Annotated in this window: 57 protein-coding genes and 3 pseudogenes (2 of these 60 cut by a window edge); 44 read left to right on the top strand and 16 right to left on the bottom strand. The window is 72.0% G+C overall.

Annotation, left to right across the window (positions count from 1 at the left end; all coding sequences use genetic code 11):
* A protein-coding gene (locus IE250_RS04305) for a helix-hairpin-helix domain-containing protein (RefSeq protein ID WP_189667985.1) crosses the window boundary here: on the bottom strand, positions 1-645 show its 5' end (the start). Its footprint begins 1,053 nt before the window's first position; 645 of the gene's 1,698 nt are visible here — the first part of the coding sequence; it begins with the start codon at positions 643-645; the stop codon falls past the left edge of the window.
* Between the two features lie 243 nt (positions 646-888).
* Between IE250_RS04305 and IE250_RS04300 the strand changes: the two genes are divergently transcribed.
* The 5 genes from IE250_RS04300 to era all read left to right on the top strand — a co-directional run bounded on the left by IE250_RS04300 (position 889) and on the right by era (position 5,245).
* Positions 889-1,239: an HIT domain-containing protein gene (locus IE250_RS04300; protein WP_189667984.1), complete on the top strand. Its 351-nt coding sequence runs from the start codon at positions 889-891 to the stop codon at positions 1,237-1,239.
* Between the two features lie 160 nt (positions 1,240-1,399).
* Positions 1,400-2,455, top strand: coding sequence for a PhoH family protein (locus IE250_RS04295; RefSeq protein WP_189667983.1), 1,056 nt, complete (start codon positions 1,400-1,402; stop codon positions 2,453-2,455).
* Positions 2,452-2,904, top strand: coding sequence for an rRNA maturation RNase YbeY (ybeY, locus tag IE250_RS04290; RefSeq protein ID WP_189667982.1), 453 nt, complete (start codon positions 2,452-2,454; stop codon positions 2,902-2,904). The genes IE250_RS04295 and ybeY overlap by 4 nt, the downstream gene beginning before the upstream one ends.
* Positions 2,901-4,295, top strand: coding sequence for a hemolysin family protein (locus IE250_RS04285; RefSeq protein ID WP_189667981.1), 1,395 nt, complete (start codon positions 2,901-2,903; stop codon positions 4,293-4,295). The genes ybeY and IE250_RS04285 overlap by 4 nt, the downstream gene beginning before the upstream one ends.
* On the top strand, positions 4,292-5,245 hold the full coding sequence (gene era, locus IE250_RS04280) for a GTPase Era (RefSeq protein ID WP_189667980.1): 954 nt from the start codon (positions 4,292-4,294) through the stop codon (positions 5,243-5,245). The genes IE250_RS04285 and era overlap by 4 nt, the downstream gene beginning before the upstream one ends.
* A 13-nt stretch (positions 5,246-5,258) precedes the next feature.
* Here the strand turns inward: era and IE250_RS04275 are convergent, their stop codons facing one another.
* Positions 5,259-6,455, bottom strand: a complete 1,197-nt coding sequence (locus IE250_RS04275; RefSeq protein WP_189667979.1) for an FAD-dependent oxidoreductase — start codon at positions 6,453-6,455, stop codon at positions 5,259-5,261.
* Positions 6,456-6,540: 85 nt separating this feature from the next.
* Between IE250_RS04275 and IE250_RS04270 the strand changes: the two genes are divergently transcribed.
* Both IE250_RS04270 and IE250_RS04265 read left to right on the top strand, forming a co-directional pair.
* Positions 6,541-7,146: a PadR family transcriptional regulator gene (locus IE250_RS04270; RefSeq protein WP_229872119.1), complete on the top strand. Its 606-nt coding sequence runs from the start codon at positions 6,541-6,543 to the stop codon at positions 7,144-7,146.
* 52 nt (positions 7,147-7,198) lie between these two features.
* Positions 7,199-8,815 (top strand): alpha/beta hydrolase family protein, encoded by a 1,617-nt coding sequence (locus IE250_RS04265; RefSeq protein ID WP_189667978.1) that lies wholly within the window; start codon positions 7,199-7,201, stop codon positions 8,813-8,815.
* A 197-nt stretch (positions 8,816-9,012) separates the two neighbouring features.
* On the opposite strand, the pseudogene IE250_RS24345 reads toward IE250_RS04265, so the two are convergent.
* Positions 9,013-9,618 (bottom strand): annotated as a pseudogene (locus tag IE250_RS24345) (4'-phosphopantetheinyl transferase family protein); the annotation flags it as partial.
* 158 nt (positions 9,619-9,776) lie between these two features.
* Here IE250_RS24345 and IE250_RS04260 point away from each other — a divergent pair.
* Positions 9,777-11,897 carry a DUF7937 domain-containing protein gene (locus IE250_RS04260; RefSeq protein ID WP_189668375.1) on the top strand — a complete coding sequence of 707 codons (2,121 nt, stop codon included), beginning with the start codon at positions 9,777-9,779 and terminating at the stop codon, positions 11,895-11,897.
* A gap of 219 nt (positions 11,898-12,116) precedes the next feature.
* The gene (leuA, locus tag IE250_RS04255) at positions 12,117-13,946 is read left to right on the top strand and encodes a 2-isopropylmalate synthase (RefSeq protein WP_373301580.1); all 1,830 of its coding nucleotides are present in this window, start codon (positions 12,117-12,119) and stop codon (positions 13,944-13,946) included.
* A 90-nt stretch (positions 13,947-14,036) separates the two neighbouring features.
* Here the strand turns inward: leuA and IE250_RS04250 are convergent, their stop codons facing one another.
* Complete coding sequence (locus IE250_RS04250; RefSeq protein WP_189667977.1) at positions 14,037-15,620, bottom strand: serine/threonine-protein kinase; 1,584 nt, start codon at positions 15,618-15,620, stop codon at positions 14,037-14,039.
* A gap of 110 nt (positions 15,621-15,730) precedes the next feature.
* Between IE250_RS04250 and IE250_RS04245 the strand changes: the two genes are divergently transcribed.
* From IE250_RS04245 to IE250_RS24340, 4 genes and pseudogenes are all read left to right on the top strand, one after another.
* Entirely contained in the window at positions 15,731-16,603 is an 873-nt protein-coding gene (locus IE250_RS04245; protein WP_189667976.1) for a hypothetical protein, read from the top strand.
* Positions 16,604-16,676: 73 nt separating this feature from the next.
* On the top strand, positions 16,677-17,465 hold the full coding sequence (locus IE250_RS04240; RefSeq protein WP_189667975.1) for a DUF3626 domain-containing protein: 789 nt from the start codon (positions 16,677-16,679) through the stop codon (positions 17,463-17,465).
* A gap of 193 nt (positions 17,466-17,658) precedes the next feature.
* Positions 17,659-17,847, top strand: coding sequence for a hypothetical protein (locus IE250_RS04235; RefSeq protein WP_189667974.1), 189 nt, complete (start codon positions 17,659-17,661; stop codon positions 17,845-17,847).
* Positions 17,816-17,938: pseudogene (locus IE250_RS24340) on the top strand (IS3 family transposase); the annotation flags it as partial. The gene IE250_RS04235 and the pseudogene IE250_RS24340, both read left to right, overlap by 32 nt.
* A gap of 39 nt (positions 17,939-17,977) precedes the next feature.
* Here the strand turns inward: IE250_RS24340 and IE250_RS04230 are convergent.
* Together IE250_RS04230 and IE250_RS04225 are read right to left on the bottom strand one after the other, a co-directional pair.
* Positions 17,978-18,634 carry a response regulator gene (locus IE250_RS04230; RefSeq protein ID WP_189667973.1) on the bottom strand — a complete coding sequence of 219 codons (657 nt, stop codon included), beginning with the start codon at positions 18,632-18,634 and terminating at the stop codon, positions 17,978-17,980.
* A complete protein-coding gene (locus tag IE250_RS04225) occupies positions 18,631-19,770 on the bottom strand; it encodes a sensor histidine kinase (RefSeq protein ID WP_189667972.1) in 1,140 nt (379 codons plus the stop codon). The genes IE250_RS04230 and IE250_RS04225 overlap by 4 nt, the downstream gene beginning before the upstream one ends.
* A gap of 162 nt (positions 19,771-19,932) precedes the next feature.
* Between IE250_RS04225 and IE250_RS04220 the strand changes: the two genes are divergently transcribed.
* Positions 19,933-20,421 carry a DUF6326 family protein gene (locus IE250_RS04220; RefSeq protein ID WP_189667971.1) on the top strand — a complete coding sequence of 163 codons (489 nt, stop codon included), beginning with the start codon at positions 19,933-19,935 and terminating at the stop codon, positions 20,419-20,421.
* A 27-nt stretch (positions 20,422-20,448) separates the two neighbouring features.
* Complete coding sequence (locus IE250_RS24795) at positions 20,449-20,772, top strand: DUF3626 domain-containing protein (protein ID WP_189668328.1); 324 nt, start codon at positions 20,449-20,451, stop codon at positions 20,770-20,772.
* Here IE250_RS24795 and IE250_RS04210 read toward each other — a convergent pair.
* Positions 20,760-21,395 (bottom strand): GNAT family N-acetyltransferase, encoded by a 636-nt coding sequence (locus tag IE250_RS04210; RefSeq protein ID WP_189667970.1) that lies wholly within the window; start codon positions 21,393-21,395, stop codon positions 20,760-20,762. The genes IE250_RS24795 and IE250_RS04210 overlap by 13 nt on opposite strands.
* A gap of 62 nt (positions 21,396-21,457) precedes the next feature.
* On the opposite strand from IE250_RS04210, the gene IE250_RS04205 reads away from it, so the two are divergent.
* Entirely contained in the window at positions 21,458-21,718 is a 261-nt protein-coding gene (locus IE250_RS04205) for a DUF4287 domain-containing protein (protein ID WP_444544348.1), read from the top strand.
* Here IE250_RS04205 and IE250_RS04200 read toward each other — a convergent pair.
* Positions 21,633-22,637: a DMT family transporter gene (locus IE250_RS04200; protein ID WP_189667968.1), complete on the bottom strand. Its 1,005-nt coding sequence runs from the start codon at positions 22,635-22,637 to the stop codon at positions 21,633-21,635. The two genes, IE250_RS04205 and IE250_RS04200, sit on opposite strands and share 86 nt — an antisense overlap.
* Before the next feature lie 71 nt (positions 22,638-22,708).
* Here IE250_RS04200 and IE250_RS04195 point away from each other — a divergent pair, with 71 nt between their 5' ends.
* From IE250_RS04195 to IE250_RS04180, 4 genes are read left to right on the top strand one after another with little or no spacing between them, the layout of a single operon-like run.
* Entirely contained in the window at positions 22,709-23,305 is a 597-nt protein-coding gene (locus IE250_RS04195) for a TetR/AcrR family transcriptional regulator (protein ID WP_189667967.1), read from the top strand.
* Positions 23,306-23,364: 59 nt separating this feature from the next.
* Positions 23,365-24,045, top strand: coding sequence for a thioesterase domain-containing protein (locus IE250_RS04190; protein ID WP_308434103.1), 681 nt, complete (start codon positions 23,365-23,367; stop codon positions 24,043-24,045).
* Positions 24,042-24,872 carry a helix-turn-helix transcriptional regulator gene (locus IE250_RS04185; RefSeq protein WP_189667965.1) on the top strand — a complete coding sequence of 277 codons (831 nt, stop codon included), beginning with the start codon at positions 24,042-24,044 and terminating at the stop codon, positions 24,870-24,872. Before IE250_RS04190 ends, IE250_RS04185 begins: the two co-directional genes overlap by 4 nt.
* Positions 24,869-25,675 carry an MBL fold metallo-hydrolase gene (locus IE250_RS04180; protein WP_189667964.1) on the top strand — a complete coding sequence of 269 codons (807 nt, stop codon included), beginning with the start codon at positions 24,869-24,871 and terminating at the stop codon, positions 25,673-25,675. The genes IE250_RS04185 and IE250_RS04180 overlap by 4 nt, the downstream gene beginning before the upstream one ends.
* A gap of 29 nt (positions 25,676-25,704) precedes the next feature.
* Here the strand turns inward: IE250_RS04180 and IE250_RS04175 are convergent, their stop codons facing one another.
* From IE250_RS04175 to IE250_RS04145, 7 genes are read right to left on the bottom strand one after another with little or no spacing between them, the layout of a single operon-like run.
* A complete protein-coding gene (locus IE250_RS04175) occupies positions 25,705-26,331 on the bottom strand; it encodes an HAD family hydrolase (protein WP_189667963.1) in 627 nt (208 codons plus the stop codon).
* Positions 26,331-26,939 (bottom strand): AAA family ATPase, encoded by a 609-nt coding sequence (locus IE250_RS04170; RefSeq protein WP_189667962.1) that lies wholly within the window; start codon positions 26,937-26,939, stop codon positions 26,331-26,333. Before IE250_RS04170 ends, IE250_RS04175 begins: the two co-directional genes overlap by 1 nt.
* 14 nt (positions 26,940-26,953) lie before the next feature.
* A complete protein-coding gene (locus IE250_RS04165; RefSeq protein WP_189667961.1) occupies positions 26,954-27,232 on the bottom strand; it encodes a hypothetical protein in 279 nt (92 codons plus the stop codon).
* Between the two features lie 6 nt (positions 27,233-27,238).
* Positions 27,239-28,282: a beta-ketoacyl-ACP synthase III gene (locus IE250_RS04160; RefSeq protein ID WP_189667960.1), complete on the bottom strand. Its 1,044-nt coding sequence runs from the start codon at positions 28,280-28,282 to the stop codon at positions 27,239-27,241.
* Positions 28,279-28,974 (bottom strand): AAA family ATPase, encoded by a 696-nt coding sequence (locus IE250_RS04155; RefSeq protein WP_189667959.1) that lies wholly within the window; start codon positions 28,972-28,974, stop codon positions 28,279-28,281. The genes IE250_RS04160 and IE250_RS04155 overlap by 4 nt, the downstream gene beginning before the upstream one ends.
* 45 nt (positions 28,975-29,019) lie before the next feature.
* Positions 29,020-29,997, bottom strand: a complete 978-nt coding sequence (locus tag IE250_RS04150) for an AvrD family protein (RefSeq protein WP_189667958.1) — start codon at positions 29,995-29,997, stop codon at positions 29,020-29,022.
* Positions 29,998-30,005: 8 nt separating this feature from the next.
* Entirely contained in the window at positions 30,006-31,484 is a 1,479-nt protein-coding gene (locus IE250_RS04145; protein ID WP_189667957.1) for an MFS transporter, read from the bottom strand.
* A 161-nt stretch (positions 31,485-31,645) separates the two neighbouring features.
* Between IE250_RS04145 and IE250_RS04140 the strand changes: the two genes are divergently transcribed.
* The 13 genes from IE250_RS04140 to IE250_RS04080 all read left to right on the top strand — a co-directional run bounded on the left by IE250_RS04140 (position 31,646) and on the right by IE250_RS04080 (position 46,504).
* Positions 31,646-32,785, top strand: coding sequence for an acetamidase/formamidase family protein (locus IE250_RS04140; RefSeq protein WP_189667956.1), 1,140 nt, complete (start codon positions 31,646-31,648; stop codon positions 32,783-32,785).
* Between the two features lie 35 nt (positions 32,786-32,820).
* A complete protein-coding gene (locus IE250_RS04135) occupies positions 32,821-33,969 on the top strand; it encodes an amidase family protein (protein WP_189667955.1) in 1,149 nt (382 codons plus the stop codon).
* A 67-nt stretch (positions 33,970-34,036) separates the two neighbouring features.
* Positions 34,037-34,501, top strand: coding sequence for a DUF4383 domain-containing protein (locus IE250_RS04130; RefSeq protein WP_189667954.1), 465 nt, complete (start codon positions 34,037-34,039; stop codon positions 34,499-34,501).
* A gap of 169 nt (positions 34,502-34,670) precedes the next feature.
* The gene (uraD, locus tag IE250_RS04125) at positions 34,671-35,186 is read left to right on the top strand and encodes a 2-oxo-4-hydroxy-4-carboxy-5-ureidoimidazoline decarboxylase (RefSeq protein WP_189667953.1); all 516 of its coding nucleotides are present in this window, start codon (positions 34,671-34,673) and stop codon (positions 35,184-35,186) included.
* Positions 35,183-35,476: a hydroxyisourate hydrolase gene (locus IE250_RS04120; protein ID WP_189667952.1), complete on the top strand. Its 294-nt coding sequence runs from the start codon at positions 35,183-35,185 to the stop codon at positions 35,474-35,476. Before uraD ends, IE250_RS04120 begins: the two co-directional genes overlap by 4 nt.
* Positions 35,477-36,385 carry a factor-independent urate hydroxylase gene (gene pucL, locus IE250_RS04115; protein ID WP_189667951.1) on the top strand — a complete coding sequence of 303 codons (909 nt, stop codon included), beginning with the start codon at positions 35,477-35,479 and terminating at the stop codon, positions 36,383-36,385.
* Entirely contained in the window at positions 36,382-37,806 is a 1,425-nt protein-coding gene (gene allB / locus IE250_RS04110; RefSeq protein WP_229872115.1) for an allantoinase AllB, read from the top strand. Before pucL ends, allB begins: the two co-directional genes overlap by 4 nt.
* Positions 37,803-39,080, top strand: coding sequence for a pyridoxal-phosphate-dependent aminotransferase family protein (locus IE250_RS04105; protein ID WP_189667950.1), 1,278 nt, complete (start codon positions 37,803-37,805; stop codon positions 39,078-39,080). The genes allB and IE250_RS04105 overlap by 4 nt, the downstream gene beginning before the upstream one ends.
* Positions 39,077-40,417 (top strand): allantoate amidohydrolase, encoded by a 1,341-nt coding sequence (locus tag IE250_RS04100; protein ID WP_189667949.1) that lies wholly within the window; start codon positions 39,077-39,079, stop codon positions 40,415-40,417. Before IE250_RS04105 ends, IE250_RS04100 begins: the two co-directional genes overlap by 4 nt.
* Positions 40,417-41,253, top strand: a complete 837-nt coding sequence (locus IE250_RS04095; RefSeq protein ID WP_189667948.1) for a MurR/RpiR family transcriptional regulator — start codon at positions 40,417-40,419, stop codon at positions 41,251-41,253. Before IE250_RS04100 ends, IE250_RS04095 begins: the two co-directional genes overlap by 1 nt.
* 7 nt (positions 41,254-41,260) lie before the next feature.
* Positions 41,261-42,103 (top strand): FAD binding domain-containing protein, encoded by an 843-nt coding sequence (locus IE250_RS04090; protein ID WP_189667947.1) that lies wholly within the window; start codon positions 41,261-41,263, stop codon positions 42,101-42,103.
* Positions 42,104-42,128: 25 nt separating this feature from the next.
* Positions 42,129-44,843: a molybdopterin-dependent oxidoreductase gene (locus IE250_RS04085; protein WP_189667946.1), complete on the top strand. Its 2,715-nt coding sequence runs from the start codon at positions 42,129-42,131 to the stop codon at positions 44,841-44,843.
* A gap of 260 nt (positions 44,844-45,103) precedes the next feature.
* A complete protein-coding gene (locus IE250_RS04080) occupies positions 45,104-46,504 on the top strand; it encodes a glycoside hydrolase family 43 protein (RefSeq protein ID WP_189667945.1) in 1,401 nt (466 codons plus the stop codon).
* A gap of 26 nt (positions 46,505-46,530) precedes the next feature.
* Here the strand turns inward: IE250_RS04080 and IE250_RS04075 are convergent, their stop codons facing one another.
* On the bottom strand, positions 46,531-47,502 hold the full coding sequence (locus tag IE250_RS04075) for a DUF2332 domain-containing protein (RefSeq protein WP_189667944.1): 972 nt from the start codon (positions 47,500-47,502) through the stop codon (positions 46,531-46,533).
* A 128-nt stretch (positions 47,503-47,630) separates the two neighbouring features.
* Between IE250_RS04075 and IE250_RS04070 the strand changes: the two genes are divergently transcribed.
* The 11 genes and pseudogenes from IE250_RS04070 to recO all read left to right on the top strand — a co-directional run.
* Positions 47,631-48,146, top strand: a complete 516-nt coding sequence (locus tag IE250_RS04070; RefSeq protein ID WP_189667943.1) for a nucleoside deaminase — start codon at positions 47,631-47,633, stop codon at positions 48,144-48,146.
* Positions 48,147-48,367: 221 nt separating this feature from the next.
* Positions 48,368-49,414, top strand: a complete 1,047-nt coding sequence (locus IE250_RS04065) for an ABC transporter substrate-binding protein (RefSeq protein WP_189667942.1) — start codon at positions 48,368-48,370, stop codon at positions 49,412-49,414.
* 2 nt (positions 49,415-49,416) lie between these two features.
* Positions 49,417-50,277: an ABC transporter ATP-binding protein gene (locus IE250_RS04060; protein ID WP_373301578.1), complete on the top strand. Its 861-nt coding sequence runs from the start codon at positions 49,417-49,419 to the stop codon at positions 50,275-50,277.
* Positions 50,270-51,052: an ABC transporter permease gene (locus IE250_RS04055; RefSeq protein ID WP_189667941.1), complete on the top strand. Its 783-nt coding sequence runs from the start codon at positions 50,270-50,272 to the stop codon at positions 51,050-51,052. Before IE250_RS04060 ends, IE250_RS04055 begins: the two co-directional genes overlap by 8 nt.
* Positions 51,049-51,906 (top strand): ABC transporter permease, encoded by an 858-nt coding sequence (locus IE250_RS04050; RefSeq protein WP_229872114.1) that lies wholly within the window; start codon positions 51,049-51,051, stop codon positions 51,904-51,906. The genes IE250_RS04055 and IE250_RS04050 overlap by 4 nt, the downstream gene beginning before the upstream one ends.
* 16 nt (positions 51,907-51,922) lie before the next feature.
* Entirely contained in the window at positions 51,923-52,501 is a 579-nt protein-coding gene (locus IE250_RS04045) for a nucleotidyltransferase family protein (RefSeq protein ID WP_189667940.1), read from the top strand.
* 124 nt (positions 52,502-52,625) lie between these two features.
* Positions 52,626-52,748: pseudogene (locus IE250_RS25025) on the top strand (cytochrome ubiquinol oxidase subunit I); the annotation flags it as partial.
* A gap of 19 nt (positions 52,749-52,767) precedes the next feature.
* Positions 52,768-53,958, top strand: a complete 1,191-nt coding sequence (locus IE250_RS04040) for a cytochrome ubiquinol oxidase subunit I (RefSeq protein WP_229872113.1) — start codon at positions 52,768-52,770, stop codon at positions 53,956-53,958.
* A complete protein-coding gene (locus IE250_RS04035; protein WP_189667939.1) occupies positions 53,955-54,710 on the top strand; it encodes a cytochrome d ubiquinol oxidase subunit II in 756 nt (251 codons plus the stop codon). Before IE250_RS04040 ends, IE250_RS04035 begins: the two co-directional genes overlap by 4 nt.
* Positions 54,711-54,771: 61 nt before the next feature.
* On the top strand, positions 54,772-55,401 hold the full coding sequence (locus IE250_RS04030) for a hypothetical protein (RefSeq protein WP_189667938.1): 630 nt from the start codon (positions 54,772-54,774) through the stop codon (positions 55,399-55,401).
* A gap of 53 nt (positions 55,402-55,454) precedes the next feature.
* On the top strand, positions 55,455-55,862 hold the 5' portion of the coding sequence (gene recO, locus IE250_RS04025; protein ID WP_189667937.1) for a DNA repair protein RecO. 339 nt of this gene lie beyond the right edge of the window; only the first 408 of its 747 coding nucleotides appear in the window; its start codon is at positions 55,455-55,457; its stop codon lies off the right edge, out of view.

Below are 55,862 nucleotides of genomic sequence, written 5' to 3'. Positions count from 1 at the left end.
GGCAGCGATCTTGGCGTACGTCGGGTAGCCGGCGGCCACCAGCGCGGCGGCGATCTTCGGGCCGATGCCCTCGATGCGCCGCAGGTCGTCAGGGGTCTCCACTACGGCGGCCTCGGGCGCCTCGGTCTTCGCCTCGGCTGCCTTCGCCGCGGCGTCCTCCTCGGCGGCCTTGCGCGCGACGGCCTCGGCCTCGGCGACGACGTCGGACTCGGCGGTCTCGACCTCCTGCTCGGCTCCACTCGTCTCGGCCTCGGCCTCGGGCTCTGCCACGGCCTCGGCCTCGGGCTCAGCGGGGACGGCGTCCTCAGCGGCACCGGCCTCAGCGACGGCGGTCTCGGCGTCCGACGCCTCGTCCGTGGCGGCGGCACCGGCAACCGCGAGCGCGGGAACGGGCTCGGCGTCGGCCGTCCCGGCCTCGGCCTCGGCAGTGTCGGCCTCGGCCGCGTTCTCAGCGCCGGCCTCCGAATCGGCGTCCGACGCCGTCGTCGCGGCCGCCGACCGGGCCGCAGCCTCGGCCTTTGCCGCGGTGTGCTTGCCCTTGGCGCGGCGGCCCCAGGTGAGCCAGCCGATCCAGATGCCGATCGCGAGGCCGATCAGGGCCGCGATGATGATGAATGCGAGCGATTGGGTGATGAACCAACCCACGCGAACCTCCAGGTGACTGCTGTGTGTGGTGTGAGGGCGACCGACGAGACCCGCGAGGTGGGCGACGACCAAATACGTCGCAGTACGCCAATCTCCATCGAACGCGGCAAACTCTCCCACATCCCTTTGAGCCAGGCATTCCAGACCATGTAACAGTACGGAAAAACATCGCGAAGTCCTGGTTGGTGCTGACGGGGCGCCCTGCGGAGTCGCTCGTGGGCGGGCGCCGGTAGCCTGCGAGACATGACGAGTACCGACAGTCCTGACTGCCTCTTCTGCAAGATCGTCGCGGGGGACGTTCCCGCGGACGTCGTGGCGTCGTCGGACACCGCGATCGCATTCCGGGACGTCGCCCCCAAGGCGTCCGTGCACGTGCTCGTGGTGCCCCGCGAGCACTATCCGGACGTGCCGGCGTTCGCGGCGTCGGACCCGGAGGGCCTGGCCGGCGTGATCGCGCTTGCCGACGGCGTGGCGAGCGACCTCGGGGACGGCCAGTACCGGTTGATCTTCAACACCGGGCCCAAGGCCGGCCAGAGCGTCTTCCACGTGCACGCGCACCTGCTCGCGGGCGGGGAGCTGCCCGGCTTCGCGTGACCTCACGTGCCGGATGCCGTGCCAGACGTTCAGAATTCACCCACGTCACCCGTCGTCCGGCCGCGGGAAAGACCGTGGCGGAGACCGGGCGGGTCGATAGGATGAGAACTGTCGTCATCCCTACCGCACGAAGGAGCGGATCGGCCCCCGGGGCCGGCTCATGACAACTACGCCCAGCACACAGTCCCAGACGCGGATCGAGCACAAGATCATCGTTCCGGCCCACATCCCGACGGTCGCGCTCCTCGGGAGCCGGGACTCGGTGCTGCGGGCCGTCGAAGAGGGCTTCCCCGGCGTCGACGTCCACGCCCGCGGAAACGAGATAGCAGTGACGGGACCGGCGGGCGACGTAGCCCTGGTCACTCAGCTGCTCGACGAGCTGATCGAGGTCGTCGCGGCGGGCACGCAGCTCACCCCCGAGGTCGTGAAGCGTTCGGTGGCGATGCTGAGCGACGCGTCGGCCTCACGCCCCGCCGAGGTCCTCACCTTCAACATCCTGTCCAGCCGGGGCCGCACCATCCGGCCCAAGACGGTCGGGCAGAAGGCCTACGTCGACGCGATCGACACGAACACCATCACGTTCGGCATCGGGCCGGCCGGTACCGGCAAGACCTACCTCGCCATGGCCAAGGCCGTGCAGGCGCTGCAGGCCAAGCAGATCAACCGGATCATCCTGACGCGCCCCGCCGTCGAGGCCGGGGAGCGCCTCGGGTTCCTGCCCGGCTCGCTGTCCGAGAAGATCGACCCCTACCTGCGCCCGCTGTACGACGCGCTGCACGACATGGTCGACCCCGAGCAGGTACCCAAGCTGATCGAGGCAGGCACCATCGAGGTGGCGCCCCTGGCGTACATGCGCGGCCGGTCGCTGAACGACTCCTTCATCGTCCTGGACGAGGCGCAGAACACCTCGACCGAGCAGATGAAGATGTTCCTGACCCGTCTCGGCTTCGGCTCCAAGATGGTCATCACGGGCGACGCCACGCAGATCGACCTGCCGGGCGGCACCACCTCCGGCCTGCGCGTGGTCGAGGACATCCTGCTGGGCGTGGACGACGTCGAGTTCTGCCGCCTGACGTCGGCCGACGTCGTGCGGCACAGGCTGGTGAGCGACATCATCGACGCGTACGCGCGGTGGGACGTGCTCACCGACGACCGCCGTCCGGGCCGCCAGCCGCAGGACCACCGCCCGGGGAGCAACAAGAGGCAGCGCCGGTGAGCATCGAGGTCAACAACGAGTCCGGGTTCGAGGTCGACGAGGCGGAGTTCGCCGCGCTCGGCCGGTTCGTGCTCGACGCCATGCGGGTGCACCCGCAGTCGGAGCTGTCGATCATCTTCGTCGACACCACCGTCATGACGGACCTGCACGTGCAGTGGATGGACGAGCCGGGACCCACCGACGTCCTGTCCTTCCCCATGGACGAGCTGCGCCCGGGGCGCGACGGCGACATCACCCCGGCCGGCACTCTCGGCGACATCGTGCTGTGCCCGGAGGTCGCGGTCACCCAGGCCAAGGCCGCCGGGCACTCCACGACGGAGGAGCTGCTGCTCCTGACCACGCACGGGATCCTGCACCTGCTCGGCTACGACCACGCGGAGCCGGAGGAGGAGACGGAGATGTTCACGCTCCAGCGCAAGCTCCTCCTGACCTTCCTCGCGACCCGGTGACCGGTGTGCTCGTACTGCTCCTGACCCTCATCATGCTGGTCGGCCTCTCACTGGCGGGCATGCTGTCGGCCGGCGAGGCGGCGCTCCTGCGCGTCACCCGCGCGTCCCTCACCGAGGCGCTCGCGGAGGCGGAGCTGGGGCAGTCGCCCGACCCGGAGCGCGCCGCGCGGATCCGGCGCGCCCAGGCGCTCGTCGTCGACCCGACGGCGATCGTCGCGTCCTTCGCGCTCGTGCGCGTCGTCTCCGAGGTGGTCGCCATCGCGGCCGGGACGCTGCTCGTGCAGCAGGCGATCCCGGGCGAGGGCGTCCCCAACGAGCTCCCGGTCATGGTCATCGCGCTCGTGGTGGGCGTCGTCGTCGGCGTCACCTTCGTGCGGGTCTCGCCGCGCGCGCTCGGCTTCCGCAGGCCGGTAGCGGTGCTGATCGCGCTGGTCGGGCCGCTGACCGGCGTCTCGCGCGCGGTCGCGTGGCTGACCCGGTTCTCGGTGCCGCGCTACGACCCGTCACCGCCCACCGAGGCCGAGCTGCGCGACATCGCGGACCGGGTGGGGGAGAGCAGCGCCTTCGAGGAGTCCGACCGGGAGCTCATCCGCTCGGTGATCGAGCTGGGCGGCACCATCACGCGCGAGGTCATGGTGCCCCGCACCGACATGGTGACGGTCACCGCCGACACCTCGCTCGACCGGGTGCTGCGGCTGCTCCTGCGCTCGGGCTTCTCGCGGGTCCCCGTGGTAGGCGAGTCGGTGGACGACGTCGTCGGCGTCGCCTACCTGAAGGACGTCGTGGCCGCGGTCCACTGGCCCGTGGGTGAAGGCGAGGGCGGCGTGCCGCAGCCGTCGCTGCGGCCCGCCTCGGACGTGGCACGGGACGCGGTCTTCGTGCCCGAGTCCAAGCCGATCGACGACCTGCTGCGCGAGATGCAGGCCTCGGCCAGCCACATCGCGCTCGTCGTCGACGAGTACGGTGGCGTCGCGGGGCTGGTGACCATCGAGGACCTCCTGGAGGAGGTGGTCGGTGAGCTCACCGACGAGCACGACACCGTGCTCGTGCAGGAGATCGAGGACCTCGGCGACGGGGTGTTCCGCGTGCCGGCCCGCCTGCCGGTGGACGAGCTCGGCGACCTGTTCGACCTGCGCCTGGACGACGACGACGTGGACACCGCCGGTGGCCTGCTCGCCAAGGTGCTGGGCAAGGTGCCGCTGGCCGGATCGTCCGTCGAGGTCGGCGGGGTCCACCTGGAGGCGGAGCGGGTCGAGGGCCGCCGCAAGCAGATCTCGACGATCCTCGTGCACCGCACGGAGCCGGTTGGCGAGCCGGATGACAGCAACGGTGGTCTCGACCAGCACGACCACCGTGATCAGAAGCGTGACCAGAAGGAAGTGACCTCGTGAGCGACGACACCACGGAACACCGGAGCGGGTTCGCCTGCCTGGTGGGCCGCCCCAACTCCGGCAAGTCCACCCTGACGAACGCGCTGGTGGGGCAGAAGGTCGCGATCATGTCGGCACGGCCGCAGACCACGCGGCACACCATCCGCGGCATCGTGCACCGGGAGGACGCCCAGCTCGTGCTCGTGGACACGCCCGGCCTGCACCGGCCGCGCACCCTGCTCGGGGAGCGGCTCAACGACCTGGTGCGGGACACGCTGTCCGAGGTGGACGTCATCGCGTTCTGCCTGCCCGCGGACCAGAAGGTGGGCCCGGGCGACCGCTACATCGCGGCGCAGCTCGCCGAGCTGATGACGGGACGCCGGGCGGTGCCCGTCGTCGCCGTCGTGACGAAGGCCGACCTCGTCACGCGCGCCGAGCTCATGGAGCACCTCGTCTCCGTCGATCGGCTGGCGAACGCCGTTGACCGCGAGTGGGCCGACATCGTGCCCGTGTCCGCGAAGGACGGCTACCAGGTGGAGGAGCTCGAGGCGGTCCTCATCTCCCACCTGCCCGCGGGACCCGACCTGTACCCGGACGGCGAGCTGACCGACGAGCCCGAGGCCGTCATGGTGGCCGAGCTGGTCCGCGAGGCCGCCCTGGAGGGTGTCCGCGACGAGCTGCCGCACTCCCTCGCGGTGGTCGTCGACGAGATAGTCGAGCGCGAGGGATCGGGCGACCCCGAGAAGGGCAAGCCCGCCCTCCTGGACGTGCGGGTCAACCTGTTCGTGGAGCGCGACTCCCAGAAGGCGATCATCATCGGGCGCGGCGGGTCCCGGCTGCGGACCGTCGGCACCGAGGCGCGGCGGGGCATCGAGAAGCTGCTGGGGCAGCGCGTCTACCTGGACCTCCACGTCAAGGTCGCCAAGGACTGGCAGCGCGACCCGAAGCAGCTGCGCAAGCTGGGCTTCTGACCCCGGGGCGAGGTCAAGCGGCTAAGCGGCCTGCCGGGGCGTCCCAGTCGATCCGGTAGTCGGTCACCCAGTCCCGCGTGGTCCGGGCGGCGGCCTTGCCCACGAGCGGCAGGATCACGCGGTCGCGGACGACCCTCGTGAGCGGGTTCGGGATCTTCTGGTTCGACGTGCGCTTCGCCTGGGCGATCAGCTTCTCCACCCGTTCGCGGCGCAACGCCTCGAAGGCCGCGAACGCGGCGGTGGGCTCGTCGTGGTCGCGCAGGAACCGCGCGAGCAGCACCCCGTCCTCGATCGCGAGCGACGCCCCTTGGCCGGAGGTCGGCGAGATGGCGTGCGCGGCGTCGCCGATCAGCCCGATCGGCCCGCGGTGCCACACGGGTACGGTCGGCAGGTCGAGGGTGTTCCACGGCGGCACGATCTCCGGCGTCGCCGCGATCAGGTCCAGCGCGGGACCGTCGTCGTCGGCGAAGAGGCGCTCCAGCTCGGCGCGCCAGCGGTCCGGGGTGCAGGCCGCGAGCTCGTCGCTCGTGGCCGCGCGGGCGCGCGGCACGTTCGCGAACCACCACACGTCCCCCGGCCCCCGGTTCGCGTAGGCGAAGAAGGCGCGCCGGCCGAAGACCATCGTGAACAGGCCTTCCGGCGTGTCCACCGACACTCCCGAGGCGTAGCCGCCGGTGTTCAGCAGGCCGGTGTAGCGCGGCGGCGGGCAGCCCGGGTCGAGGATCTCCCGCACGCGGGAGTGCAGGCCGTCGGCGCCGATGAGCAGGTCGCCCTCGGCCGTGGTGCCGTCCGCGAACGAGGCGACCACACCGCCACTCGTCCGGGTCGCGTCGACGAGGCGCTTGCCGTACTCGATCGGGATGCCGCGGCGCACGGCTTCGTCGCGGAGCCGGATGTAGAGGTCGGACCGCCGGACGGTCTGGCTGACCGTGCCGGCGGCGTCGTCCCGGCTCATCGCGAGGTGGGCCAGGAGCCGGCCCGACGACCCGCGCAGCTCCAGCGCGGGCGTGTCGAAGCCGCCTAGCTCGCGGTGGTCGATGCCCAGCACCCGGAGGGCGGCCAGGCCGTTCGCGGCGAGGTTGAGGTAGGCGCCGACGCCGTCCGCGGTGCGCTGGTACGCCTCGTGGACCGTCGCGTCGATGCCCGCCTTCTGCAGGGCCATGGCGGTCACGGGTCCGGTGATCCCCGCTCCGATGATGATCGCTCTCATAGAGACACCATAAGATGGGTAACCATAAGATGGCAAGGTGTTGGAGCGAGAACCTCAGGTCGAAGTCCCGCCTAGGCTGGGCGCCGTGACCCAGGACTCCCGGCCGCGTTCGCCGCTCGCGATGGTGCTGCTGGCGCTGCTCGCCGAGGAACCCATGCACGCCTACCGCATGCAGCGGCTGATCAAGACGCGGCGCAAGGACGACGTCGTCAACGTGGCGCGCAGCAACAGCGTCTACCAGACGATCGAGCGCCTGCTCCGCGACGGCCTCATCGAGGTCCACGAGAAGCTGGCGGCCGAGACCGGGCCGGCCCGGATCGTCTACGCCCTGACCGCCGACGGCAGCAACGCCCTCCGCCGCTGGATGGACGCCGCCCTCGCGACGCCGGCGCGCGAGTTCCCCGAGTTCCGGGCGGTCCTGGCGGTGCTGGCGATCACGGGACCGGACCTGGTCCGGGACCGGCTCGCAGAGCGCGTCACGGCCCTCGAAGCGGTCCTGGGCCAGGCCGAGCGCGACGCGACCACGGCGCAGGAATGGGGCCTGGCCAGGGTGCTCATGCTCGAGCACGAGCACCTCGTGGCCGTCACGCGCGCGGAGCTGGACTGGGTGCGCGGGGTCGTCGCGGACCTGGGCTCGGGGGCGCTGACCTGGGACACCGAGGAGATGCTGGCCTCCCGTCCGCCGGAGTGAATCGCCGCGCCGCCAGATCGAGGGTCGGGGCTGCCGGGCGTAGCATCCGAAGGTGCTCTTCAGGACGGTCGCCACATCCGCCGCGATCCTTGTCGCACTAGCTGTCACCGGCGCAGTCGCGGGCCCGGCCTGGGAGCCGGCGCCCGTGACGACGCACCTGCGCCCGGCCACCGGCTCGACAGCGATCGGGGGCGCCGCGCCCGACGTGGGCGCGCCCGGCGACTACGAGGTGCGCGAGTCCGCCGTGACGATCCCGCTCGCCGACGGGCTGGAGGTGGGCGGCCTGCTGCGCGAGCCGATCGATGCGCGCGGCGACGCGGCCGACGACCCCGCTGCGGACCCCGCCGAAGACCGCCCGGGGGTCGTGTTCGTGCACGGCGCGGGCACCGGTAAGGCCGCCGAAGCGTTCACGCTGGCCGCGACCGCGCTGGCGAGCGCGGGGATCGTCACGCTCGTGCCCGACAAGCGGCTGGACAACTACTCCGTCCGGCACCGCGACTACGAGGCAATGGCGCGCGACTACGCGTACTCGGTGAGCTTCCTGCGCGACGTCCCGGGCGTCGACCCGGACGACGTCGGGCTGTACGCGGAGTCCGAGGGCGCGTGGGTGTCGCCCGTGATGATGGTGAACGACCCGCGGCTCGAGTTCCAGATCCTGGTCTCGGCCCCGGTGGTGCCGCCCCGGCAGCAGGCCGCGTACGCCGTCGACAACTACCTGCGGAACACGGACGTGCCCGGCGGGGTGTTCCGCGCGATCCCGCGCGCGGTGGGGATGAAGGTGCCGGGCGGCGGGTTCGAGTACGCGGACTTCGACGTCCGCCCGTGGCTCAAGGAGCAGGACGACCCGATCCTCGCCGTCTACGGCACCAACGACGCCTCGATGCCGCTCGAACAGGGCACGCGGGAGCTCTTGGACGACGCCGACGACGTCACCGTGCGGTTCTACGACCGCGCGAACCACGGCATGAACGTGGAGACGCCCGAGGGCCTGCTGCTGCACCCGGACTTCGCGCGCGACGTCGCCGACTGGGTGCTCGGGCTGCCCGCCACGGCCTCCGCCCCGCCGCAGGTCGCGGGCGCCCAGCCCGAGCAGCTCTACCTCGCGGCCCCCGTGCCCCAGCCGCACTGGTACGGCGACGGCGACTGGCTGGTCGGGGTGGTGATCACCGCCTGCGGGCTGCTGGCCCTGGGACCGCTGCTCGTGGGCGGCGCGGTCCTGACGGGCCGCCTTGCCCGACGTCGTTCCGGTCGCCAGGGCGTCCACCTCGCCCCTGGGCTGCGCGCACCCCTGACCGGGCTCGCCGTCGGCGCGGTGGCGACGATGGTCGGGCTCGTGGCGTACGTCGCGGTCGTCGCGCGGCTCGCCCTCGACTACGAGAAGGACGCCCTCGTGGTGCAGGGCGGCTGGATCGCCGTGCGGCTCCTCGGCATCGTGGCCGTCGTCGCGGCGGCGCTGCTGCTGAACCGGGTCCGTGACCTGCGCGGCCGGGTAGCGCGGTCGGGGGTCGCCCTCCGACAGGGTCAGGAACCGCCGGTCGAGACCGCGCGTGCCCGGACCTCGCGCGCGGGCGTGCTCGTCGTCTCGGCGGGCTTCTGGGTGACCGCGCTCGGGGCGTCGGCGCTGCTGGTCACGCTGGCGTACTGGGGCGCGTACCAGCTCGGGATCTGACGGCGGCTCGCCGTCGACCCGGCATCGGGCAGCACGTCCGGGAGGCGCAGGTGACGCACCTGGTCCACGTGCGTGGTCGTCGCCAGCGCGGCGCTGTGCCCCGCGGGCGCGGGCACGTGCGTCAGATACGGGCGGGGGTGGGGGAGCCGGACCGACGGGTCGGCCGTGACGAGCGTCGGGCGTGGCCCGGTCACGTCGAGGTCGCGGAGCGGGATCGCCAGGCCGTGCCCGGTGAGCTTCGTCGTCGCCTCCTTCCGCGTCCAGGACGCGAGGAGCGCGTCGGCCCGGTCGCGCGCCGGGAGGCGGCGCCAGGCGTGGTGCTCGGCCCGCGTGAGCGCGGCGGCGGCGAGGTCGTCCAGGTCGCGGTCCGCCGGGCGGGCGTCGAGATTCGCGCCCACCCGGCCCTCGCCCACCACGGCGACCAGCACCCAGGCCCGGGTGTGCGAGACCGAGTAGTCGAGGGTGGTCCCCGGGACGTGCGGGCGCCCGTGCTGGGGGTCGCCGCAGCGGTCGCAGGACCGGTTCACCGTGATCTCCTCGGGCGCGACGCCGAGGTAGCGCGACAGGATGAGCCGCTGGGCGGCCCGCGACGTCAGGTGGACCTCGGTCGCGACCTCGTCGAGGCCTACGAGCTGCTCCTGATCCGGTACGGTCAGCAGGCGCGTCCAGGCTTCCCGGCGTCTGACCGGAACGAGCCAGACGTCGCAGGTGCGGGGTGCCGGTGTGGCAGCTGAGTCCACTGCGTCCTCCTGTGACCTCGACGTGCCGTCGGCTGCCGCCGACGTCGGTTGTTCCACGCACATCGGATGTGATGGTCGTGCGCAGAAATACAGCTGTGACCCGACTCGCCGTCGTTCGGCCTGACAGGGTCCGTTCCCAGCGGGTAGAAACGTGGTGAACCCTGCGCCGCCAGCCACACTTACCCCAGTCTCGACCAGCGGCGTTATCGAGGAGTGAACGGATGATGGACCAGCACGCCTCCGAGCGTGACGAGAGAACTTCGGCCGACGCCGCGCAGGACGTGAACGGCGCGCCGACCGAGAACCTCGGTCACGAGTACGTCACCACGATCTCGCCAGGGGTCGCGTCAGGCACCGCATCCGAGGACTCGGAGGCCGTCAGCCCCTTCGCGAACATCGCCGCGGCCGACTACGTCCGGGACGCCATCGCCGCGCTCGCCCTCCTCGTGTCGCTCGCGCTGCCGTGGAACCTCCTCGACCGCTCCGCCGACCGGGTCGAGGTGGTCCTGGCCGTCGCGCTTTCGCTCGCGTCGCTGTCCCTGCCCTACCTCGCGCGCTTCGCCGTGCTGCCCGTCACATGGACCGTGCACTCGACGCGGCGCGCGCGCCTGCTCGCCGGGCTCCCGCTGGCCGTGATCGGCCTGATCCACCTCGTGCTCGACCTGGGCGGCGGCACGGGTGTCGGCACCGGCCTAGGCCTCGCGCTCGCCGGCGCGGCGCTCGCCGCGACCCCGCGCGACAGCGAGCTGGGGCCCATCGAGCAGGACGGCGCCGTGGTGCGCAGGTGGCGGCTCGGCCTCGCCGGCGTCGGGATCCTGATCGCCGTGGGCGCCGTCGTCGCCACGCTGCTCGCCGAGCTCGCCGAGGACGCGACGCTGGGCGACCGGCTCCTGGCGCCCGTGTGGCTCGCGCTGGCGCTCGGCATGGCGTGGCTCCTGGTGGGCGGCACCGTGCGGCACGACCGCCCCTCCCGGCTCGTGCTCGTCGCCGTCGGCATCGTGCTCGCGCTGCTCTTCGTCTTCACCGCTGGCGGTGTGCTGACCGGCATGGAGTCCATGCGCCCGGGCGTGACGGACCCGAGCCGGTTCGGCCTCGTGCTGCTCCCGCTCGCCGCCGCTATCGCCGGTTCGCCCGCGGTGCGCCGGGACCCCGCGGCCGACGCCGAGGTCAGCACCGAGCGCGCCGCAGGCGTCTGGGTGCGCGTGGCGGTCCGGGCGTTCGACGTCATGGTGCTCCTCGCGGTGTGCAGCGCGCTCGCCGCGCTCGTGCAGCTCATCGATCCCGGCTTCGACGTGACGCTGATGGTGCGCCTCGTGCTCGGCGTCGTCGTCGCGGGCGTCGCGTGGTTCGCGCGCCGCTCCCTCCTGCGCGACCCCGGCACGGGGCACGTGCCCGCCGTGGGCGCCGCCTGTGTGGCAGGCGTCCTGGGCCTCGTGGTGGTCGTCGCGACGTCCGGGGCGGGCCTCGGCGTGGACCTCGGCGACCTGCTCATGGCCCTCGGCCTCCCATGCGTCGCGGCATGCGCGCTGATGGTGCCCAAGGCGGTGCGCGAGCACTTCCAGACGGCCGGCATCGGCGGCGAGGCCGACGTCGACCGGAGCCAGGCCTACGTGTGGGCACCGCCGCAGCCCAAGGGTGACAAGGCGCCGCCGGCCACGCTGCCGGAGCAGCCCGTGCGGAGCGCCCCTGAGCTACGCCGTCCGGCGGAGCCGCGCCGGGTCACCTCGACGGGCGCGGTGCGGACCGTCGCCGGTGCGACAGCCGCCCAGCGCTCGGCGGTGCGGGCCGCCGAACCGGCGTCGGGCGAGGTCTCGCTCGGCGCCATGCGCACGGTCGAGGACATGCCGGCCGCCGGCGCCCCGATGGGCGAGACGGCGACCATGCCCCCGGTCCGCTCGGGTCCGACGCCGGTGGCTTCCGGCCAGCAGCCGGTGGTGGCCGCGCAGCAGTGGGCTTCCGCCCAGCAGACCGCGCGCATCCAGCCGGTCGGGAACGGCCAGCAGGCGGCCAAGGCGCCGTCAGGTGGCTCGGCCGCTCGCGACGAGGGCCAGGAGCAGGTGACGCGCCGGGTCGTCGTCGGACAGGGGCAGGCCGCCGCGGGCTCGGACTACGGCTCCGAATCGGGGCACACCGCCGTACTGCCGCCCGTGGGCGGCAGGTGGAGCGCCGCGCAGGCGCTCGACCCGGCCACGCCGCTGGCGGACCTGGCGAGGATCGTCCAGGAGGCGCCCCACCTGCGGCCGCAGGTCGCCGCGAACCCGTCCACGTACCCCGCGCTGCTGGACTGGCTGGGCGCGCTCGGCGAGCCGCAGGTCGACGCCGCGCTGCGCAACCGCCGCTGAGGCGCGCCCGTCGGTCGAGCCGGTTTGGACCGGTCTCGACCGACGGGTAGACGTCCGCATCATGAGCCCGACTCGCGTACCGAACCTGGACGGGGGGTACAGTGACGTCGTGCGCCCGACGGTGATCCTTCTCCTTCGCTGCCGCGACGAGGCCTAGACAGGCCGGTCCCTCGTCGCGGAGGCTTGGTGTGCCGGCCAACCTCACCGAGCGAAGGACACATGATGGAGAACAGCACCACCGCCACCACCCCCGGCGGAGTTCACGACACAGAAGTGCGCGGCTCAGCGGGCGGGATCATCGAAGACAACCCGCAGCAGACGTCGGGCATGCCGATCCAGAAGTACCGGCCCTTCCACGAGCAGTTCAGCGTGGACCTCCCCGACCGCACCTGGCCCACCAAGCATGCCGAGCACGCGCCGCGCTGGTGCGCGGTGGACCTGCGCGACGGCAACCAGGCACTCATCGAGCCGATGAACCCGGAGCGCAAGCTCCGCATGTTCGAGCTGCTGGTCTCCATGGGCTACAAGGAGATCGAGGTCGGCTTCCCGTCGGCGAGCCAGACGGACTACGACTTCGTGCGCAAGCTGATCGAGGAGAACCGGATCCCCGACGACGTCGTGATCCAGGTACTCACCCAGGCCCGCGCCCACCTGATCGAGCGCACCTACGAGTCCATCGAGGGCGCCAAGCAGGTGATCATGCACCTGTACAACTCCACGTCCGTGCTGCAGCGCGAGGTCGTGTTCCGGTCCGACGAGGACGGCATCGTCGACATCGCGCTGGACGCCGCCAAGCTGTGCCGCAAGCTCGAGGAGACGGTCCCGGGCACGCGCGTCTACTACGAGTACTCGCCCGAGTCGTACACGGGCACCGAGCTCGAGTTCGCGGCGCGCATCTGCAACGAGGTGATCGAGGTCTTCGAGCCGACGCCGGAGCGCAAGGTCATCATCAACCTCCCCGCGACCGTCGAGATGGCGACGCCCAACGTGTACGCCGACTCGATCGAGTGGATGAGCCGCCACCTCAACCACCGCGAGAACGTCATCCTGTCGCTGCACCCGCACAACGACCGGGGCACCGCCGTCGCGGCCGCCGAGCTGGGCTACCTGGCCGGCGCCGACCGCATCGAGGGCTGCCTGTTCGGCAACGGCGAGCGCACGGGCAACGTCGACCTGGTGACCCTCGGCATGAACCTGTTCTCGCAGGGGATCGACCCGCAGATCGACTTCAGCGACATCGACGGGATCCGCCGCACGGTCGAGCACTGCAACCAGATGCCCGTGCACGAGCGCCACCCCTACGTGGGCGACCTCGTGTTCACGGCGTTCTCGGGCTCGCACCAGGACGCCATCAAGAAGGGCTTCGAGCACATGGCCGGGCGTGCGGAGGCGGCCGGGGTCGGCGTCGACGACCTGCAGTGGGGCGTGCCGTACCTGCCGATCGACCCGCGCGACGTCGGCCGGTCCTACGAGGCGGTGATCCGGGTCAACTCGCAGTCCGGCAAGGGCGGCGTCGCCTACCTGCTCAAGAGCGAGCACAACCTGGACCTGCCGCGCCGCCTGCAGATCGAGTTCTCCCACGCCGTGCAGAACGTGACCGACGCGCAGGGCACCGAGGTGACCGGCGCGGACATCTGGCGGATCTTCACCGACGAGTACCTGCCCGTCGAGGAGGGTGCGCCGTCCGGCCTGGAGCACTGGGGCCGTCTCACGCTGCGGGGCACCCGTGCGGTGTCGGCAGAGGGCGAGCAGGACACCCTCGAGGTGGACGTGGTGGACCGCGGGCAGGAGCTGACCCTGACCGGCACCGGCAACGGCCCCATCGACGCGTTCGTGAACGCGATCGCGCAGGTCGGCATCGACGTACGCGTGCTGGACTACACCGAGCACGCGCTGTCCGAGGGCGGCGACGCCAGCGCCGCGGCCTACGTCGAGTGCGCGGTGGGCGACGACGTCCTGTGGGGCGTCGGCATCGACCCGTCGATCACGCTGTCGTCGCTCAAGGCGATCGTGTCCGCGGTGAACCGCGCGGAGCGCACCCGCAGCTGACCCCCGCCCTGCCCTCTTGTTGTGGGCGCGATCGTTGCGGCTACCTGACCGCTTTAGGCGCAACGATCACGCCCACAACAAGGTGGACGGTCAGTTGACCCTTGTGTACGTCGCCTCGAAGCCGTTGCTGCCCCGTTCCGTGTAGGTCGTCTCGTCGCAGGTGTACTCCAGCGCCTGCGTCGGGACGTTGGGCTGGCGTTCGGCGCTCTCCCCGCTGAGCGCGATGGTCATCGTGACGTCCCGGAAGTCCGAACCTGACGTCGTGAGGACGCCGTCGTCGCTGGTCGAGACGATGTACGACGCCGTACCGGTCCAGGTCTCGGTGAGCTCCCCGATCGAGGTCTTGGCGCGGGCCGGCTCGGCGTCGTCGTAGTGGACCAGCTGAGTGCCGTCGGCGCGGAACTCCGTCACTCGTCCCTCGAAACCCGTGGCCTCGACGGTCTCGTCGAGGGCGTCGATGCGCATCTTCGTGGTCAGGCTGTCCAGCCGCCACTCACCCACCAGGCACTCGTCGATGGCCGACGGCGACGGCTCCGCGGAGGCCGACGCCGAGCTCGTTGCCGCGGCGTCGGGCTCGGCGCCGGGCATGCCCAGCACGAACGCGGTCGCGATGCCCCCGACGACCAGCACCCCTGCGGCCGCGAGGAGCCAGGTGATCGGGCGGGACATCCTGCGCGGCGCCGCCGGCTCGGGATCCGGGGTCGGTGCGGGCGCCCGCTCCGACGGCTGCACTTTCAGCACCGTTGCCTCGTCGTCCCTCAGCGCGGTCTCTTCGTCGTCGTAGACCTCCGGCACATCCGGTCCCGGGACGATCTTGGTGGTCGCGGTTCGGAGATCGGCCGGGGTCCCGTTCGCGAAGTCGACGATTTCCTGCAGGTTCGGCCGGACGTCGGGATCCTTGGCCAGGCAGGCCTGGACGAGTGGGAGCAGCCAGGCGGGGCAGGCGCTGAGGTCGGGATTCTCGTGGACCACCCGGTAGTACACGACGGTGGTGTCGCCCTCGCCGAACGCACGCTGCCCGGTCGCGGCGTAGAGCGCGACGGCGCCCAGCGCCCAGATGTCGGCCGCGGCCGTGGAGCCGCTCCCAAGTACCTGCTCGGGCGCCATGAAGGACGGCGTACCGACCTTCAGCCCGGTCCGGGTCAGCGACGTCGTGTCGGCCGCCTGGGCGATCCCGAAGTCGATGACGTACGGGCCGTCCTGGCCGAGCAGGATGTTGGACGGCTTGAGGTCGCGGTGCACGATGCCGACCTGGTGCACGGCCCGCAGGGCCTCCGCCAGGCCGGCCAGCACGCTGCGCACGTCGGGTTCGGACAGCGGGCCGTGGGCCTGCACGACGGCGGAGAGCGACGGGCCTTCCACGTACTCGACGGCCATCCACGGCTGGGCGCCATCCGGATCGGCGTCGATGACGGTGGCGAGGAACCGGCCACGGACCTTCATCGCCGCGACGGTCTCCCTGCGGAAGCGGGTGCGGAACTCCGGATCCTGGACGTACTCCTTCAGGATGGCCTTGAGGGCCAGCTTTCGGCCGGTGCGGGTTTCTGCGAGGTAGACCACTCCCATTCCGCCGGCCCCGATCCGACCGAGAAGCGGGTAGCCACCCAGCTCCTGCGGGTCGTTCGGTTCGAGCGGGTGGATCTGCGGGGCTGCCCCTGAGCCTGGCACGATCATGGGGGAAACATACCGGACTATCCTTGAATTCACCCGACATATCAGTCAGGGTGATTCGTATCTGCTCAGAGAGCTACCAGGTACCAGAAACACCAGCTACAGGGGGAAACATGAAGAGGAAGTTCGTGAGCCGGGCGCTTCCGTCCGCGCTCGTCGCGGGCAGCCTGCTGATCGCGGGCGCGATGTCGGCGTCGGCGGCCGACGAGAACGCCACGCCCAACACTGAGCAGTCGACCGGCGGCCTGGGTGATGTCCTGACGGGCACCGTCGACGCGGTAGTCGGTGACGGCGGTGCTGTCGACAGCACGCTGGACCAGGTGACGGACACCGTCGAGCAGGTCACCAAGAAGGACGGCGCCGTCGACGACACGGTGAAGGGCGTCACGGGCACCGTCGACGCGGTGGCCGGCAAGGACGGCGCTGTCGACGACGTGGTGACCGGCGCGACGGGCGGCAGCGCCACGACGTCGGCCAACGAAGGTGGTCCCGTGGAGGACGTCCTGGGCGGCGTTTCCGGCACCGTCAACGCGTTGGCCGGCCAGAACGGCGCCGTGGACGACGTCCTGGGCGCGGACGGGCCAGAGCGGGGCCTCACCGACAACCTGCCCGCCGAGATCATCAGCGACGTGGGTTCGGTCGGCGAGAACGTCGGCAACGCCGACGTGCCGGGCACGATCGGCGCGGTCGCCGGCGAGGACGGCGTCGTGGACGACCTCCTCGAGAGCCCGACGTACGCCAGCGCACCGGGCGGCAGCATCCCGGGTGACGGCGGTTCCGGCGACGGTGGCACGATCCCCGGGGCCGGCGACGGCGTGGGTGACGGGCTCGTTCCCGTCGTGCCCGGCGCGGAGGCGCAGGCACCCGGCGCGCTGGCGGAGACCGGCGGGCAGATGGGCGGAGCGGTTGCCGCTGGGATCGCCCTCACGGCCGCGGGGGCGGCGATGATCCGCGCCCGCCGCAGGATGCTCGAGGTCCAGGGCTGACCCCTCGCCGAGGCAGTCGTCCAGCGAGTTGGTCCTCGCTGTCCGACTGCCTCGGCGGAGGTAGCCTCCCGGCATGAGCTGGCCGGTCACCATCAACTTCCACCCCGACCGGCTCGTCGCCGACGGGAGCGAGATCCTCATCGAGCGCCTCGCGCACGACCGGGTGTGGCGCTCCCAGTTCGAGACAGGAACCAGCAACGGCGGCCTCACCGCGCACCCCGGCGGGGACCGGTGGCGCTGGGAGGCGCGTATGTTTGACGGCCGGTACGACGACGCGGAGCCGCACGCGCGCCCCCGCTACGGCGCGCTGAACCACCGGCGTCGGGCAGCGGGTGGCGCCGTCCGCTTCGGATCAGCCCACCTGCGGCTGCGCCCGCACGTGCTGGGGCGCACCACCTTCTGCTACCCCGACTCCGCGGTCGAGCCCGAGCACTTCGCTGCGATCGACCCGACGCCGCTGGTCGCCCTGGCCGACGCCGACACCGCGGCCGGCGCCCACGATCTGCTCGACGACTACGTAGAGGCCCAGGTGCACGGCCCGCTCGCCCTCCCCGACGACGTCGAGGCGGTCGTGCTGGATCCCTGCTACCGCGGCACAGCCGTGGCGGACGCCGCCCGCGGGCTCGGGATCGCCGTCGAGTGGTACCACGGGTTCCGCCTCCACAGGGACGAGGTGGCAGTGCGGCCCGAGTTCCGCGGGCCGGAGATCGTGGACGTGGCGCGGGCCGTCGCCGTCGGGCACACGAAGGACGGGTGGCTGGACGCCCGGGTGATCGGGGAGGCGCGACGTGCGGGGGAGCACCACCCGCAGGACCTCAAGAAGGTGTGGCACCACGTGGCCCGCTGGGGCTACGCCTGGTGACCGACGGCGGCAGCGGGCCGTCGCATGCAGGGCTGCAGTGCGGACTCGCGCGGCGGTCTGCTGGACTGCCGTGAGGGGGTCGACGCCTTGAATGCGTGAGGCCCAGGCCGAGACGTAGGGCACCGAGAACTGGGAGCTGTCCATCTGGTGCGCGGGGAGCAGCATCAGGCTTACGGATTGTGGCGATGCCGCGGTGGACGACGGCATCGGCGTCGTCCTTGTTGTGCAGGACGATGTGCTCGAGGTCGTGGGCGAGGGTCTTGACGCGTGCGGCGTCGTCCATGTCGGTGCGGACGTGGACTGTCTTCTTGAGCCAGCAGCCTGCGGGAGCGGGAGGGAAGGCTCACACCATGTCGACGAAGAGGAAGCGGCGCACTCCTGAGCAGGTGGTCCGGAAGCTGACCGAGGCTGACCGGCTGCTCGTCCAGGGCGCCGATACCGCCGAGGTCGCGCGCCAGCTGGGCGTCAGCGAGCTACCGAACCCCACGGGCCTACGTTGCGATCTGTACCCACTAATTGGCTCTCACGCGTCTGGTGTCGTAGGCCCAGATCGCGATCTCGACGCGGTTGCGGGCGCCGAGCTTGGTCATCAAAGACGCGACGTGGGTCTTGACCGTGCTCAGGCCGACGAAGAGTTCGGTGGCGATCTCGGCGTTGGTCCGGCCCAGTGCGACCAGCGCGAGCACCTCCTCCTCGCGCTCGGTGAGGGGGTCGGTGGGCTGGACCGGTACCACCGGCGCCTGGTCGGCGAGGGTCGCCAGCAGCCGGCGGGTGACGTTGGGGGCGATCAGCGCGTCCCCGTTGGCCGCCGCGTGGATGGCCTGCACGAGGAGCTCCGGCCCGGCGTCCTTGAGCAGGAAGCCGCGGGCGCCGGCGCGTAGGGCGCCGAGGACGTACTCATCGAGGTCGAAGGTGGTGATCACGACGACCGCCATCGGGTCCGTCACCTCTGGCCCGGCCAGGCGCCGCGTCACCTCGACGCCGTCGAGCCCGGGCATCCGGATGTCGACGAGGACGACATCGGGACGCAGCCGGGTCGCCAGGTCGAGCGCCGCGAGCCCGTCTGCTGCCTCCCCCACGACCTCGAGGTCGGGTTGCGCGCCGAGGATCATCACCAGCCCGGTCCGGACCAAGTCCTGGTCGTCGGCTACGACAACACGGATGCTCATGGCAGCGCCTCCACCGGCAGCACGGCCTCGACCACCCAGCCACCCTCGGGCCCCGGCCCCGCGGAGAGCGATCCGCCGAGGAGCTGGGCGCGTTCGGCCATGCCCAGCAGGCCGAACCCAGGCTCCGGGGCCGGCCCCGGCTCGGTCTGTCCGTCGTCGCTGACACGGAGCCTGACGGCGTCGCCCTCCTGGCGTACGTCGATCCCGACGCGGGTCGCGCCCCGGGCGTGCCGCAAGGCGTTGGTCAGCGATTCCTGCGCGAGCCGGTAGAGCGCGGCGTCCATGGGTCCTGCCAGCCGGGCCAGCGAACCGTCCAGCGAGACCTCGACGGTGGGTGTCGCGTCGGCGCGCGCCAGAGCAGGCAGGTCCGCGACACCCGGCTGCGGCGAGTAGGCGACGGCTTCCTCCTCACGCAGCACCCGCACCATGGATCTCATCTCCGCCAGGGTTCGCGACGCTTCGGACTCGATCGCAGCCAGGACCTCGGCAGCCTTCTCGGGCTGGATGCCGGCGACCACGCCACCGGCCTGCGCCTGCACCGCGATGGCCGAGACGTGGTGGGCCACGGTGTCGTGCAGCTCGCGCGCCAGCGCCACCCGCTCCTGATTGCGGATATCGCGCCGTTGGCGATGCCAGAGGCCCGCGCGGTAGCGGAACACCGCCGCGAGGGCGACGAGCAACAGCAAGAGGACGCTCCCGCCGAAGACGTCGGTCCAGCCCCCGGAGGTGGCGTACATCCCCAGAGCGACGACGACTGCCACGAACGCCGTCCCCAGGACCATCTCCCGTCCCGAGCCCCACCGCACCAGGGAGTAGAGCAGGATCAGGACAGTTATCATGGAGTAGAGGCCGAGGTCCCCGGCGTGCGTGGTCAGCTGGAGGACCGAGAGCAGCCCGGCGACGCCCCACCCGACCAGGGCAGCGATCAGGGGGCGGCCCCGCCGCCAGAGCAGGGCAGGCATCAGCGCCACGGCGAGCACCGTCACGAGGGGTCGCCAGGCCAGGTCCGGCCGAACGATGCCCTCGACCAACGCGGCGGCCGCGAACACGCCCACCAGCAGCCAGTCGAGACGACCGATGGGTGGGGCGTCAGCAGGCCGCGGCTCGTGCCAGATGGAACGCCCGACAGTGTTCACAGCTCCAGCCTAGGGATCGGCGCCCCTCGGCGTACCCGCCGAAAGAACGAGTGAGAGGCCATCCCATAGGCCAGGCGACTCCAGCCTCCGGGCCGATGCGCCCGCCGCCCGGGCTCAGCGATCGTGGACGCACCGATCCTCACCACAACAACGGAGCCCATGATGAGAACACGTCAACCCGCCACCACACTGGAAGACCAGCCGATCCCGGTCAGAGCCAAGCTCGCCGCAACGTGGACAAGCTTCGTGTTCCTGTACGCCTACGTGGACATTCTCAACTTCTTCACGCCCGGCGTCATCGAAGAGATCCTCGACGGCAAGGTCTTCGAGTTCGACCTCTCCCAGACCTTCTCGACCACGGCACTGACCCTCGTGGCCATCCCGATCCTCATGGTCGTGCTGTCGATGACGCTGCCCGCCCAGGTGAACCGCATCGCGAACCTCGTCGTGGCCTTGCTCTACGTCCCCGTCACGGCATTCAACGTGGTGGGCGAGTCCTGGCTGTACTTCTACGGCCTTGGCGTCCTACTGGAACTGATCCTTCTCGCCCTCATCGTGCGGTACGCCTGGACCTGGCCGCGCACCGTACCGCTGGCGACCATGGCGACCAGCCCGGACCGTGAAACCGTTCGCGCCCAACAGCAAGCGTGAACCCAAGAGCAGTCCCCGTCCTGTCCTCTGACAACGGCCGAGGCAGACGCTGCGGCTGGTGCACCTTCAGCACCCGCCGCAGCACCCGTTGCCGCGACGCCTCCGGGAAGAACGCACGGTGCCGAGAGTTGGCACCACGGATTTCGCCTCCGCGTGGACGAGCTGGCAGTGCGGCCCGAGTTCCGCGGGCCGGAGATCGTGGACGTGGCGCGGGCCGTCGCCATCGGGCACACGAAGGACGGGTGGCTGGACGCCCGGGTGATCGGGGAGGCCCTACGTGCCGGGGAGAACCACCCGCAGGACCTCAAGAAGGTGTGGCACCACGTGGCCCGCTGGGACTACGCCTGGTGACCGACCGCGGCAGCGGGCCGTCGCATGGTCCACAGGGGAGGGGCGCCGGGGTAGATCTCGTCGACCATCTCGGTGACCTCGAACCCGTGCCGCTCGTAGAACCGAACGTTCTTGGCGGTGCTCGTCTGCAGGGAGACTGGCTGCCCGTTCGTGTCCGCTCGTGCAAGGCCGTCGCGCAGGAGCGCGCTGCCGACGCCAGTGCCCTGGTGGTCGGGGTGCACCACGAGCGTTCCGAGGAACCAGCCGTTGTCGCACGGGTACGACTCGGCCAGCGCGGTGCACATGGTGGCGAGCGTGTGCCGATCACGGCCCGCCCGACGCATCATCGTGCGGGCGGCGCGGAGTACGCGCGGATCGGTCGCCGCAGCCGACTCGTGTGGTTTGGTCGCCCCATCGACGTTCCAGAAGGCGAGCCCAATGATCCGGCCGCCATGTTTGGCTACCCGGATGGTGTGTGACGGCTGGGTCGTGCGCAGCTGCGCACGGAGCAGGATCGTGTGCGGGAGCCTGCGTCGCCGGGCATCGGTCAGCGTGTGCCCCCAGATCGGGTCCTCGGCGAATGCGACGGCCGCGACCGCGGCGGCTTCCTTGCTCTGCCGCGGCCTGAAGTCGATGATCCCCACGGCCCGGAGCGTATCGGGCCCAGGTGCCGGCCCCGGCACCACGTCGACCTGCACCACCGCAGATGAGTTCCGGCCCTCGTCGTCGTCCATCCGATATGACTGAAAAAACTGAGCACCCGTCCGCCTCCTACTTCCCCTCGATCGAGAAGAAGTACGGCAAGCCGATCGCTGAGTGGAAGGCGCTGCTGCGATCGCACCCCGGGTACGGGACCGCCGAGACCAAGCACATGGATCTGGTCAGTTGGCTGAAGGCGGAACACGGGCTGGGGCACGGCCACGCGAATGCGCTGGTCGCCCACACCCTCTGGGAGGACCAGGAGTGACGGCCGCGCCCGACCGGCGGGAGTCCTTCGCCGGCGTGCCGCGCTCGGGAGCGGGCCGGACGACGAGCACGCCCGCGAGGCTGACGACGAACCCGACCACCGTGAGGAGCGGCAGCTCCTGACCGAACATGGCCCAGGCCCACGCGGCCGAGACCGCAGGGGTGAGGTAGAGCCAGGTGCTGACCGCGACAGGCCCGCGGGTTCGCTGGACGTACAGGTACATCCCGTAGCCGCCGAGAAACGCGAGGCCCACCAGCCAGGCGATCGCCAGCCAGAACGTCGGGTCGGCGGGCGGTGCGGCCTGACCGCTTGAGACCGCCACCACCGCGAAGAACCCGAGCGCGATCACGCTCTGCACGGCCAGGGAGTCGAGCACGCCGTGCTTCTCCGCTGCGGGCGGCGGCCACAGGTCGCCCAGGACGGCGGCGGCCGAGAGCGACAGCATGCCGAGCACCGCCCAGAGCGCTCCCGCGGCGCCCGCTCCGCTGCCGGTGAGAGCGTCCGGCCCGACGGCGAGCGCCACGCCGGCGAAACCGACGGCCAGGCCGGCGGCTTGGCGGCGTCCGCCCCTGCGCCCGAACCCGGACATGACGACGGCGACGAGGGCGGGCTGCAGCGACGCGAGCAGTGCTGCGGTCCCGGCCGGGAGCCCTTCCTCTACGGCGCGGAACACGCCGTAGAGGTACCCGGCCTGGCCGAGGGCGCCCAGGACCGCCTCGCGCCGCAGGTAGCGCGGCCCGTACCGGCGGCGGAGCGCCAGCACCACCACGACCATCAGGGGTGCAGCGACGACGTAGCGCCACAGGAGCGTGGTGGTGGCGGGGGCGACGGGTGCCGCGAAGGTGGCACCGACGAAGCCGGAGCTCCACATCACGACGAGCAGTGCGGGGGCGAGGTGCCGGAGGAAGCTCTTCGTCATGTCATTCAGGTAACCACACAGGTCGGTATACTCGCAGTGCACCCCGGCGAACGCCGGACGGAGGGATCCCGATGCCGCGACGCAGCCCCAATCCGCACACCCCGGCCGGCGAGAAGATCCTCGCCGCGGCGAGCGAGCTGTTCTACGAGCGAGGCATCCGCGGCGTCGGCGTCGACGTGATCGCTGACCGGGCCGGGGTCACCAAGAAGACGCTCTACGACCGGTTCGGGTCCAAGGAGGCGCTCGTGGCCGCCTACCTGACCCGTCGGCACGAGCGCTGGCGCGAGTGGTTCGCCGAGCGGTTCGCAGCGCGTGGCGCGAAGCTCGAGCCGGGAGCCGGCCAGGTGCTGGCCGCGCTGGAGATCGCGGGGGAGTGGGCCGAGGAGCACCTGCGCGGGTGCGCGTTCGTCAATGCGCACGGCGAGATCGGCGGTACCGGACACCCGGGCAACGCGGTGATCCTGGCCGACAAGCGGTACATGCTGGGCCTGTTCACGCAGCTCTTGCGCGACGCCGACCACCCGGACCCCGAGCGGGCTGGCGCGCAGGTCCATCTGCTCTACGAGGGTGCGATCGTGGCGCACGCGACCCGCGCCCAGCCGGACGCGTTTGCCACGGCCCGGGCGGCGGCACAGGCGCTGCTTGCTCCGTCCGCCCGATTTCAGTGACACCCTGTCGGGCCTGGGGTAAAATCAGGTTGTTGTCCGCTTTTCGGCCTATTTCGTCCATGTTTCTGACATGGAAAGCGGAGATGACTGCGGGGGGTGGCGTGGGTACTCGTGCAATTCAGGTCGTCCACTGTTTCCATCATGCGGGCGGCGGTCCCGAGGCGTTTCGGCGGTGGCCGGAACAGCTTCCTGGCGTGATGGTGGTTCCGGCGGACCTCGAGACGAGGGGTGGTGCCGAACGGACCACGATCAGCTCGCTGGTCGAGCACTGGCGGCAGAGCACCAGCGACAGGTCGGGTGTGTACTACGGCCACAGCATGGGTGCCCTCGTCGCCTTTGAGGCAGCAGCGGCCGCGTTCGCGGACGGCGACCCGGACCAGACGCCGAGCGCGGTGGTGCTCGGATCACCGCCGGCTGCTGGAGCGGCCGGGACGGCCGCACCGGCCCTGCGGCAGCGCGGCACGCTGAGCGTCCGGACGGTTCGGGGCCTCGAACGGGTCCGCCGCTACCTGCCGTCGCGCGATGTCCTGCCGGTACCGGTTCACGTGCTGTGGGGCGAGCTCGACGGCGTCGTGGACGAGCGCGACGCGCGGGCCTGGACCGGTCGGGGCAGTATGGGGTCGACCTGGCACCCGTTACGTCATGCAGGCCACATGTTCCACCTTGCACCGGGAGGAGACGTGAGCGCGGTCCTGCGGGACCTACTCGGTCAGGGAGACACAGTGGAGGAGGCCGCTTGAGTGCAAAAACCGAGGCCCATGACCGGGCAGCCGCGTTCCGGCGAGCCGAGCTCGCCAGCTTTCTGCGGCGCAAACGAGAAGCGACACGACCCGAGGACGTAGGCCTGCCCGCCGGCGAACGCCGTCGCACCCCGGGGCTGCGCCGCGAGGAGGTCGCGGTGCTCGCTCACGTGGGGGTCTCCTGGTACACGTGGATCGAGCAGGGCCGCGAGCTCACGATGTCGGTGCCGGTGCTCGAAGGCATCGCGCGCGCGTTGCGCCTCACCCCGGCGGAGAACGCCTACCTCCGGGAGGTCGCGGGGGTACCTCTTTCGCCGTCCGACGACGAAGACCTGCCGCCACAGGGGCAGCAGGAGCTCCTGGACTCGGTGCAGGGGCGCCCGGCCTACAGCGTGGACCGGTACTGGACCGTCATGGCGACGAACCGGATGGCCGAGTACGTGTTCGGTGTGCAGCCGGGGCGCAACTGCCTGGTCGACTTCTTCATGGAGGAGTCCGTGGCGCAGCGCTACCCGCATCGCGACGCGGTCGGCCGGATGCTCGTCGCCCAGTTTCGCGAGCATGCCGCACGGTACGCAGGGGACGTGAGGTTCGCCGACCTCATCGACGAGCTCAAGGAGCACCTGCCTGCGTTCCGCTGTCTCTGGGACGCGCACATCATCGGCATGCTCCCGCACGGCGACCTGGTCTACGACCATCCGCACCTGGGCAGCCTCACGTTCTCCACCGCTGTGCTGACCCCGTTCGGCGTGAACGACGTGCGGGTCTTCGTCTACATCCCGACCGAGGGGACGCCCACGGCGGCGCTCCTGGACGGCGTGGCATGAAGTCGGGCGCTCTCTCGCGTGCGCGTTGGGCGCAGCCCGCGGTGCGCCGGAGCCTCGCGCTCGGCGGGATCACCGCCACGTACCTTCCGGACGGGTACGTCGAGCTGCACCCCGCACGATGGTTCTCCCTGGACGGCGCGACGAGCCTGTACGACGACCGGCCGGAGCTGATCGCCTCGTCCGGCCATCTCATCGCGTCCATCGGTGTGCTCCTGCTCGAGGGCCCCGGCTGGCGGATCCTGGTCGACGCAGGGCTCGGCCCGACGTCGGTTCCCGCCGACGCCACTCACCCGGCGCTCGGCGTCATGCGGGGCGGCGGCCTGGCCTCGTTCGCTTCAGTGATTGGAGAGGTGGACGCCGTCGTGCTCACCCATGCGCACGACGACCACGTCGGATGGGCACGTCGCGGCTGGGCCGGCCTGCCCGGAGTCGCGGGCGCTCCGCACCTGGTGGGGCGGGACGAGCCGGCGCCCGGGGACTGGGAGCGCGTGGACGACGGGCAGGAGATCGCCCCCGGCGTCACCGCGATCGCGACGCCGGGTCATACCGCGGGACACCTGTCGCTCGTCGTGGAGGGGGACGAGCGGCGGCTGGTCGTGGTCGGCGACACGTTCCACAGCCCGCTGCAGGTCGAGGTCCCCCACCTGTGCTCATGTTTCGACGTGGATCCGGCCCGCTCGCGAGACTCACGCGCCCGCATGCTGCGAGAGCTCGAGCCACCTGGAACGGTGGCGGCCGCGACCCACTTCGCCGACGTGCCGTTCGGGCGGGTGCGCGCCGGTCGGTGGGAGCCCGTCGCCTGACCTGGCTCGTCCGGCGGAGAACCTTCGGCTCAGCCGACCGGGACCATGCAGCCACGCTGCCCGACCAGGTAGCCGGACCCGAGAATCCGGAGGAACGGCAGGTCAGAGGCATGATCGCCGTAGCCGACGGCCTCGGAAAGGTCGACGCCGTGCAGCTGCGCGTGGCTGATCACCGCATCGGCCTTGGCCTGGCCCACCAGCGGCGTCTCCACCGTTCCGGTGTACCGCCCGTCGCGCACGTGAGCGATGGTGGTGAGCAGGCTCATTCCCGGCCACCGTGTGCGCACCGCGGCGAGCGCCGGTGGGAAGGACGCCGAGACCGCGACGAGATGCGCGCCACGTGCCAGGTGCGCTTCGATCTCATCGGCGACGGTGTCCACGAACCAGGGCCCGCCGTCGGAGCGCTGCCGGTCGAGCCAGGCCCGGGCGGTGTCGTCGACGTCGGCCACCGTGCGGCCGGCCCACCACCTGAAGTAGCGGCGGTTGGTCACCGCGCGCGGTGTCCCCGCGCGTGCCGCGTCGGTGAGCGCGGCAACAAACGTCTCGCCCGCCCGGGTCTGGTCCCGGCGTCCCGCGTCGAACCGCAGCAGGTCGAAGATCGAGCTGCCGTGGGTCACCGTGCCGTCGATGTCCGTGTAGACCGCTTTCACATCCATCACGGTGTCCTGTTGGTCTCTGCGCGGCTGTCGCGGCGAGCCGCATCGAGCACTGCGCGTGTCCGCGCTCGCACCGTTCCTCTGGCCGTGACGACCCGCGCTCCCGAGTCGGCCAGGACGCGCCTGGTCTCGGTGTCGAGCGCGTGCTGGAACGGGGCGCCGATCGGCGCTGTCGGTGGCAGAGCGTGCTCCGGGGCGAGGTAGACCAGCAGGTCGTACCGTTCCGGCAGCGACTGGGCGTGCTCGGCGAGGGCCTGCTCCGCAAGGCGCGCCAGCACCTCCGCGCCCGGTGTCTGCTGCGTGCCCGGTGCCGGCGGCCGGTGGAGGCCGGCCGCCAGCACCCTGAGGTAGACCCATTCGTGCAGTACGGAGCCGTCGGAGATCAACGAGGTCCCGAGCGCCGCCTCCGACCGCGCCCGTTCGTCGAGCCGGCGCAGGCTGAGCCGGAAGACCTCTTCCAGCGAGCACTGGTCGAGCGCCTTGGGCGTGCCGCGCACCGGATCGGCCATGGGACCGACCTGGGCGATCGGCCATCCGGTCGCCGCGGAGACGGCGTCGGCCAGCGTCGATTTACCGGCTCCGTAAGCGCCGGCGAGGGCTACCCGCACTGTTCGTCCTCCGTTCAGACCTCGGTCGGGTGGGCAGCCGCGACCCGGTGCTGTACGAGCGACGCGGCGGCGGCGAGGGTCCCCGCGTCACGCAGCTCCCAGTCCTCGATGTTCACGCGGAAGATCCGCGTGGCGACGACAGCGGTCTCGGCGAGCACGAGGGAGTCGATGTCGGCGGCGTCGAACCGGGTCTCCGGGTCCAGGTCCGCCGGGATGTCGGGTACCGACTCGGTGATGGCGCGGACGATCTCAGCCAGGTCACCGGCGGGGTTTCCGGTCAGTTCGTGGGTCATGAGGCCTCATCTCGTGAGCTTGGGTAGGACTTCGGTGCGGTCAGTGGCGGCAGGGGGTCTGCCGGTCTGCTCCGGCCAGGTCAGCGTCGTGGCGCCCCAGGTGGTCCCGCCGCCGAAGGCCGCGAGGACCAGACGGTCGCCGGTCCGGAACCCGGCAGCGTGGTGCGCCAGAGCCATCGGGATCGACGCGGCGGAGGTGTTGCCGAACCGGTCGAGGTCGCACACCACCCTGTCCTCGTCGATCCCGATGGCACGGCCCACCGCGGCGAGGATGCGCCAGTTCGCCTGGTGCGCCACGAGCCAGTCGCACTCCTTGGTGGTCCACCCGGACCGGTCCAGCGCCGTGGCGGCGGCGTTGGCCATCCGGGACACCGCGGCGCTGAAGACCTCTGGACCACGCATCGCGAAATAGCGGTCTCCGTGTGGCGTCGACGGCGCGAGCGGCTGTCGTGCACCGCCGGCGCGCACCATGATGTGGTCCGACTGCGACCCGTCGGCACCGAGGACCACGTCACCGAGGGTGCCCGCCTCTCCGGGCGTTCCGGCCCGGATGACGACGGCGCCGGCTCCGTCCCCGAAGATCACGGCGGTGCTGCGGTCCGCCGGGTCGACGATGCTCGTGAACCGGTCCGCACCGATGACGAGCACGGTGTCGGCCGACCCGGCAAGGACCGCTTCGCGGGCCCCGGCGAGCGCGTAGAGGAATCCGGAGCACACCGCTGCGACGTCGTACGCGGGTACGGTGCCCAGCCCGAGCTGGTGTGCCACCCAAGGAGCGGTCGCCGGGCAGGTGTGATCCGGTGTCGTGGTCGCCAGCACCACCCGGTCCACCCGGGTGACCCCTGCGCGGCGCATCGCCATGCGCCCCGCCCGGACGGCCATATCACCCGTGGAGGTCCCTGGGTCGGCCCAGCGCCGTTCGTGGATCCCGGTGCGGGAGGTGATCCACGCGTCGGTGGTGTCCAGGCTGTTCTCCAGCTCGGAGTTCGTCACGATCCGGTCAGGGGCATCGGCCCCCCAGCCGGCCAGCACCGCGACGCGGTCCGTCATGACTGAGCTCGCTCGAGCTCGCTCCGGGTGTCGATCGCGGCGTAGTCGGCCCTGGCCCGCTCCACCGCCTCGTCGATGCTGACCACGCGCGGGAGGCCGAAGTGCCCGGCGATGGTGTCCAGGCGCTTCTCGATGCTGCCGCCCGCGGTGATCGTCGGGATGCCCAGCGCGTCGACCTCGTCCTGGATCATCTCGTCGGCGAGCGCGCGGAACCGCTCGTTGACCGGCCGGTGGCCGTCGTCGACCATGGGGAACTCGATGGGCAGCCGGACGAAAGCGTCATACCCGGCCTTGGCGTGCTGCTTGGCCGGAACCCCGAGCTGGGTGATGACCTCCTCGAAGAACTCCAGCTCCGGGGTCCGTGGCACGTTCGCCAGTGACGTCGTCGCGGACGGGTTGATGCCGACGAGCACCCGCACGGTGCCGTAGATCCACTCGTGGAGCGAGGACCCGTCGGAGATGAACGTGTCGCCCAGGTGGGACTCGCTGACCGCGCGCTCCTGGTTCCGGCGGGTGATGAGCATGAGGATCTCCGCCCCCGTGCACTGCTCGAGGGTCTTGCCGGGTACGGAGATGGGAAGCAGCTCGCGCATGGTCATGGCAGCGCTGCGGGTGATCCCGGTGTAGTGGGAGAGGGCCATGGTGGTCAGAGTCTTGCCCGTGGAATAGGTTCCGGAGACGGCGAGGCGCACAGGCTTTTCCTTCGGTCGATTCGGCTGGGGTTCGATCGGTCGAGGTCAGATCTGATGGGCCACGGAGCACACGACCCCGTACGGGCCGAGCTCCGCGACGATGTCGGCGAGGCGCCAAGGTGCGCCGTCGCGTTCGACGAGTCGTCCGCGGGCCAGGGATACCCCGATGGGGGCAGGAGAGCCGGCCGGCAGCGGGCGGTCCGTCCGGATGGTCGTGCTCCGCATCCACAAGGTGCTGCTGGACCCGCGGTCCAGGCCGTCGAGCTCGTAGAGCAGCACCTGGCCCAGCTGCAGCGTGGCGACGAACACGTCGACGAGCGAGTACGCGGGCTGGTGCCCCGCCTCGATCCCGCTGGGCGGCGCAACCGGTGGCTCGTCCGAGACCTGGACCGACGCCGTGATGTCGCCGCCGCGCAGCCGCACGTCCCGCAGTCGCACCGCCCGGGACGCGAGGCGCTCGGTGTAGGCGCTCCCCTCAGCGCCGGTCACAGGGCCGGCGCCAGAGGATGCCGTGGTCTCCGGAGCGCCGGCGGCAGCGCACGTGATGGTCCCGGTGGCTCGGAGCGGCCCGACCGTGGCGGTGAGCGACTGTGTCGTGCCGGTCGTTCCCTGGGCACCGGCTCGTTCGAGCGTCGCCTCGACGGGGAAGGCGGCGAGGTCTTCGAGCGGAGCGGTCGATGCGCGGACATCGACCGCCGTCACCAGCGCGTCGTCCGCCGTCGACTGGTCGAACCGGGTGGCAAGCAGTGCACCGGCCGCCTGTGCCGCGAAGGCCAGCACGTCCGTGGTCGCCAGGTGAGGCCGCTGGAGGGTTCCGTCCTTCACGGACCACGCGCCGGCGACGGCGAGGCTCCCGGTAGCCACCAGCGTGGACCGGCTGGTGCCGTGCTGGACCCGCGTGTCGCGCAGGCGAGGGCTGGTCCTGCGGTACCCGGTGCCGAAGAACCGCTCGTCGGCCGGGCCCAGGTACTCGTCGACGTCACGCCAGGTCTGGTGCTCCCGAGCGCCGCCGACGGCGGACATCGGCGTGATCATCGGGTGGTGACCGGGTCGCCGTACTCGGCGTCGTCGTGCTCGGCGTCGCCCGTGGCGGTCGACGCGGGCGACGCGGTCCGTGGCACCCGGTAGAACGCCGCGATCAGGCCGGCGACGACGAGTAGCACGAGAGCATCGACGACGAGCCCGGTGCGCACGCCACCGAGATACTGTTCCGGCGACGCCGTGGCGGACACTCCCGCCGCTATCGCCACCGCGGCCAGCACCGGGGTGCCCAGCGTGAACGCCACCTGCTGGGTCATGGCGGTGAGGCCGGTAGCGAGCCCCTGCTCCTCGTCGGGCAGACCCGACGTCACGGCCACCGTGTAGGAGACGATGACCATGACGTGGCCGAACCCGCCAAGGGCGGTGGCAACGAGGATGATCGCGTAACCGGCGGCGAAGCCCTGCCCGAGCGCCAGGAACGCCAGCGCCGTGCAGCCCTGGATCAGCAGCCCGAGGACGAGGGTGCTGCGCGCACCGATCCGGTTGATGATCCCGGCTGCCATCATGCCTCCGGTGAAGGCGCCTGCCCCCAGCACGGTGAACGCGATGCCGGTCAGCAGCGGTGACGCACCGAGAACCTGCTGGAGGTAGATGGTCAGCAGGAAGACCTTGCCGCTCTCCATCGCGAACGTGGCGAGGCCACCCAGATTGCCGAGCGCCACCGAGGGACGCTTCAGGATCGTCACGGCGGCGAGCGGGTGGGTCGACCGGGACTCGATGAACCAGAACGCGAGCAGGAGCAGCACCGCCGCGGCGATCGGCCCCAGCGTGACCGGTGCCGCCCAGCCCGTCTCGCCCGCCTGCGTGAGGCCGAAGACCAGGGCCAGCAGGGCGAGGCTCAGGGTGATCGCGCCGGGAACGTCGAGCTTCTTGCGGGACGGTTCCGACGATTCCCGGATGACGAACGGAGCGATGGCGAGCACGGCGAGCCCGACCGGCACATTGATGAAGAACGTGAAGCGCCACCCGAGCAGCTCGGTCAGCACCCCTCCGAGCACGGATCCGGCCGCGAACCCGAGGGACAGGAGCGCCCCGTTGAGGCCGAGTGCCCGGTTGCGGGCCGGCCCCTCGGGGAAGGACGTCGTGAGCAGGGCGAGCGCGGACGGCGTCGTGATCGCGGTGGCGACGCCCTGCAGCACCCGCGCGGCGTAGACCACGTTGGGCTCGGTGGCGACACCGCCGACGAACGAGCCGACCGTGAGCAGCGCCATCCCGATCAGGAACAGCTTCTTGCGCCCGTAGTAGTCGCCGATGCGCCCCATCAGGAGCATCAGGCCCGCCGCGGACAGGGCGAAGAGCGTCACGATCCACGAGAGCTGGCCCGGTCCCATACCGAGGTCGGTCCCGATCGCCGGGAGGGCGACGGTGACGATCGAGAAGTCGAGTGCGAACATGAACTGTGCTGCGAGCAGGACGACGAGGACGATGACGTCCCGCCGCTCGAGTGTCGCGGGTTGTGTCTGGGCCATGGCCCTATCGTCGGAGCGTGCGGCGCACCTATCCAGGACCGCGTCAGAGGAGGACCGGCGCACCTGGTACCAGGACCACCAGGCTGAGCGCGCAGCGCCGCGGCGCTGCGCCCGGACCGGGGTCTGCGTCCCGGCAGCCGGTCGACCGGTAACCTCGGCCCGTGCACCAGCAGACCATCCTCCAGGCCGGCGTCGAGATCCCCGACGGGACGGCCTACCTGCCCACCTCCGTCGAGACCGCCTACTGGGGCCGCTTGCCCTGCGCGGCGGACAGCGCGGTGCTGTCGGTCGACCCCGGGCAGGAGGTGGTGGTCGACACCCTGTCCCACGAGGGCATCCTCGAGGACCAGGGCGGCGACCCGCTCGCCTACTTCGCGCAGCGCGGCGTCGCGCAGGACGCCGTCCTGGCGGACGCCGTCGAGCTCGCCGCCACCCGCCGCTCCCGCCTGGGCGAGCGCGTGCCCGGGCTGCCGGTCCAGCTCGGGCAGGCGGACGACGGCGCGCACGGCGGGCACGTCGTCACCGGGCCGATCGAGGTCCGCGGCGCGCGGCCGGGCGACCTCCTCGCGATCCGGGTGCTGTCGACGGAACCCAGGGTCCCGTACGGGGTGATCTCCAACCGGCACGGCCGCGGCGCCCTGCCGGACGAGTACCCCGCCGGCGGAACGGACGTCGTGAGCGTCTTCGCGGAGGTGGACACCTGGGCCGACGGCGCGGGGCGCGGCCGGTTGCCCCTTTTCGAGGGGTCGGACCGGACGGTGGGCTTCGACCTGCACCCGTTCCTCGGCATCATGGGCGTCGCCGCGGCCGGGGACGAGCGGCCGCACTCGGTGCCGCCGGGGCCGTTCGGCGGCAACATCGACATCAACCTCCTGGGCGCCGGGTCCACGCTGTACCTGCCGGTGCAGGTCGCCGGGGCGCTCGCCTACGTGGGCGACCCGCACTTCGCCCAGGGCGACGGCGAGGTGGCGCTCACCGCCTTCGAGGCCTCGCTGCGGGTGCGGCTCGGCTTCGAGCTGATCCCGGCGTCCGACGCCGTGGCGGCGTTCGGGGAGCTGGCCGGGCCGCTCGGCGAGACGGCCGAGTTCCTGGTCCCGACCGGGCTCGACCGCGACCTCGACGTCGCCGTGCAGAACTGCGTCCGCGCCGCGATCGCGCTGCTAGGGGTGCGGTACGGGATGTCGCCGGCACACGCCTACGCGTACCTGTCGGCCGCGACGGACTTCGACATCTCGCAGGTCGTGGACGTCGTCAAGGGCGCGCACGCGCGGATCCGCAAGGCAGACTTCGGGCCGAGGTAGGAGGTCGGCAGCGTCGGGGCTGGCAGCATGTGCGCATGACTTCCGACCTCAGCGTGTGGCGCGTCCGGCCCGAACCTGGCCCGCTCGTGGCCCCTACCGGCTCCGGCGTGCTCGACGGCGAGACCGTAGCGGTCAAGGACCTGTTCGCCGTCGCCGGGCAGCGGACGGGCGCCGGGAACCCGGCCTGGCTCGCGGCGACGGACGTCGCGGAGTCGCACGCGGTCGCCGTCGCGCTGCTCCTGGAGGCCGGTGCGTCCGTCGCAGGGCTCGCGCAGACCGAGGAGTTCGCATACTCGCTGACCGGCGCGAACGCCCACTACGGAACGCCGCCCAACCCGCGCGCGCCCGGTCGGATCAGCGGCGGCTCGACGTCGGGCCCCGCTACGGCCGTGGCCTCGGGCCAGGCCGGCATCGCGCTCGGGACCGACACCGGCGGTTCGGTACGCGTGCCCGCCGCCTACCAGGGGCTCTGGGGCATCCGCCCGACCCACGGCGCGGTCCCGGCCGGCGGGCTGGTGCCGCTCGCGCCCTCGTTCGACACGGTCGGCTGGCTCACGGACTCTGCAGAGCTGCTCCGACGGGTGGGCGACGTGCTGCTGCCGCCCGACGCCGGAGTCCTGTCCGGGCAGCTCGTGGTGAGCGACGCCCTGCTGGACCTCGCCGCCCCTGAGGTGCGCGACGCCGTCGAGCAGCTCGCCCGGGATGCCGGGGCCGAGCCCGTCGACTGGGCGCCAGAGCCCACGTGGCTCGCCGCCTTCCAGACGCTGCAGGCCGCCGAGGCGTGGACCGTGCACGGGGCGTGGCTCGGCGAGCAGATGGACACGCTCGGGCCCGCGGTGCGCGGGCGGTTCGAGCGGGCACGCGCGATCGGCGCGGCGGACGCCGAGGCGGCCCGGGCCGCCGTCGTCCAGGCCAGGGCCGAGATCCGCGACCGGCTGGGGGTGCGCGTACTGGTGCTGCCGTCGACGGCGACCGTCGCGCCGCGTCCCGAGGAGGCCGAGGCCGCCCGCGAGGCCACGATGCTGCTGACCTGCATCGCGGGCATCGGCGGGCTGCCCGCGGTGTCGGTTCCGGTAACCACGACGGGCGGTCTCCCGGCGGGTGCCTGCCTGGTGGGTCCGGCGGGCTCGGACCGCGCGCTGCTCGCGCTGGCGCGCCAGGTGGCGGAACCGCTGGCGACGTAGCCGGCGTGCGAGTGGACCCGGACGGCGCGACTGTGGAAACGCAGTACGGACGGACGGGAGAAGCATCATGACCCACTACACGGCTCCTCGGCCCACCCGAGGATTCCATCAGTGGCTAGCCTTGGTGATCGGCGTTGTCTTCCTGCTGGTGGGCATCGCAGGCTTTCTCGTGACCGGTTTCGGCGGTTTCTCGGAGCACGACGAGAGCCAGACGCTCCTCGGCTTCGCCATCAACCCGTTGCACAACATCGTGCACCTGGTGATCGGCGTGCTGGGCCTCAGCCTCTGGATCACCTCCGGCAGCGCCCGCATCTTCGGCTGGCTGCTCCTGATCGGCTACGGCGCGGCGTTCGTCTACGGCCTCTACGCCGTCGACGACCCGGAGATCAACTATCTGAACATCAACGACGCCGACAACTGGCTGCACCTCGGCAGCGCGATCGCCGGTCTGCTGATCGCGGTATGGCCCGCCCGCGCGACCGTCGTCCGGCAGCCCGGAACCGCGGAGGCGATGCCGCCGGACATCAGGTGACCCTCGCTGCCGAACGTAGGGTTGGTTGCTCTGTCGGGGGCGCTTCAGCGACCAGCCCTACGTTCGGTGCTGCCGAGGCCCGGCTCGCGGCACATGGGTCGAGGAAGTTTTTACCCATCTGAAACGCGTGTCTCACCGCAGGGGACAGTTTGAAACTAGGTTTGTCTCCGTGGACCTCGCGACCTTCAATGCTCTGCCTGCCGCCGACGCCGCGGCGACGGTGCGCCCGTGCGCCGACGTCGACCCCTGGGTCGACACCGTCGTGGCGGGCCGGCCCTTCCTCTGCCGGGACACGCTCCTGCTGCACGCGATGCGCGCCGCGGCGGACTGGACGGCCGCCGACGTCGATGCCGCCCTCGCGCACCACCCGCGGATCGGCGAGCGTGCGTCGGGCGACAGCGCCGAGGCGCGCCTCTCCCGTACCGAGCAGCCCACGGCGGCAGAGGCGACTGCCGCCCGGATCGCCGAGGGCAACGCCGCGTACGAGGCGAAGTTCGGCCGGATCTTCCTGGTCCGGGCGGCCGGCCGCACCGCGGAGGAGATCCTCGCGAACCTGACCGAGCGCCTCGCCAACGACCCCGCCACGGAGGCCCTCGTCACCGCGGAGCAGCTGCGTCAGATCGCCCTGCTGCGGCTGGAGACGCTCATCGAGGAGCCCGCGGACCCCACGGAGGCGACGCCGTGAGCACCGCCTCCACCCACGTGCTCGACGCCGCCCGCGGCCTCCCGGCCGCCGGCCTGGCGGTCACCCTCGGCACCCGCCAGGCCGTGACCGACGCCGACGGCCGCATCTCCTGGGGCGAGGTCACGCCCGGCCGGCACGTCCTGACCTTCGCCGTCGGCGACTGGTTCGGGGCGCAGGACCGGGAGACGTTCTTCGGGCAGGTGGTGCTCGACGTCGTGCTCGGGCCCGACCACACCCACGTGGCCCTGCTGCTGAGCCCGTTCGCCTACACCACCTACCGGGGGAGCTGAATGTCGATAGTCCTGGGTCCCAACCAGTACGGCAAGGCCGAGGTGCGGCTCGTGCGGGTCGACCGTGACACCGCGCGGCACCGCATCACCGACCTGAGCGTCACCTCGCAGCTGCGCGGGGACTTCCGGGCCACGCACGAGTCCGGGGACAACGCGGGCGTCATCGCGACCGACACGCAGAAGAACACGGTGAACGCGTTCGCCCGGGACGGCGTCGGCTCGCCGGAGACCTTCCTGCTGCGGCTGGCGCGGCACTTCCTGCAGTCGCCGCAGATCACGGGCGGCCGGTGGCTGGCGGAGCAGTACGGCTGGGAGCGCATCACGGCCGGCGGTGAAGGCCATGACCACGCGTTCGTGCGGGGCGCGGCCGAGCGCCGGACGGCGCTGGTGCACGCCGACGACGCCGGCCTGACCGTCCTGGCCGGGCTGCGCGACGTGACGGTCCTGAAGTCCACGGGGTCGGAGTTCTCCGGGTTCCCGCGCGACCGGTACACGACCCTGCCCGAGGTCGACGACCGGATCCTCGCGACCGACGTCAGCGCCTGGTGGCGGTACGAGCCGTCGTTCACCGAGACGGCAGGCCCCGCCGAGTACGACGAGCGGTACGGGGCGGTCCGCTCGATCCTGTTGGAGACCTTCGCGGACCTGCACTCCCTGGCGCTGCAGCAGACCGTGTACGCGATGGGCAAGGCGGTGCTGGAGGCGTTCGACGACATCGCCGAGATCCGCCTGTCCTGCCCCAACAACCACCACTTCCTCGTCGACCTGGAGCCGTTCGGGCTCGACAACCCGGGCGAGGTGTTCTTCGCCGCCGACCGGCCGTACGGGCTGATCGAGGCGGCGGTCCAGCGGTCCGGCGCGCCGACGGCCGAGCACCCTGTCTGGTCGACGATCGGGGGATTCGTATGAGTCTGAGGGGCGGCGACGGCAGGAGCCTGGTCATCGCGTCGGAGCGAGTCCTGGTCGAGGGCGAGCTCCGGCCGGCGGTCCTGCGCCTCGAGGGCGACCGGATCGATCAGGTGTGGTGGGGAACCTCCGACCCGCATGCCGTCCTGGGGCCGGCCGACGACGTGCTGGGCGCCACCCCCTCGGCCCCGCCGGAGGTCGTCGAGCTGGGCGACCAGGTGGTGCTGCCCGGCGTCGTCGACACGCACGTGCACGTCAACGAGCCCGGCCGCACCGAGTGGGAGGGGTTCGCCTCCGCGACCCGCGCGGCGGCGCTCGGCGGGGTCACCACGATCGTGGACATGCCGCTCAACTCGCTCCCGCCGACCACCACCGTGGCTGCCCTGGAGGCCAAGCGCGCGGCGGCCGAGGCGGTGCGGGCGCGGGGCGAGCTGCACTGCGACGTCGGCTTCTGGGGCGGGGCAGTCCCCGGTAACGGCGCCGATCTCGAACCGCTCTGGGACGCGGGCGTGTTCGGCTTCAAGTGCTTCCTCGCCGACTCGGGAGTGCCAGAGTTCCCGCCGCTCGGGCGGGACGAGCTCCTGGACGCGATGGACCGGATCGCGCGGTTCGGCGGCCAGCTCATCGTGCACGCCGAGGACCCGGCGGCCCTCGCGGCCGCCCCGCACGGCGGCAGCCGCGCGTACGCGGACTTCCTGCTCTCGCGCCCGCACGAGGCTGAGACGACGGCGATCGCCGGGCTGCTCGACGGCGTCCGCGAGACCGGGACGCGCACCCACGTGCTGCACCTGTCGTCCGCGCGGTCGCTCGACCTGATCGCCGAGGCCAAGGACGAGGGCCTGCCGGTCACGGCCGAGACCTGCCACCACTACCTCGTCCTCGACGCCGAGCACATCCCCGACGGCGACGCGGCCTTCAAGTGCTGCCCGCCCATCCGCGACCACGGCAACCAGGACGCGCTCTGGGACGGGCTGCGCGCCGGGATCCTCGACTGCGTCGTCAGCGACCACTCGCCGGCGACGGCCGAGGAGAAGTACCGGGGCGCGGCACCCGGCGAGACGGACCTGCAACAGGCCTGGGGTGGCATCTCCGGCCTGCAGGCGGGGTTCCTCGCCCTGGCGGACGCCGCCCGACGCCGGGGTGTCCCGCTCGCCGACGTCTCCCGCTGGACGTCGGCGAACACCGCCGCCCTCGTGGGCCTGGACCGGGGAGCGCGTCCGAAGGGCGTGATCGCCGAGGGCGCCGCCGCCGACCTGATCGTCTACGACCCCGAGGCGACCACAACCTTCCGCGCCGCCGAGATGGCGCACCGCAACAAGATCAGCGCGTACGACGGCCTGACCGTCACCGGCGCCGTCGCGCCTCTGCTGGTCGAGCCCTCGACCGGCGGGAGCCGCGGGACACTGCTCAGGAGGCCCACATGACCCAGATCCATCCGCCCGCCCGCCTCCTCATGGGACCCGGCCCGGTCGACGCCGACCCGCGCGTGCTGCGCGCCATGGCCGCGCCGCTGGTGGGCCAGTTCGACCCGTTCATGACCGACACCATGACCGAGGCCATGGTCCTGTGGCGCACCGTCTGGGACACCGCCAACGAGCAGACGTTCCTCGTGGACGGCACCTCGCGCGCCGGCATCGAGGCGGCGCTCGTGTCCCTGCTGGAGCCGGGCGACCGGGTGCTGGTCCCGGTGTTCGGCCGGTTCGGGCACCTGCTCGCCGAGATCGGCGCGCGCGCCGGCGCCGACGTGCACACCATCGAGACGGAGTGGGGCACGGTCTTCGACCCGGGCCAGATCGAGGACGCCGTCCGCCAGGTGCGGCCCCGCCTGCTCGCCGTCGTGCACGGGGACACCTCCACGACCATGGCCCAGCCGCTCGCCGACCTCGGCCGGATCGCCCACGAGCACGACGCCCTGCTGTACGTCGACGCGACGGCCACGCTCGGCGGCAACCACTTCCACGCCGACGAGTGGGGCATCGACGCCGCGACGGCGGGGCTGCAGAAGTGCCTCGGCGGCCCGTCGGGCAGCGCGCCCGTGACGCTGTCGCCCGCGGCGGCGTCGGCCATCAACCGGCGCAAGCACGTCGAGGCCGGGATCCGCACGGCGGACGACGTGGCGCCGCACGGCGTCCCCATCCTGTCCAACTATCTCGATCTCGCGCAGATCATGGACTACTGGGGACCGCGCCGCCTCAACCACCACACCGAGGCCACGTCCATGCTGTACGCGGCCCGGGAGTGCGCACGCCTCCTGGTGACGGAGGGCATGGCCACGGCGGTGGACCGGCACGCCCAGCACGGCGCGGCCATGCTCGCCGGCGTGCTCGGGCTGGGCCTGGAGGTCTTCGGCGACGTCGGCCACAAGATGCACAACGTGGTCGCCGTGCGGATCCCCGACGGCGTGGACGGCGACGCCGTCCGCGGCGCCCTCCTGGACGACTTCGGCGTCGAGATCGGCACGTCCTTCGGCCCGCTGCACGGCGTCGTCTGGCGCATCGGGACCATGGGTTTCAACGCCCGCCGGGACGCGGTGCTCACCACGCTTGCGGCCCTGGAGCACGAGCTGCGCCGGGCCGGGTTCGGCGCCCCGCCGGGCGGCGGCGTCGCGGCGGCGCTAGCCGTCTACGACAAGGCGGCCCCGATGGACCTGCTCGCCAGCAGCTACGACACCGTCGTCGACGAGGAGGCACGTCTGTGACAGAGATCGGCACCACCGCCTGGGTCATGGCCCGGTGCGAGGACCTGACGCGCCACTCGTCGCGGCCGGACGCCCTGCAGCGCGTCTACCTGTCGCCCGAGCACTCCGCCGCCAACACGGCGGTCCGGGCCTGGATGCTCGACGCAGGCCTCGACACCGAGACCGACGCCGCCGGCAACATCTGGGGCCGGCGCTCCGCCGACGGTACGCCCCAGCGTCCCGGCACCGCGGGCGAGCCCGCCCTCGTGCTCGGTTCCCACCTGGACACGGTGCCCGACGCCGGGAAGTACGACGGCATGCTCGGCGTCGTGCTCGCCATCGCCGTCGCGCACCGTCTGCGGGACACCGTCCTGCCGTTCGCGCTGGAGGTCGTCGGGTTCTCCGACGAGGAGGGCACCCGGTTCGGCAAGGCGCTGCTGGGCAGCTGCGCGGCGTCGGGCCAGTGGGACCCCGCCTGGTGGGACCAGGCCGACGCCGACGGCGTCACCCTGCGCGAGGCGTTCGCGCGGTTCGGGCTGGCCCCGGACCGCGTGGGCGACGCCGCCCGCCGGCCCGAGGACCTGGTCGGCTACCTGGAGGCGCACATCGAGCAGGGGCCGGTGCTGGAGTCCCGGAACCTGCCGCTCGGGTACGTCACCACCATCGCCGGGGCGCGGCGGTTCGTGCTGACGATCACCGGCGAGGCCCGGCATGCGGGCGGCACGCCCTTCAGCCGACGCCGGGACGCGCTGGTCGCCGCCGCGCACCTCGTCACCCGGATCGAGGAGCTGGCCAAGGCGACCGACTGCCTGGCCACGGTCGGCGACATCCGCGTGGAGCCGGGCGCGGTGAACGTCATCCCCGGCCGGGCCGAGCTCACCCTCGACCTGCGCGGCCGGACCGACGCCGGGCGCGACGCGCTGTGGGAGGAGATCGCGGCGACCGGCCGCGGGATCGCCCAGGAGCGCGGGGTGACCTTCGAGGTCGCCGAGACCCATCGGGCGCCGTCGACCGCGTGCGCCGAACGGCTGCAGGCCGCGGTGGCGGCGGGCATCGCGGAGGCGACGCGGACGACCGTGGGCGACGTGGTCGGGCTGTGGAGCCCCGCCGGCCACGACGGCATGGCGATGGACGCCGTGACCGACGTCGGCATGCTGTTCGTGCGCTGCCATGACGGGATCAGCCACCACCCGGACGAGCACGTCGAGCCCGAGGACGTGGGCGTCGCGCTCGACGCGTACACGGCGGCGGTGCTGGAGCTGGCCCGGGTGCACGGGTCGGCCGGACCGGCCTTGGTCGAGCCTGTCGAGACCAGGTCTCCGCTCGAGACCGTCGCTCCCATCCCGGGGGAGCTCTGATGACGTCGGTCGGGGCCACGCCGCTCGAGGACCGGATCGCCGCCGGCTATCGCGAGCTGTCGCCGCAGGAGCGGCGGGCCGCCGACGCCCTGCTCGACCACCTCGGCGACCTCGGGACGTACCGCGCGACGGAGCTCGCGGCCCTCGCCGGGGTCTCCAAGGCGACCATGAGCCGCCTGTTCCGCAAGCTCGGTTACGACGACTTCGAGGGCCTGCGGGAGAACCTGCGCGTCCAGCGCGGGCGCGGCCTGCCGATAGCCGTGGACCCCTCGCCCGGCCTGCGCGAGCGGCTGGAGCAGGAGGTCAAGAACCTGGAGCGGGCCTACTCGGCGCTCGACGAGGCCGCACTGGACGAGCTCGCCGACGCGCTCGCGACGGCGCGCGACGTGGTCGTCGTCGGACGGCGGGGATCGCTCGGGCCGGCGACCCAGCTGCGGCGCAACCTGATCCAGGTGCGCGGGCGGGTGCACCTCGCGCCGGCCCCCGGCCAGTCGCTCGCGGACGACCTCGTGGGCCTCGGCCCCGAGGACGTCGTCGTGGTGGTCTCGATCCGCCGGCACGCGTTCGGAGTGGGACAGATGGTCGAGTCCCTGCTGGCCGACGGCGTCCGCGTGCTCCTGCTCGCCGACTCGAGCCTGCGGCACCTCGCCAGCCGCGTGACCTGGTGGATCGAGTGCCCGATCACCACGGAGGGCGCGTTCGACTCGCTGGTGGCGGCGGTCAGCGTGGTGGCGGTGCTCTCCGACCGCGTGCACGAGGCGCTCGACGGCGCCACCGCGCGCGTCGAGGCGATTGACGCCAGGTACGCGCTGCTGCGCGAGATCGACGAGGGGTAGGCGCCACATGGACCTTGACATCGACACCGTTCGGGTGGCGCGGACACGCGCCGACTGTGCGCTCCGGCCCGGCGAGGCGTTCCTGGGCGGGGGCACGTTCCTGTACTCGGAGCCGGTGGCAGCCGGGGTGACCGGCCTGGTGGATCTCACCGGGATGGGCTGGGAGCCGTGGTCCGTGGACGGGTCCGGGCTGCGGGTCGCCGGGACGTGCACGCTGGAGGAGCTGGTGTCCGGGCCGGGTTCGCTCGGTGGGCCGCCGGGTGTTCCGGGGCCGTACCGCGGGCTCGGCATCGTGGGGGAGTGTGTCGCGGCGCTGACGCTCTCCGCGAAGGTGGCCCGGACGGCGACCGTGGGCGGGAACCTCGCGCTGGGGCTGCCCGCCGGGTCCATGGTCGGGCTGTTCGCGGCGCTCGACGCGGTGGCGGTCGTCTGGACGCCTGATGGCGGCTCGCGGGAGGTCGCCGTGTCCGACCTGGTCACGGGGGCGGGCTCGGTAGCGCTGTCCGGCGGCGAGGTGCTCCGGGAAGTACGGGTGCCCGCGGCGGCGCTCGGGCAACGGACGGCGTTCCGGCGCGCGTCGCTGACACCTAACGGACGGACAGCGGCCATGGTGACGGGGCGGCGGATCGGGGACGACGTGGCACTGGTGCTCACGGCGTCGGTGCCGGCGCCGCACGTGCTCCTGGTCGGGGTGGACGACCACGAGGCGCTGGACCGGCGGATCGAGGGGATCGCCGGCGCCGGCGACAGCGCCTGGTACGAGGACACGCACGGATCCCCTGCGTGGCGCGCCGCGATGACGCGGCGGCTGGCGCACGAGGCGCTCGAGGAGCTGGGCGGCACGGCATGACGGCCCCAAGCACGAGGAACCACGCATGAAGATCGACGGCGCCGACGTCGCAGCCGAGCCCCGACCGGGCCAGTGCCTGCGCACCTACCTGCGCGACCAGGGCGCGACCGCCGTGAAGAAGGGCTGCGACGCAGGCGACTGCGGCGCGTGCACGGTGCTGCTCGACGGCGCGCCCGTGCAGTCGTGCCTGATCCCCGCGCACCGGGCCGTCGACGCCGACGTGGTGACGGCCGCGGGGCTGGGCCGGTTCGGACCGGGCGGCGACCCTTCCGCCGACGCCGACCACCTGCACCCCGTGCAGCAGGCGTTCGTGGCGGCAGCCGGGTTCCAGTGCGGCTTCTGCACGGCGGGCATGGTCTGCACGGTCGCGGGGATGGCGGGCGCCGAGCCGGAGCAGGCACTCAAGGGCAACCTCTGCCGGTGCACCGGTTACCGGTCGATCCGGGACGCCCTGGCCGGCCGCGTCAACACCGAGGTCGCGGAGCCGGGGCAGGCGTTCGGCCGCGCCGTCGTCGCGCCCGCCGCCGCCCGGGTCGTCAGCGGGCGCGAGCCGTACACCCTGGACGAGCCCGCGCCGCCCGGCCTGCTGCACGTCGCGGTCCTCGGCAGCCCGCACCCCCACGCCCGAATCACCCGTATCGAGACGGCGGCGGCCCGCACTGCGCCCGGCGTGCACCTGGTGCTCACCCACCACGACGTCCCCGGCACGCTGTACTCGACCGCCCGGCACGAGAACCGCCTCGACGACCCCGACGACACCCGCATCCTCGACCCGGTCCTGCGGTTCGTGGGCCAGCGGGTGGCCGTGGTCGTCGCCGAGACGCCACGCCAGGCGCGCGAGGCGGTAGCCCTGCTGGAGGTCGACTACGAGACGCTGCCCGCGGTCTTCGACCCCGAGGCCGCCCGGCAGCCAGGCGCGCCCGTGCTGCATCCCGGCAAGACAGGGGCCGAGCACCGCGTCGCGGAGGCGAGCCGGAACGTCGTCGTGCAGATTCACCAGGAGCATGCCGAGCCGGGGCACGACGGCGTCGACGCCGCCCTCGCGGCGTCGGCCGCCGCGGTGACCGGAACCTGGACCAACGATCGCGTGAACCACGTGGCGCTGGAGACGCACGGGGCGCGGTCCTGGCTCGCGCCGGGGCCGCACGGCGACGTCCTGCACGTCCGCACCTCCACCCAGGTGCCGTTCCTCGTGCGCGACGAGCTCGCCCGGCTCCTGGACCTCCCCAAGGACCGGGTCCGCGTCGTGGCCGGCCGGGTCGGCGGCGGGTTCGGCGGCAAGCAGGAGCTCCTCGTGGAGGACGTCGTGGCGCTCGCGACCCTGCGCACCGGCAGGCCGGTGCAGTGGGAGCTCACGCGCGAGCAGCAGTTCACCACCGTGCCGTGCCGGCACCCCATGCGGGTCACGGTCCGGGCGGGAGCGGACGAGGCCGGGAGCCTGACGGCGCTCGCCATCGACGTCCTGGCGGACACCGGCGCCTACGGCAACCATGCGCCAGGCGTCCTGTTCCACGGCGTGCACGAGTCCATGGCTGTCTACCGCGCCCCGAACAAGCGCGTCGACGCCGAGTCGGTCTACACGAACAACGTGCCGTCAGGTGCGTTCCGCGGGTACGGGCTCGGGCAGGTGCAGTTCGCCATCGAGGGCGCCATCGACGAGCTGGCCGCGCGGCTCGGCATCGACCCGGTCGAGATGCGGCGGCGGAACGTGATCCGGCCGGGCGACGCCTTTGTCGTAGGGCAGCCGGTGGACGGGGACCTGGAGTACGGGTCCTACGGGCTGGACCAGTGTCTTGACCTCGTCGAGCGAGCGCTGGCCCGGCGGCCCTCGGAGCCTGTCGAGACCGGGCTGAACGAAGAGTGGTCGGTCGGGCGCGGGATCGCGCTCGCGATGATCGCCACCATCCCGCCGCGCGGGCACTTCACGCACGCCCGGGTCTCCTTGGCGGCCGACGGCGACTTCGTGGTCGACGTCGGGACCGCCGAGTTCGGCAACGGCACCACGACGGTGCACGCCCAGATCGCGGCCACGGAGCTCGGGGTGCCGACCGCCCGGGTTCGGGTGCGGCCGTCCGACACGGCGACCGCCGGGTACGACACGGGCGCATTCGGGTCGGCGGGCTCGGTGGTAGCGGGCCTGGCGGTCCAGCGCGCGGCACGCGCCCTGCACGCCCACCTCACCACGGTTGCGGGCGCGAATATTGCGCCTATACCGGGACATGAAGACGCAACGATCACGCCCACAGCCGAGGGGGGTGTCTCCGCCGAGGCCACGCATGACGGGTCGCCCCGGTCGGTGGCTTTCAACGTGCACGGGTTCCGGGTGGCGGTGCACCGGGAGACCGGCGAGGTGCGGATCCTGCAGTCGGTGCACGCCGCCGACGCCGGAGTCGTGATCAATCCGGAGCAGCTCCGCGGGCAGATCGACGGCGGGGTGGCGCAGGCGTTCGGCTCGGCGACGACCGAGCGCATGGTGGTGCGCGACGGCGTCGTCGTGACGCGCACGCTGCGGCACTACCGGGTGCCCCAGCTGGCGGACATCCCGGTCACGGAGGTGCTGTTCGCCGACACGGTCGACCGCCTCGGGCCCAGCGGCGCGAAGTCGATGAGCGAGGCCCCGTACAACCCCGTGGCCCCGGCGCTGGCGAACGCGATTGCGGACGCCACGGGGGTGCGCCCGCGTGACCTGCCGATACAGCGGGACCGGCTCTGGGAGCTGTTGCGCGCTACCGAGTCCTGACCGGCTGGTCCTCGGGAATCGCGCAGTCGATGCGTTTCGTCCCACACCTTGGATCAAACGGACAAAGCGACTATTGACAGCGACGAGTCGCGCTCGGCAGACTGTGCGGGTCGCCGGATGTTAGCGCTCACATCTCCGTCGTGCACCACCTTCGTCACCGCAGCCGAAGGACCGCGAGTACACAGCGCAGTGATCGCGCCGGGCGAACGCCCGCTGGTCGTCGCGCGCTCGCGGCCCGCCCCACCCGGAGGGAACCACCGATGTCCTTGCGCCACCGCCTTCTCGCGGCGTCCACCGCACTTGCCACTGCCGCCGTCGGCGCGCTCGTCGCCGTGAGCCTCACCGCGTCGCCCGCAGCCGCCGCCGACGACTACTCCGCCTACGTCATGGGCTACTTCAAGGAGTCGCCCAACGCGTCCGGCGACAGCTACGCCCTGCACCTCGCGGTCAGCCGTGACGGCCTGGACTGGATGCCGCTGAACCAGAACGACCCGGTCGCCACGCCTACGGAGGGTATGGGAGGTCTGCGCGACCCGTACCTCCTGCGCAAGCAGGACGGCACGTTCGTGGCGCTCGCGACCGACCTCAAGGGGCGCGTCTTCAACTTGGACAACCAGTACATCCACGTGTGGGACTCGACGAACCTGACCAGCTTCACGGGTTACCGGCGGGTCAAGCTGCACTCCATGGCGACGCACTCGTGGGCGCCGGAGGCGTTCTGGGTGCCCTCCCGGAACCAGTACGCGGTGATCTACTCCGCGTACAACGGCACCCGCGACGTGTTCATGGTCAACTACACGACCGACTTCGTGGACATGGGCACCCCGGAGGTCTTCTTCGACCCGGGGTTCAGCGTCCTGGACGGCGACGTCCTGGTCGACGGTTCCACGTTCTACCTGTCCTACAAGAATCTCAGCGACAGCAATCTGTACGTCGCGCGCTCGACCACCGGGGCTCCGAACAGCTTCACCACGATCAGCGGCGGACTGCGGCAGGGCGACGCGATCGAGGCTCCGGTGCTGGTCAAGTCGAACACGAGCAGCACGGTCTGGCTGTGGGGCGACTCGTTCGCGCCGGCCAACGCCGTCGTCTACGGCTGGCAGACCACGAACGTCGACGGCGGCTCGTGGTCGGCGATGAACCAGCGGGCGTTCACCCCGCCGATCAACGCCAAGCACGTGACGATCACCCCGATCACGTCGGCCGAGCACGATGCGCTGGTCGACCGCTGGGGCGCCCCGAGCTGGAACCGGCTGAAGTCGTCCAACTACCCGGATCGCTACGTGCGGCACGCGGGCAACCTCGCGCGGATCGACCCGTTCCCCATGGACCCGACTGCCGACCAGCAGTGGCGCGTCGTCCCGGGACTGGCTGACTCCGCCGGGGTGTCCTTCGAGTCCGTCAACTTCCCGGGCAGGTACCTGCGGCACTCCGCGTACAACCTGCGGCTCGACCCGAACGACGGCACCTCGATCTTCCGCGCCGACGCGACGTTCTACCCCACCGCGGGGCTCGGGGACAGCTCCTGGACGTCGTTCCGGTCCTACAACTACCCGGACCGGTACATCCGCCACTCCGGGTACGCGCTGCGCATCGACGTCCTGAGCCCCAGCTCGCCGGCGACGGCCCGCCAGGACGCCACCTTCGACATCACGTACTAGACATCACGCGCTAGAAGGGGCGCGGGTCACAGCAGCCGCACCGACCGGCCGTGCGGGTCCGTGAGCGCTACCGGCTCGCCGTCGCGGGCCAGGATGAACTGGGGTGAGAGGCCCTGGGGAAGCCTGGCCGCGACGGCGGGCAGGACGGTCCAGCCCTCGTTGCTCAGCCAGACGGCGCCGCGGGTGCGCCGCAGCTCGTCCATCGTGGCTTCGAACGTCACCAGCTCGGCGGGCGTGAGGTAGTAGAGCGCCGCGGAGTTCTGCACCACGACGGTGGCCTCGGCGGGCGCGGCGGCGACCAGATCCGGCAGGGCATCGAGCAGGTTGCCGGTGACCAGGCGCGGGGGGTCCTCCGCCACCACGTGCGCGGCGGCGCGGAGCGTCTCGATCCGGTCGGTGTGCTCGGGCCAGACGAGGGCTTCGAGCCAGGCGAGGTCAGCCGGGTCGCGCACGTCCAGCGGGTTGAGGTCGATGCCGGCGCGCCATACGACGTCGGGCATCCGGATGGGGACCGGGCCCTCGATGGTGCAGGGCAGCACGACGGCGCTCGGGCCGTCGGCCGGGTCGAGGCGGGTGCGGCCGCCGTCGGGGGACGTGTACACATAGGAATACCGGTCCGGGTAGAGGCACAGCCCCGCCGACGCGCCCACCTCGATCAGCGCGACGGGGCCGTCGATCGCCGCGAGGGTCGGCAGGAGCGTGGCGCAGCGGCGCGGCTCGTTGGTCTGCGTGGCGCGTGCCCGCATCTCGCGCTCGACCTCGGGCCACGCGGCCAGCAGCCAGGTCCGCACTCCGGCCCAGCCGCCCGACGGCGCCCCCACCAGCCGCGCCGCCGCGAACAGCAGGTTGGGCTGCCGCTTGGGCTCGGGCAAGCCGTCCAGCAGGGAGCACAACTCCGGGTCGGCGGCGACGCCGCGCGCCCAGTCCTGGTAGGTGGGGGAACCGCCGTTGAGGGCCTGGCTCTCGGCGAACTGCGCGTAGACGGCGGCGGTGTCCATGCCGGTCACGGTAGCGACTCTGGGGACCGATCTCAGGACCCGTCGCCCCCTCAGATCTCGAAACAGAGGTTTCACGCGGGTGACCTGCTGGGAACCCCGTTGAAACGCAGTGGTGCGACCATCAAAGGGTGAGCAGCCATATCGAGTCCGACACACCGCCCCGGGCCTCCGTCGGCCTCGACGACGACGCCTGGCTCGCCCGCGCCATCGTGATCGCGTCCCAGAACGTGGCCGACGGCGGTGGCCCGTTCGGGGCCGTCGTCGTGCGCGAGGGTGTCGAGGTGGCGGGCGCCGGTAACCGCGTGACCCGCGACCTCGATCCGACCGCGCACGCCGAGGTCGTGGCGATCCGGGCCGCCTGCCAGGTGCTGGGCACGTTCTCGCTGGCCGGAGCCACGCTCTACGCCTCGTGCGAGCCCTGCCCGCTCTGCCTCTCGGCGGCGCTGTGGGCGCGCGTGGACCGCGTGGTGTTCGCCGCAGACCGGCACGACGCCGAGCGAGCCGGCTTCGACGACCGCGAGTTCTACGAGCTGCTCGACCGCGACCGGTCGACCTGGCCCAACCCCGTCGTCGAGCGCCGGGTCGCCCGGGCCGGCGAACCGTTCGAGGCCTGGCAGACGCACACCGCGCGTATCCCGTACTGACCCGCCCGCGGGACCACTGACCCGACAACGGGCCACTGGCCCGCGCGCGCCGCGAAGCCCGGAACCGAGCGGCTGCGGCCGCATAACGATCCGATTGCGCGGGCACGTTTTACGGCCGCGTAACCGGCCGACGCGGAACCGAAACGGCAGGTCCCTACCGTCCTGCGAGATAGAAACGCGGGTTTCGGCTCACCCCACCCAGCACAACAGGAGAACCACTCATGATGCTTTCCCGTCCTGGGCGCGCACTGCGCCTGACGGCCGTCGCGGCCGCTGCCTCGCTCGCTCTCGCGGCTTGCGCCTCCGGCGACGACGCCCCCGCTGAGGGGGAGGGCCTCGGCGACCTCACGGTCCAGCTCTCCTGGATCAAGAACGCGGAGTTCGCCGGCGAGTTCATGGCCGACAGCAAGGGCTACTACACCGACGCGGGCTTCGGCGACGTCACGCTCAACGCGGGCCCCGGCGCCACGGAGAACCTGGTCGCCTCAGGCAAGGCCGACTTCGGCCTCACGAACGCCGTCACGGTGGGCCAGGTCGTGGCCAACGAGGACGCGCCCATCAAGATCGTGGGCACCACGTTCCAGAAGAACCCGTTCACGATCCTGTCCCTCAAGGACGGCGCGGACATCGCGACGATCGAGGACCTCAAGGGCAAGAAGATCGGCGTGCAGGACGGCGGCAACGGCCTGCTGTTCTCCGCGCTCCTGGCCGCCAACGGCCTCACCGAGGACGACGTCGAGATCGTGCCGGTGCAGTACGACCCGCAGCCGCTGGTCAACGGTGAGGTCGACGGGTTCCTCGCGTACGTGACCAACGAGTCGATCATCGTCGAGGCGCAGGGCGAGGAGGTCACCAACCTCCTGTTCGCCGACAACGGCCTGCCGTTCGTCGCCGAGTCGGTCATCGCCACAGACGAGACCATCGCCGAGCGCCCCGAGGCGGTCAAGGCGTTCCTCGAGGCCGAGATCAAGGGATGGACCGACGCCTGCACCGACCTGGAGGGCGCCGCGAAGCTGGCCGTCGACGAGTACGGCGCGGACCAGGACCTCGACCTGGACAAGGAGGTCGAGCAGAACACCGTCCAGTGCGAGGAGCTGGTCAACACCGACGAGACCGCGGAGAACGGCCTCTTCACGATCAGCGACGAGCTCCTGGCGCAGAACATGGCGACGTTCGAGGCGGCCGGGATCGACGCCACCCAGGAGGAGGTCTTCGACCTGTCGCTCCTGGAGGAGCTGCTCGCAGAGAAGCCCGAGCTCAAGGGCTGATCGTGACCGACCAGTCCGTCACGGATGCAACGACCGGCGTCGGCCCCGCCCTGGAGGGTGGGGCCGGCACCGGCCTGCACATCGCCAACCTGTCCAAGACGTTCGGCTCGGGCCGCAAGACGGTGACCGCGCTCGACGACGTCACCCTGCACACCGACCAGGGCAGCTTCCTGTCCCTGCTGGGCCCGAGCGGCTGCGGCAAGTCCACCATCCTGCGGATCCTCGCGGGGCTGGAGGCGGCGTCGTCGGGCACCGCCAAGGTGGACGGCAAGGACCCGAAGCAGCTGCGCGCCGGTCACGAGCTCGGGATCGCGTTCCAGGACTCGGCCCTGCTGCCCTGGCGCTCGGTCGAGTCCAACCTGCGGCTCCCGTTCGAGGTCTCGGGCCAGCCCGTCGACCGCGACCTGGTGGCCGAGCTGATCCGCCTCGTGGGCCTGAGCGGCTTCGAGAAGGCCAAGCCCGGCCAGCTCTCGGGCGGCATGCGGCAGCGCGTGTCCATCGCGCGCGCCCTGGTGGTCAAGCCGTCGGTGCTGCTGCTCGACGAGCCCTTCGGAGCCCTCGACGACATGACCCGGCAGCGCCTCAACCTGGAGCTGCTGCGGATCTGGACCGAGAAGCCGGCCACGACCCTCATGGTCACGCACGGCATCTCGGAGGCCATCTTCCTGTCGGACCAGGTGGCGGTCATGAGCCCGCGCCCCGGCCGGATCAAGGAGGTCATCGAGGTGGACCTGCCGCGCCCGCGCCTGCCGGAGATGATGCGCAGCCCCGAGTTCCACGCCCTGCACGACCGGGCGTCGGAGCTGCTGTTCTCCGACGGCGTCGCGGCCGGGGACGCAGAGAGCGCAGCCGGCGATGCCTGACCGCGTCCGCACCTGGCTGGGCGGCGCGGCGGGCCTGGCCGGCCTCGTCGCGCTCTGGTGGCTGCTCGCGGTCACCGTCTTCGACGGCTCGTCCATGCCGACACCGCCCGGCGTGCTGCGCCAGTACGGTGCCGACGGCTGGGCGTTCTACGCGACCAACTTCGGCGGGACCGTCGTCGAGGCGCTGATCGGGTTCGCGTGGGGCAACGGCCTGGCGCTCGTGCTCGCGGCCCTCGTGCTGCTCACGCCGCGGCTCGAACCCGTGATCTCGCAGATCGCGGTCATCAGCTACTGCGTGCCGACCATCGCGGTCCTGCCGATCCTGTACATCGTGCTGGGCCCACCGGACTCGGGCGAACCCTCGCCGACGGCGGTCGTGCTGGCGGCACTGTCGGTCTTCTTCACCACCGTGGTGGGAGCCGTGCTCGGCTTCCGGTCCGCCGACCGGGCGGCGCTCGAGATAGTGAGCGTCTACGGCGGCGGCCGCTGGAAGCAGCTCGTCTCGGTCCAGCTCGTGTCCGCGCTGCCGGAGATCATCAGCGCCCTGAAGATCGCGGCGCCCGCTGCGTTCCTCGGCGCGATCCTCGGGGAGTACATCGGCGGGGTGGACCGCGGCGTCGGGCCCGCGCTCATCGCTGCGGGCCAGGGCCTCATGGTCGAGCGAGCCTGGGGCATCATGTTCGCCTGCGCGCTGGTCGCGGGCATCGGGTACGCCGTGTTCGGCCTGCTGGGCCGGGTTGCGGTGCCGTGGTCGACCGGAGGGGGACGAGGATGAGCGGGCTCTCGACAGAGCTGGTCCGGGCGGGACTGACCGCCGGTGGCCGGGCCTCGGCCGCCGCGGGCACCGGCCGGGCCCTCGCGACCGGCCTGGGCAAGGCAGTAGGGACCGCCCTGCTCATGCTGGCGATCCTCACCGTGGTGTGGGTCGTGTCGGTGGCGCTGGTCGACAACACGTTCGTCGCGAAGGGCCCCGCGGAGCTCTACGAGTTCCTCTTCGCTGACGACGACGCCGCCCAGACCCGCGCCGAGATCGTCACCGCCCTCGGCGTCACGCTGGGCGACGCCGCTATCGGGTTCATGGCCGGCATGCTCGCCGCGACGGTCGCGGCGGCCCTGATCGTGCTGTCCAGGCCGGTCGAGACCGCCGTCATGCCGGTCGCCCTGATCCTGCGCGCTGTGCCGCTCATCGCGCTGACCCCGATCATCCGGCTGCTGTTCTCCGACGAGCTGGTGCGCGTCGCCGTGGTCTCCGGGATCGTGGTGCTGTTCCCCGCGCTGGTGAACATCGTGCAGGGGCTGCGCTCGGTGTCCGCGCAGATGTCCGACGTCGTGCACGTGTACGGTGGCGGCCCCGTGGCCCTGCTGGTCAAGGTAGCGTTCCCGTCGGCGCTGCCCGCGCTGTTCGCGTCGGTCCGGATCTCCGTGCCGGGCGCCATCACGGGCGCGCTGCTCGCGGAGTGGCTGATCACCGGCCAGGGGATCGGCAGCATGGTGGTCAACGCCGTGGGCCAGTCCGAGAACAACCTGGTGTGGGCGTGCGTGCTGGTGGTGACGCTCGCGTCGCTCGCGCTGTACCTGGTGGCGCAGATAGTCGAGTCGTTCGTCCTGGCGAGATACGGGCGGGCCTGAACATGAACGGGTGAGCATGGACCGCACAGCAGTCGTCGTCGGGATTGTGCTCGCCGCCGGCGCCGGCACCCGGTTCGGGATGCCAAAGGCGCTGGCCCGGGCCGACGGCGGCACCCCGTGGCTCGAGCTCGCCTGCCAGGCGCTGGTCGACGGCGGGTGCGGGGAGGTCGTCGTCGTGCTCGGCGCTCGGTCCGACGAGGCGGAGGACCTGGCGCCCTCCGGCGCCACGCCCGTGGTCGCGGCCGGGTGGGAGAGCGGGATCTCGGCGTCGCTGCGCACCGGCCTCGCGGCGGCCCAGGACACGGGGGCGGACGCCGCCGTCGTCACCCTCGTCGACCTGCCCGGCCTGCGGGCCGACGCCGTCCGCCGGGTCCTGGATACCGCCCTGGAGCCGGACGCCGCCCGCCTCGCGCTCGCCCGGGCAACCTACGGCGGAAGGCCCGGACACCCCGTGCTGGTGGGCCGCGCCCACTGGCAGCCGCTCGCCGCCGCGGCGCGCGGGGACGAGGGAGCCGGGCCGTACCTGCGCGCCCACGGCGCGGTCGCGATCGACTGCACCGACCTGGGCGGCGGGGACGACGTCGACAGGCCGTGACGGACGGCGAGCCGGGCCGAAGGTAGGGCCAGCCCTACCGCCCACTGGGTGAGATCCCTGGCCTTTCCCCGGTCCTGCCCGAATCGTGTCGCCGTGACCGGTCCGGCTACGTAGTCTCAGGAGCGTGGAGGCCACCGAACTCGCCCGCCTGCAGTTCGCGCTGCTGGCTGCGGTGCACTTTCTCTTTGTGCTGCTCACCCTCGGCCTCGGCCCGGTCGTCGCGATCTTCAACACGCGCTGGGCGCGCGCGAAGGACCCACCGCGCCGTGGTCTTCGAGAACGCCACCCGGTTCTGGGGTCAGCTCTACCTGGTGAACTACGCGCTCGGCATCGCGGCCGGGATCGTGCTCGAGCTGCAGTTCGGGCTGCACTTCCCGGGCCTGCTCGACGTCGCGGGCGAGGTCTTCGGGGCCCCGCTGGTCGTGGAGACCCTTGTCGCGTTCTTCCTGGAGTCCACGCTGCTGGGGCTGTGGGTGTTCGGCTGGCACCTGTTCCCGCGCGCGCTGCACGCCGCCATCTTCTGGGCCGTCGTGATCACCGGGTACGTATCGGCGTTCGCCGTGATGGTGGCCAACGGATTCCTGCGCAACCCCACGGGGTACGTGCTGGAGGGACTGCCGGGCGAGCAGGTCGCGCGCATCACCGACGTCGGCGCGCTGATCACCAACCCCGCCGCGCTGCTGTCCAGCCTGCACGTCGTGGGGGCGTGCCTGATGGCCGGCGGGTTCGTGCTCGTGGGCATCTCGGCGTGGCACCTGCGGCGCAGCGGCGGCGGCCTTCGGCTGCCGACCGGTCCGGAAGAAGACCTGTGGCGGCACTCGATGCGGGCCGGCATCTGGACCGGCGCGATCGGTGTGCTGTTCGCCCAGGCGTTCGGCTACTCGCAGTTCGAGTACTTCGACGCGACGGGGGCGGTGGACGGGAACGCCGCGATCGGCGTCCTCCTCGAGGTCATGATGCGGACCGCCGACCTCGTCTTCCTCGGTGCGCTGGTGCTCCCGCTGCTGCTCATCGCCGGTGCCCTGTTCCGGATGCGCGGCCGCCGTGCCCTCTACGCCACGCTCACGGCCCTGCTGCCCCTACCGTTCGCCGTGGCGATCGCCGGCTGGCTCGTGCGTGAGCTGGGCCGCCAGCCGTGGATCATCCAGGGCGTGCTCCGGGTCGACGAAGTGACCTCCGACCAGTCCGCCCGGGCGGTGCTGGCCTCGCTCGTGCTGCTGGTGGGGCTCATGGTGACGCTCGCGGCGCTCGACTGGTGGGTGCTGGGCCGGCTCGCGCGCGGCGGCATCAGCCGGCTCGTCCTGGGGGCCGAGCCGGGCGACGTCCTGCGCGACGACGGCGCCGGGGCCGACGTCCTGCTCCGCTTCGGCGTGGTCGACACGCCGGACGGCGGCGCGGGTGCGCCCGGCGGCGACGGCAGACCGCACGACGGTCCGGCGCCGGAGGTGGCGCGATGAACGCAGCGGCGTGGGCAGTGCTCCTGGCCGCACTGGTCACCGGGTGGGTGGTGCTCGACGGCGCCGTCCAGGGCGCCGGCGCAACCCTGCTGCAGGAGCGCGACCCGGACGGGAGCGACCGGCGGCGGGAACCGGCGGAGCGCAGGGTGGTGCTCGCCGCCGTCGGGCCGCTGCTGCTGCCCGGCGAGGTGTGGCTGATAGCGGCGCTCGGGGTGCTGGTCGGTGTGTTCCCGCATGCCGAGGCGGACCTGCTGAACGCCGGCTACCCCGTGGCGATCACGCTCATCGCGTCGTGGGCGCTGCGCGACGCCGGGATCTGGCTGCGCAGCCGGCGTCCCGGGCATGTCTGGCGGGACGTGTGGGACGTGGTGCTCGTGGTGGCCAGCATCGTGCTCGCGGGGAGCTGGGGCGCGCTCCTCGGCGTGGCCTGGGGGAGCGGCCTGGCCGCGCTGGGCCTCGGCATCCTGGCGGTGGTGCTGACGCGCCTGCACGGGGACGCCGTCGTCGCGTGGCGGCTGCGCCGCACCGGGCCGCTGCCGGTGGTCGTCACGTCGGTGATGATCGCGGCGCCCGTGGTGGGTACGGCGATCGCGGCGTGGCCGCGGCTGATCGAGGGCGGGATCTCCGCGCAGGCCCTGGAGACGCTCGGGATCGTGGCGATAGTGGTGCTGCCGGTGGTCCTCGCGCTGCAGGTCGTCGCCTGGTGGCTCGTGTCCCGCCCGCTCGGGCGCCGGGACATGCTCTTCTTCTGACCCGACGGCCCCTCATTTTCGCCACCGAGCGGGCCGAGATGCCGGTAAAGTCCTACTCACCATGACCATGAAGAACCGCATCGTCTGCGCGCTGCTCGGCGGCCTGGCGTTCGCCACCGCGACCCTGCTCCTGCCGTGGCTCCCGGACGCGCTCGTGTGGCTGCTCGGGACCGGCGGCGTGATGCTTTTCCTGGCCGCGCTCGTGCTGCCGACGCACACCCGGCAGCCGCCCGTGCACAGCCTGACGATCCTCGACAAGGGGTACCTGACTCCCGCCGAGATCCACCAGATCCTCGGGATCTGGCTGCCCTCGGGCAGCTCTGCCCTTGACGCCCGGGACGCGCAGTGGACGGTGGCCCGGCACGTCGCCAAGTGGCGCGCCGACCACGTGGTCAACGTGATGGACTTCCACGGCGTCGTCGCCGAGCGCCGGATCGACTTTCTCTCGGTGGTGCAGTGGATAGGCGTGCACCTGCTGCCCGCGTTCCTCGGCCTGCTGTTCCTGATCCCCACCCTTGCGCTCAGCGGGTTCGACAAGATCGGCTACAACTTCCTGCAGACGGTCCTGCTTTTCGTTGTCTGGGGCACCGTCGCCCTGCTCGTGCGCCGCGTCCTGGAGAAGCACGTGATCCACCGGTTCGTGTGGGAACCGGAGCTGACGCCGGACGGCACGCGCTTCGTCGAGCGGTGAGGGCTCGACCCCGCTTGGCCGAGAGTGTCGGTGACTAGGGGCAGAATGGCTGTGTGCCCCTGTACCGAGACGACGCGATAGTGCTGCGCACCCACAAGCTGGGTGAGGCGGACCGCATCGTCACGTTCCTGACGCGCGAGCACGGCAAGGTGCGCGGGGTCGGCAAGGGCGTGCGGCGGACGTCGTCCAAGTTCGGGGCGCGGCTGGAGCCGTTCATGGCAGTCGACGTGCAGTTCCACACCGGCCGCAGCCCGCGGCCCGGCATGGGGCTCGAGACGGTGACGCAGGTCGAGACGATCGGCGCGTACGCCGGTGCCATCAGCCAGGACTACGGCCTCTACACGGCGGGCACCGTGATGCTGGAGGCCGCCGACCGGCTGGTCGCACAGGAGCACGAACCCTCGGTGCAGCAGTACTGGCTGCTCGCCGGTGGCCTGCGGGCCCTGGCTGAACGGCATCAC

This window comes from Promicromonospora soli (assembly GCF_014653785.1).
In the GTDB taxonomy this organism is placed as follows: Bacteria; Actinomycetota; Actinomycetes; order Actinomycetales; family Cellulomonadaceae; genus Promicromonospora; species Promicromonospora soli.
This window is presented reverse-complemented; position numbering and strand designations above follow the sequence as displayed.

What these genes read in the sequence shown, in the direction of transcription:
- IE250_RS04300 (WP_189667984.1), top strand. Translation starts at nt 889, where the DNA reads ATGACGAGTACCGACAGTCCTGACTGCCTCTTCTGCAAGATCGTCGCG.
- IE250_RS04295 (WP_189667983.1), top strand. Translation starts at nt 1,400, where the DNA reads ATGACAACTACGCCCAGCACACAGTCCCAGACGCGGATCGAGCACAAG.
- IE250_RS04275 (WP_189667979.1), bottom strand. Translation starts at nt 6,455, where the DNA reads ATGAGAGCGATCATCATCGGAGCGGGGATCACCGGACCCGTGACCGCC.
- IE250_RS04260 (WP_189668375.1), top strand. Translation starts at nt 9,777, where the DNA reads ATGATGGACCAGCACGCCTCCGAGCGTGACGAGAGAACTTCGGCCGAC.
- leuA (WP_373301580.1), top strand. Translation starts at nt 12,117, where the DNA reads ATGATGGAGAACAGCACCACCGCCACCACCCCCGGCGGAGTTCACGAC.
- IE250_RS04250 (WP_189667977.1), bottom strand. Translation starts at nt 15,620, where the DNA reads ATGATCGTGCCAGGCTCAGGGGCAGCCCCGCAGATCCACCCGCTCGAA.
- IE250_RS04245 (WP_189667976.1), top strand. Translation starts at nt 15,731, where the DNA reads ATGAAGAGGAAGTTCGTGAGCCGGGCGCTTCCGTCCGCGCTCGTCGCG.
- IE250_RS04240 (WP_189667975.1), top strand. Translation starts at nt 16,677, where the DNA reads ATGAGCTGGCCGGTCACCATCAACTTCCACCCCGACCGGCTCGTCGCC.
- IE250_RS04230 (WP_189667973.1), bottom strand. Translation starts at nt 18,634, where the DNA reads ATGAGCATCCGTGTTGTCGTAGCCGACGACCAGGACTTGGTCCGGACC.
- IE250_RS04220 (WP_189667971.1), top strand. Translation starts at nt 19,933, where the DNA reads ATGAGAACACGTCAACCCGCCACCACACTGGAAGACCAGCCGATCCCG.
- IE250_RS04205 (WP_444544348.1), top strand. Translation starts at nt 21,458, where the DNA reads ATGAGTTCCGGCCCTCGTCGTCGTCCATCCGATATGACTGAAAAAACT.
- IE250_RS04200 (WP_189667968.1), bottom strand. Translation starts at nt 22,637, where the DNA reads ATGACGAAGAGCTTCCTCCGGCACCTCGCCCCCGCACTGCTCGTCGTG.
- IE250_RS04195 (WP_189667967.1), top strand. Translation starts at nt 22,709, where the DNA reads ATGCCGCGACGCAGCCCCAATCCGCACACCCCGGCCGGCGAGAAGATC.
- IE250_RS04190 (WP_308434103.1), top strand. Translation starts at nt 23,365, where the DNA reads ATGTTTCTGACATGGAAAGCGGAGATGACTGCGGGGGGTGGCGTGGGT.
- IE250_RS04180 (WP_189667964.1), top strand. Translation starts at nt 24,869, where the DNA reads ATGAAGTCGGGCGCTCTCTCGCGTGCGCGTTGGGCGCAGCCCGCGGTG.
- IE250_RS04175 (WP_189667963.1), bottom strand. Translation starts at nt 26,331, where the DNA reads ATGGATGTGAAAGCGGTCTACACGGACATCGACGGCACGGTGACCCAC.
- IE250_RS04165 (WP_189667961.1), bottom strand. Translation starts at nt 27,232, where the DNA reads ATGACCCACGAACTGACCGGAAACCCCGCCGGTGACCTGGCTGAGATC.
- IE250_RS04160 (WP_189667960.1), bottom strand. Translation starts at nt 28,282, where the DNA reads ATGACGGACCGCGTCGCGGTGCTGGCCGGCTGGGGGGCCGATGCCCCT.
- IE250_RS04150 (WP_189667958.1), bottom strand. Translation starts at nt 29,997, where the DNA reads ATGTCCGCCGTCGGCGGCGCTCGGGAGCACCAGACCTGGCGTGACGTC.
- IE250_RS04145 (WP_189667957.1), bottom strand. Translation starts at nt 31,484, where the DNA reads ATGGCCCAGACACAACCCGCGACACTCGAGCGGCGGGACGTCATCGTC.
- IE250_RS04135 (WP_189667955.1), top strand. Translation starts at nt 32,821, where the DNA reads ATGACTTCCGACCTCAGCGTGTGGCGCGTCCGGCCCGAACCTGGCCCG.
- IE250_RS04130 (WP_189667954.1), top strand. Translation starts at nt 34,037, where the DNA reads ATGACCCACTACACGGCTCCTCGGCCCACCCGAGGATTCCATCAGTGG.
- pucL (WP_189667951.1), top strand. Translation starts at nt 35,477, where the DNA reads ATGTCGATAGTCCTGGGTCCCAACCAGTACGGCAAGGCCGAGGTGCGG.
- allB (WP_229872115.1), top strand. Translation starts at nt 36,382, where the DNA reads ATGAGTCTGAGGGGCGGCGACGGCAGGAGCCTGGTCATCGCGTCGGAG.
- IE250_RS04105 (WP_189667950.1), top strand. Translation starts at nt 37,803, where the DNA reads ATGACCCAGATCCATCCGCCCGCCCGCCTCCTCATGGGACCCGGCCCG.
- IE250_RS04095 (WP_189667948.1), top strand. Translation starts at nt 40,417, where the DNA reads ATGACGTCGGTCGGGGCCACGCCGCTCGAGGACCGGATCGCCGCCGGC.
- IE250_RS04090 (WP_189667947.1), top strand. Translation starts at nt 41,261, where the DNA reads ATGGACCTTGACATCGACACCGTTCGGGTGGCGCGGACACGCGCCGAC.
- IE250_RS04085 (WP_189667946.1), top strand. Translation starts at nt 42,129, where the DNA reads ATGAAGATCGACGGCGCCGACGTCGCAGCCGAGCCCCGACCGGGCCAG.
- IE250_RS04080 (WP_189667945.1), top strand. Translation starts at nt 45,104, where the DNA reads ATGTCCTTGCGCCACCGCCTTCTCGCGGCGTCCACCGCACTTGCCACT.
- IE250_RS04075 (WP_189667944.1), bottom strand. Translation starts at nt 47,502, where the DNA reads ATGGACACCGCCGCCGTCTACGCGCAGTTCGCCGAGAGCCAGGCCCTC.
- IE250_RS04065 (WP_189667942.1), top strand. Translation starts at nt 48,368, where the DNA reads ATGATGCTTTCCCGTCCTGGGCGCGCACTGCGCCTGACGGCCGTCGCG.
- IE250_RS04055 (WP_189667941.1), top strand. Translation starts at nt 50,270, where the DNA reads ATGCCTGACCGCGTCCGCACCTGGCTGGGCGGCGCGGCGGGCCTGGCC.
- IE250_RS04050 (WP_229872114.1), top strand. Translation starts at nt 51,049, where the DNA reads ATGAGCGGGCTCTCGACAGAGCTGGTCCGGGCGGGACTGACCGCCGGT.
- IE250_RS04045 (WP_189667940.1), top strand. Translation starts at nt 51,923, where the DNA reads ATGGACCGCACAGCAGTCGTCGTCGGGATTGTGCTCGCCGCCGGCGCC.
- IE250_RS04035 (WP_189667939.1), top strand. Translation starts at nt 53,955, where the DNA reads ATGAACGCAGCGGCGTGGGCAGTGCTCCTGGCCGCACTGGTCACCGGG.
- IE250_RS04030 (WP_189667938.1), top strand. Translation starts at nt 54,772, where the DNA reads ATGACCATGAAGAACCGCATCGTCTGCGCGCTGCTCGGCGGCCTGGCG.